This window comes from Paenibacillus sp. 05T425 (genome assembly GCF_056396205.1).
On record NZ_JBFTLA010000007.1, the window covers coordinates 1 to 57,671 of the forward strand.

The window sequence follows — 57,671 nt, forward strand, 5'->3', positions numbered from 1 at the left end:
TTCAAATAGATATTAGTAAGCATGTTTTCGGGTATATTAGTCATCGGTAGGGTCCTTTCTCTGGTGGCTTCAGCAACCCCGAGAATACCCTACTTTTTTGTTGCCTGACTAGGCTACAAATCTTGGTACACAAACAATTTTACGCCATCCTCAGCAGGGTTCCTCCGGCCATTTGACTGCAGGCAATCCAATCAAACGACTTATATACAGTCATTTAACACGTTAGCTTATATAAAATCCATTCAGCACCAAATCGAATGTTACGCACCGATTACGCTTTATCACTTAATCGTCATCTTCCTCTTTGCGCAGCTTCTTCTTAATACGGCTTGGCCTTATGGCGATATAAGCTAGCATAGCTGCTGCTGTAGCAGCTACAGGCGCGTAATAGCCTTGAATGAGCAATGGCAAGGCAAGAGGAAATGCCAGCAATACAGCGATGACGGTTAGAGCCATACGATCTACCTTCGTATATTGCCCAATGCGCTGGCTATCCGTCAGCGGGTACACATGCTTCCACACGGAATGACGATGAACCTGTCTAAGCCCTCCCAGTTGAACGGACAACACAAGCATGAACAAGGCATAAACAAGCGGCGCTCCCCATCCGGACAACGAAGCATCCTCGGCAATCCAATACGTTACGAGTCCTCCGAGCAGCAGCAGTCGGATCAGAATGCCTCCCATCTCGGTTCGAATCAGCGCGGCCAAATACAAATAAACAAATGTATGTCGTTTGGAATACGGAACTAGCCGAAGCGCCCAAGCGATGTATGAACGCCTAGCGATTGGTGACGGCAGCGTCGGAACGTCGATGAACATGCCAAAAAACGTATAATAACGCTTATGAGTTGTCCTCTCTTCCTCGATCATACGCTCCCAAGGAAAGCGGTGACTGCTAGGCAGCCGGTATGCGAAAGTGAAAAGCGCAACGACGAACAGCGTGAAGACGGCTGACTGCCAAGGAACGTATGTCAGCCACACATACAGAACGATTGCCGTGGCAATCCAGCGCGCTATGCGAAGCAAACGCCGCATGCCCGGCCAAGCGAGCTTACGTTCCTTCCAGCCTCCCCACAGATTAGCCGCGCGCAGTAACGCCGCCCCGCCTACAATGACCAGCCAGTGAGCCGGCGCAGCCCCTTGCCTATAGATCGGCACATACAATAGAAGCATGACGGCACTGAATAACACCGTCATGATCGTCGAACGGCGGTATGACGCCTTCAGGTAACTTCCCATCTCCCCTTCACGAGGCATAAGGAATACCGTATCTGCAGGCGCAAGCCATGTACGAAGCGGTGTCCAGCTAATTGCCAGCGTAAGCACAATCACTCCAACAGCCGTAATCGGAAAGTGCGGCGGCAAGTCCCTAATAAGCTTAAAATAACCTAATATGCCGGATATAACAAAGAGCGACAGGAAGGCGGGAAATCCACTCATCGACATATAGCGCCAATATGGCATCGTTTCCTTGCGGAAAGCTTGTGAGCGCTTCTTCCATAACGACTCTAGCGAGCTGGCTCTGCCTTCTGCGCTCATGAGTGGCCTCCGGTAACGAGCTTGTAGAACGCTTCTTCAAGCGTTCCGTTCCGCATATCAATGCCCGCTGTGCGCCTTACATCCTCCATAGTCCCTTGTGCAGCGATATGTCCTTGATGCATAACGATGAACCGGTCGCAATACGTCTCCACCGTGGACAAAATATGCGAGCTCATCAGAATAGCCGCTCCGTTCCGCTTCACTTCCACCAATCGTTCCAACAGTGAGCGAATCGCGAGCGGATCAAGACCCAGGAAAGGCTCGTCTATAATGTATAGCGGCGGCTGAGCCAGTAGAGCGTTCATAATCATGACCTTCTGGCGCATCCCTTTGGATAAATGGCTTGCGAACGCTTTGCGCTTAGGAAGCATTTGGAACTGATCGAGCAGCGCTTCTTGCCTCGCAGCAAAGTCCTTCTCCTTTACATCGTAGGCCATGCCCGTCATATGAAGATGCTCCTCAACCGTCAGCTCGGGAAACAATTCAGGCGCTTCAGGCACATATGCGAAGGCCGATCGATATACTTCCGGCTGCTCCGCCAGCGTCGTGCCCGCAACCTTCACTTCTCCCTGGTGCGGCTTCATAAGCCCAAGAATATGCTTGATCGTCGTGCTCTTGCCTGCTCCGTTAAGCCCGATCAGACCGACCATTTCACCTGCTTTTACTTCAAAATCAAGACCGTGCAGCACCGGCCTCCGCGGACTATATCCGCCAATCAGCTGCTTCACCTGCAATATCGTGTCCACTCTCTTCACCTTCACTATTACATATTGGCATCATGACTATCTTCTATATCAGCATACCGAATTATAGACGCAATATCAAAAAAAGCCGTCCCTTGCTCGCGTAAGCGGGCAAGGGACGGCTTTCATCCATAATTGGTTCTATTTAATTTCGATCGTTTCTACGATAGCGTTCTTGCCCGTAACTTTTACCGATTGTCCTTGTTTAAGCAGAGAAGCATTGCCTACAATCTTAACGTTAGGGGAAACCGCGTAGATCAGAACGTTAGTCTCGGAATCTTCCTCTTGCGTTACCGTAATTGCGGAAAGCTTGGCCGACGAATCGAACGTTAGCGATTGTACTTTGCCAGTCTCCGAGAAGCTAACCACTTCCGGCTCTTCTTCCGTTACTTCGATGAACACTACTTTGCTTTGGTACGTGCGAACGAGTACTTCGTCGCCTGCGCGAAGCGCGCTTACGGCAGCTTTCTTGTCATCGCGGAAAATAAAGACGTTAGGATCAAGCGTAAGTACAACTTCGGTTTTATCAGCCTTCACGACTGTAATTTTGCCGCCGCTTGCAGCAGCCTTCAATGTGCCTGTAATCGCCGTAGCGTCTTGATCCGGCATTTCCTCGTCCGTGCGGTCAAGGAGCACCGCAATCTCGGCGCGGGTAATCGGTTGGTTCGGACGGAATGTCTTGTTGCCATTACGGTCTTCATAGCCTGTAATAATTTTTTTCTCAAGAGCCAACGCTACGTAACCGACAGAAGCGGCTGGAATTTGATTCGCGTCCTTGAAATCAAGCTTCGTATTGTTAAGAGCTTTCGCTTCGTCTTCCAGTTTAAGCGCTTTAATAAGCAGGATCGTCGACCATAATCTTGTCGCTTGCTGCTCCGGTTTCACCTCTGTCTCGTTTTCAAAGAACAGATCGTTTTCTAGAGCGACCGAAACGTATCCTACCGCCCATGGATATTTTTTCTTGATTTTATCCGCGTCTTTGAATTGAAGCTCCGTGCTCATCTCTTCCGCCGATTCGGCTTGATCTCTTAATCCCATCAAGCGAACCGCAGCGCTGATCGCCTCGATGCGAGTAATTTTGTTCGATGGCTTGAATGTACCATCATCGTAACCTGTGAAAATACCTTTGGACGCCAGACGCATAATATATTCGGTTGCCCATTTCAAGTCGTCTTCGTCTTTGAATTTCCAAACTACTTTATATTTATCGTCGTCCTTATCGTCATTCTTATCATTATGCCGGCTGTCTTCGTTCTGACTGTTTCGGTCATCATCACGACCTCCGCCGTTTCCTCTGCCATTGTCGGCAAAAGCTGCTGTCGCACCGCCTGTAAGCATCATTAGTGCCAGTGAGGTAATTGCTGTCTTCTTCCACATACTTTGTTTAGTCAAGAAAGCCACTCTCCCTATGATCGATTACGGATTTTTCCGCTTTTTACCTTCGCCCATAACGTTCGGGGGAGGGTGTCCGATTTAGGAGGGTGGCTTGCAAATAAAAAAATTATTTGTCGTTTTTGCCGGCTTCGCGCTTCTCTTTTAACCATTTCGGAGCGCCTTTGTTTTTCCCATCACGCTTGCGTTCTTCCTTCGCTTTCGCCTTCACAATCGGCTTAGGGGCCGCTTTGGCTGCAGGCTTCACTGCGCTGGACACCTGCCCGCTGCCGATAGCCGGCGGCTTCGGGGATTGCGGCTTGCGCGGCTTCTCGACTGCTTCTGCTGTGCGAACAGGCTTATCTTCAGACACCGCTTTCCGGTTAGCCGAGGCGAACGGCTTCGTCGCTTCGCGAAGCTGCTCATTCGTGAGCAGCTTGCCTCTGAACATGACACGCTCTTCTAATGTGATGCCTAGCTGCTTGCGGAATTTCTCCATTATGAACAGCTCCTGCGGCGTCACTATCGTTACGACGGTACCGGGGCGGCCCATACGTCCCGTCCTGCCTGCACGGTGAACGTAATGATCGGCGTCAATCGCCGGATCGAGCTGAATGACGAGCGGCAGACCCTCGATGTCGAGACCGCGCGCCGCGACATCAGTAGCAAGCAGAATTTGGCAGCGTCCTTCACGGAAACGCGCCAGCGTTGCCGCGCGTCGCTGCTTATCGGCGTCGCCGTAGATTGCTTCAACCGTGAAGCCCTCATAAGCAAGCTTCGCTTCCCAATTCGAAATATTGTCCGTATCGTTCAAGAACAACAGCGCAGAGGACGGATTCAACAAACGAACGAGGCGGCGTGCCGTATCCGTCTTGTCCCTTTTGTCGCTAAGCATGTAGTAGTTCTCAATCGTCTCCGACACCCTATGCTCCGGCGTAATCTGAATGCGGGCTGGATCCTTCATCCAACGGCCTTCGAATCTAGCCATTACGTCGGGATAAGTCGCAGAGAAGAACGTAATCTGACGCTCCTTGCCTGTCGCATGCAGAATCGCCTCGACCTCCGAGGTCGATCCGAGATGGAACACTTGGTCTGCTTCGTCAACAACGACATACCGAACGTCATGCAGCTTCAGCTTGCGCAGCTTCAGCAGCTCATGAATACGTCCCGGCGTACCGATAACAAGCTGCGGATGCAGCTTCAGCTTCTCGACCTGCCGCTTCAGTGCCGCGCCTCCAATCAATTGCTGCACACGAAGGCCTAGCGGCTCCGCGTACGACTCGGCTACTCTTACGATTTGCATGGCGAGCTCCTGCGTCGGCGATAGAATGATCGCTTGAATCGCATTCGAGCCTGCGTTCAGCCCTTGCAGCAGCGGAAGCAAATAAGCAAGCGTCTTGCCCGTTCCCGTCTGCGATCTTGCCGAGACGTCGCGTCCTGCAAGCAGGAGCGGAATAGTCTCCGCTTGAATGCCCGTCGGCTCCGTAATGCCATTCTCCTCCAGCTTAAGACTCAGCGTCTCGTTAATGCCTAGTTCAATCCAATTTTGCTTGCTCATACGCTTCGTTATTCCTCTCTCGTGCTAACCTTATTTTCGATTGAAAAGTCCGCCTACAAGCCTGTCCGCAAGCCGCGGAAACAGACCGTAGAACCATATGCCGACCGATGCTGCCCTAGGAAGGTCCAGCTCCTCCTTGCCGCGCTCCATGACGCGAACGATCATTTTTGCTACATAAGCCGGCTTCATCATGAACCAACCGACATTTTTCACATAGCTGCCCGTCGGATCGGCCACTGCGAAGAACTCCGTATCGATCGGCCCTGGATTGACCGATGATACTTTAATGCCCTGCGGCTTAAGCTCCATCCGAAGCGAATTGGTGAATCCAAGCACTGCATGCTTCGTAGCCGAATAACCGGTCGACTTCGACGAACCGATCTTGCCCGCCATCGAGGCGACATTCACGATATGACCGCTGCCCTGCTTAAGCATGTGCGGAAGCACCGCTTTCGTACATCTCACGATGCCCATATAGTTTGTATCCATCATTTCCGCGAAGCTTTCCACCGATGCGTCGGTAAATAATTCGAACTTCCCGAAGCCCGCATTGTTAAGCAAAATGTCGATCCTGCCATATTTGCGTATGGCTTCATCTACTGCTTGCTGCACAGACGCCTCGTCGGTCACATCCATGCGAAGGATCGAATGCGTCCCATGGATCGTCTTCGATAATTGTTCCAACTTGGCATAATTACGTCCCGTCAGCACCGGTATCGCGCCGCGCTCTGCAAGCAGAGCCGCGGTCAATGCGCCGATGCCGCTCGACGCTCCCGTTATGAATACGATCTTTCCGCGTATCATCCAATATCACCCATTCTTAAACGCTAACGGCCTGACTGCATTAGCGGCATTAACTAACTGATCTATTCTTCTATTCCAAGTTTACTTGATCGGTATCCAAGACGCAAAAAAAGCTCCCGAAGGAGCCATTTCTGTGCTAAGATGCGATTAAAACTTGAATGTCCAGTTCTCCGATCCCTTCCATAATGAGAGGAATCGTCAGCGCTTGTTTTGCGGAAAATCCGGCCGAATTGGCCGATTGAATAACTTTCGGCGGTGTAATGTCCACTCTCACACCTTGGTTAAACAGCATCGTACTGGCATTTCCGCTAATCATGTTGCCAAGCTCAGAAATAGCACTCCGAACGATCTCATCAATCTCGGAGATTACGAATCCGCCCATCATGGCGGAGACGATCTTAAGCGCGACCTGTTCACTAAGTCCGAATACAATGTCACCGTTCATTTGTCCGTTGAGACCAATCTGAATCCAAATGTGATTCTCAACAAACTTAATATCCTTGAGGCCAAGCTGACCAGTAGCAGGACGAATCTGGATAACCTGCTCGATCACGATTTTTGCAGATTCAAGAAACGGGTTTATATATTCTGCCTTCATAGAAAGGTTACGCTCCTTCTCGACAAAATTCGCGGTTTGTCTTATTTAATTACCATTATACTTAAAAAACTAGGACAAGTATACTATAAACAAAGCAGTTGCGTCTTTAGTCCTATAAATTACAAATAAATGTCGGGTTACATAAATTTTCTTAGGAGGCTCCTTATGCCGAACGTATGGGCACATCTTATTTTTGGACAGCTCGTGCTTGAAAAAATGAAGGAATCCAAGCTAATTGCTGCGGATGACGATAAGGCTATTTTTAATATGGGCTGCCAAGGCCCAGACTTTCTATTCTACCATCGGTTCCTGCCCTGGCAGAAAAGCATCGCGATGAATCGTATGGCAACCGCCATGCATAATGAGCATTGCGGACCTGTATTAATCGAGCTGCTAGATTCGGTGAACGGACGCAAAGCCTGTCCTGGCAAAGCAGATCGAGCAGTTTTGTACGCGCTTGGCTTCGTTCTGCATCATGTGCTGGACCGCAATATGCATCCTTTCGTATTCAGCAAATCGGGATTTCGCAAGTGGGATCATCAGCGCTACGAGATTATGATGGATACTGTCATTGCGCGGAAGCTATGGGGAATTGAGACGTGGAACACGCCGGTTTGGCGCTATATCGATACGAATAGCCGTTTCCCCGAGCAGATTGTCGACGCGTTCGAAACGATTGCGGGAAGATTCTATCCGGAACTTGCTATGTCCATTAGCCGAAAAGATTGGCATGATGCGAATCGCGATTTCACGAACGCACAGCGATTATTCCATGACCCGAGCGGCGTTCGCAGAGCGCTTACCTTCGGAGCAATCGAACCGTTCGTATTCCGCAAAGGACCTACGCCCTATGACGTTATGAATGAACAGGATCTGCCATGGATCGATCCGACTGATAAAGAGGTCTACCATCGCGATAACGGTTGGACATTATGGGATCGCGCAATTGACGACGCTATGGACGTTATGAGCGCCGTCCTCATATGGCTCAGAGCCCATGAAGCGCCTCAGCCAACGAAGGAAGAACGGATAGAAGTTCGTCAGCTTCGTGAGATAGCTATTGAGAAAATCGGAAATTCCTCTTATGAAACGGGGCTTCCATGTGATATAGGCGTACGAATTCGCTATGCCGAGACGGTGTGGCCGGATCAGCCTGGTATCACCGAAGCCGCTATCTAGCACCAGAGCCGAGATCACGCAACATCGCTTTGCGCCCTCTCGGCTCCTTATTTATTACTACACAGCTTTGTCCGCACTATTCCTGCGGAAGCGAACCCGGATGAGCCGCAGCTTCTCGTACAACGTATCCACAGGCTTGCCTAATTCCGAAGCATCACTTGACCCGTATACCTGCTGAAGCACCGGCTTTAAATAACGATCGCCTACGCTTGAGAGCGCATGCCAGACAAGCTGCTGCTCCTCCTCCGGCATCTCTGAAAGCTCGCGTGTAATGAGCGGCTCAAGGTCATAGCCCTCCTGCTCCAGCTGCTCGATCCGGTCCATCAACTCACGTCTTGTCATCTCCAGCTTCTCCTCGAGCTGCTCCAGTGTTCCGCCTTGCTGATTAGCTAGCAATATTTGCTTCTTCGCGATATGTCGATCCATCTGCGTCTTGTACTTCGTCTCCTTCTGCTTGAACAGCCAGCCCGTATAAGCTGAAGTATCCAGCTTCTCGGCTACCCATTGCAGCGGGAATGCCGTCTCGCGCGCGAAGCGGCTCGTCACTTCCACTATCTCTTCTCCGTAAGCGGCAAGCTTAGCATTCCCCCAGCCCGGAATTTGCGCAAGCTCCTCAGCGGTATGAGGGACGAAGGCGCTAATCATCCATAACATTCGATTCGTCGATACGAGATAGGCCGACTTTTTCTCTGAAGCAGCCTTTGTTCTCCTCCATTCGCGCAACGACTGGAACAACTCTTGATTGGCATGCAGCTCGCCGTAGCATTGCAGCATCGTAACGAAACTTCCGGCCGTTGTGCGGCGCTCTTCCAGCATGCCGTCAATAATCGGCGTGTAGCCTTCACCCAGCTTCCTCGCGATGCCAAGGCGGAAAGCGATCATCATCTCTTCCCATGACGTTCCTTCGAACCAGGTGTCCGGATTTCCTTCGGCTTGCTCGCCTTCCATCCATAATACAGCCCAGACGCCTTGCCGCTCGCAGATTGAAAGTTGCGAGCTGATGACGCGTTGATCGGCGTCCGTTTTCTCGAGCGTGTTCAAAAATACGATTTGCATACCTGCTACACTCCCTATTCGAATATAATGATAGATAACGAATCGCAGATCGGCGGAGAAACCCCCGAACAAAACAAAAAGCACCTCCCCTGCCTAAGCAGAAGAGGTGCTCCCTCACGATCAATTGATTCGATTGCTTACAGACTACCATATGGAATGGTTTATGACAAGCGTTTTGTTAGTGTATACTTATCCGTAATGCCGCTGCAATTTCTATGAAGGTTTTGCAGCTTACTAATGCGAGTGGAGGCTATACCCATGTTACTGCCTGATTATGATTTTATGTCCGATACGACCGAGGATACCTCGACTAGATTCGTCACATTCATTACGCCGAGCTTGAAACGGTTCGATCTTGCGATAACGGCAACTCACCGCTTCTACGGCAAGAAGCTGATTACCGAGCTGCAATCCGGCAAGACCGCGATCATTGGCCCGGATGATCTTGAAGAAGAAGGTTATTTGGAATTTACGTTCAAGCTGACCGAGGAAGAAGCTTCCGAGCTTGCGCAATTTTTGTATTTTGTAGTCGGAACGGTGAATTTTACCGATTGATCAGGGAACACTGAAATGGTAGCAAATAACCATTTCGGAGGCGACTCTCTATGACTCGTTACAAGGACGAAGATCGTCAAGAGTACACGGACGTATCAACTGTGGAATCGCAGCGCAACGACCTGATTCCGGAGGAATTTCCGGAAGGGCCGTACGGAACGGAGCTGCTGGTGGAATCMCCTGGCAAGAGCAAGCCGTGGCGAATCGACCAAAGCGCCTCCAAGCGCTTCGACTACGAGAATCGGTCGCTGCATGAAGATCTTGACCGAGACTATCCCGGCGACGAAGGATATACTTCATCCGTGCCTGAAGTGCTCGACGAACCCTAAACAACAAAGCCCTTGCTTTCTCCTTACCGCCCATTCGGGCGGCAGCGGAAGCAAGGGCTTTTTTTTACCACATAGGAAAGGTTAAATTCGCTAAAGCGTTAAAGCGAGTCGGTCTTTCCTATTGGCGAATAAACCAACCTTTAAACGCGGTCGCTCATCTTCGAAAGACCTCGATAGAGGTTTATCTCATCAGCAAGCTGGCGCGAATTAATATACTTTCTTCAGGAAGGCAAGCGTCGCTTGCAATGCATCTGATAGATAACTTGTCGCGCCGCTATAAGGATGCAGGACGCCGAATGTATGGTCAGCACCTTCTATGGATACGAAGGTCTGATCCGGCGCCGCTTCGCGCAGCTTCTGGTTAACCGCCAGCAGCCGCTCGCTGTCGCTGCTGCCCTGAACGACTAATACCGGTTGCTCAAGCAATCTGAATTTTTCAATGACATCGAACCGTTCTTGATTCGCCAGCGCATCCTCGGCTACAAGGCGCTGCACGAGCGTAATATTAGGATCGTCTAAGGAAGCAACTGGCGAAGCTCCGCCATTCCACACGACTACTGCTTGTATGCTGTCCGGCTGCTCTCCCGCAAGCAGAAGGCTGCTTCCACCCGCCCGGCTATGCCCGATAACGGCGATTCGACGCGAATCGTATTGCTCTCTTAACGGAAGCAGCCCTTGACGGACGTACTGCACGATCGTGTCCAAATCGCCCAGCTCCTGCGTAATGGTGCTCGCTTGCGCGACGCTTTGGTCATCCAGCCCTGATTCCTTAGCTGCGATTCTTGCAAAATCAAAGCTAACCGCATAGAATCCTCTCTCAGCCAAGCTATCCGTCACCTCAGGCCAGAACGCCCAATCTTGGAAGCCTCGAAAGCCGTGCGCGATAATGACGACAGGCTTCGCCGTTCCCTCTTCTGTTGCTTTCACTCTGCCTTTTAGTACAAGCTTCTCCGATACCGGAATTTCAAATGCATGCGAAATAATCGTTCTCTCCGACATGTTCAACACTCCTTTTCATCATTGGATTGAAAAAAAAAGGAGGCAATCCTTCTCAAGAAGGACACCTCCGTTTTAACGGTCGTTGGCTTAAAGCTATTATTCATATATAACTCATTGAATTACTTGGATATAAAACAATAATAGCAATCGTCTCCATTTAAGTCAACCATCAATTTATATAAAAAGCCCCATCTGCAGAACGCTATTTTCAATCCTTCTTCTGATGGGGCGTCTTTCACTTTGTTTCAACCAATTAGCTTATCAAAGCGATCAAGCTTTTAAATTCCAGCTCATCGAATTTACGAAGCACGATCTCGCGCTCGTAAGCCCAGCTGCAAGCTTCAAGTTCAGCCGAGACTGGCGCGTCGCAGCGAATCGTTGCAAGATCGCGGGACAGATGCAGCATGTCCAGATCCGCTTCGATCTTCGCCCGAATCGTCTTCGTTACCGCCTCGAGATTAGCAAGAAGACCATCGATAGAGCCATGCTCCTGGATAAGCTTATGCGCTGTTTTCTCTCCGATGCCTTTGACGCCCGGATAGTTGTCGCTCGTATCGCCCATTAACCCTTTAATGTCAATGATTTGGGCTGGCGTAAGCTTCCGCTCCTCCATGAGGCTCGCAGGCGTATACACCATGTAGTTCCCAATACCCTTCTTCATAATTGCAATCGATACCGTTTCGTCGACAAGCTGCAGCATATCATGGTCGCCTGTTACGACTACAACCTCTGCCTGATCCTTAAACGCACGGGCTAACGTACCGATGCAATCGTCGGCTTCGAAACCTTCGATACCGATGTTCGGCACGTTGAAGCTGGCAACGACTTCTTTCACCAGATCGAACTGCGGAACCAAATCCTCTGGCGCGCTTGGGCGATTAGACTTATAGCCGTCGTATTGCTCCGTACGGAACGTCGTACTTCCCATATCCCAACAGCAAATCACATGCGTGGGCTCGAACGTTTTTACCGCGTCCATGAAATAACGGACAAAACCATGAACAGCATTAACCGGCACACCTGAACTCGTCCGGCGAATACTGCTGCTGCTTCCGAACGATGTTGCGAAATAAGCTCTGAACAAAATAGCCATTCCATCCACGAGCAACAATTTTTGATTAGCCATTGCTATAATCACTCTCCTTCTAAAATAATGATGCGTTATCTACTATTTATTCCCCGCGAATGAACCTTCCAATCCGCTTAGCGGCTTCTATTAATCTATCATCTTCTTCGACTAGCGCGATACGCACGTATCCTTCCCCTTCAGTGCCGAAAGCTTCTCCCGGAACAACAACGACACCGGTTCGCTTCAGCATTTCCTKGGAAATCGTCCGTGACGTCCATGGAACGTCTAGTGACCATTGCATATCCGGCAGTTGCGCCCATACGAACATCGTCGCCTTCGGCTTTGACACTTGCCAGCCTTCTTCATTCAAGGTATTGATGAACAAATTTCTTCTGTGTTCATACAGCTTGCCTGCCTTAGGTACTTCAGTAGTATCGTCCATCGCTTCCCTTAGCGCAGCGATGCCCGCCTCTTGAATCGGATCGAATACGCCGTAATCGATATTCGCTTTCAACTCGCGCAGCGCGCCAACCGCTTCGTGATTGCCGGCCAAATAACCGATCCGGCAGCCCGCCATATTAAAGCTCTTCGACAAGGAATGGAATTCGACCGCTTGTTCAAGCGCTCCTGGCACTTGCAGGATGCTTGGCGGCTCACAGCCGTCAAAGCCCATCTCCGAGTAGGCCAAATCATGTACGACCAATACGTCATGCTTGCGCGCCTTCTCGATTAACCGCTCGAAGAAACCAAGGTCCGCGACAGCCGAGATCGGATTATTCGGATAGTTAAGCAAAATAAATGTTGCATTGTCCCACTGCTCATCGGCAATCCCATCAAGGTCTGGCATATACTCATTCTCTTCTCGCAGCGGCATGAGCACCGCTTCAACACCGGCAAGCGCAAGTGAAGCCGTATAGATCGGATACCCGGGATTTGGCAGCAGCGCTGTATCACCAGGATCGCATAAGGCCATCGCCAAATGCGCTAAACCATCCTGCGAACCAAGCAACGTTACAATTTCATGTGCCGGATCAAGCTCGACACCGAATCGGTGCTTCATCCACTCCGCCGCATACGACTTGAAGGGCAATCCGCTTCGCGTAGCGGGATAGGCATACATATCGGAGCGCAGCACAGCTTCGCTCAGCACTTGCCTGACAGCAGGCGTCGGCGGCTTGTCGGGGCTGCCAATGCCTAGATCGATGATGTCCTGCCCACTCGCGGCGGCAGCCATCTTCCACGCTGCCACCTCTGCGAAGATCGACGATCCAAGCTGAGACAGCCGCTCCGACCTCCACTTCCGTTTGTCGTTGCTCATCGTCTAGATCACCCGTTCCTCTTCCATACTTGCTCGTACTGCTCTTCCTTATAGCCAACCGTTACGGTTGTTCCATCCGTTACGATCGGTCGCTTTATAAGCATGCCGTGCTGCGCAAGCAGCTCGTATTTCTCGTCATCGGACATGGCAGCCAGCTTGTCCTTCAAACCAAGTTCCTTGTATACTTCACCGGATGTATTAAAAAACTTCTTCAATTCCAGTCCGCTAAGACGGACAAGCTCTTTCAATTGTTGAGCGCTCGGCGTTTCCTCGACGATATGCTGCGACTTCACTTCATTGCCCTTCGCTTGCRGCGACTTAAATGCCGCCTTGCACGTGCTGCATTTCGGATATTGAATAATGGTTAGTTCATTCTGCTTCGTCATCGCTGACTCCTCCTAATCGCTTACGCCATTCTCATGCAGCGCAGCTTCTCTATATCAATCAAACTGCAACTAGCAACCAATCCCCTTCAACGTCTGTTCTAGTCGTACAAGCTCCGGCGGCAGCTCTGCATGCCACTCCATCCGTTGTCCCGTCAGCGGATGGGTTAAGCCCAGCGTTTCCGCATGAAGCGCCTGACGGCCTGCCGCTTCTTCCCAAGCGGCAACGGCGTCATCCTTAGGCCCATACATCTTGTCTCCGATAAGCGGACAGCCGATGTGCTTCATATGGACGCGAATCTGATGCGTTCTGCCCGTCTCCAGCTTCAGCTTCACTGCAGCGGCGGCATCCCGAAAGCTCTCCACCGTCTCATAGTGCGTTACGGATGCATAACCGTCCGGCGTCACGATACGCAGATGCGGTTCAAGCAGATCGCGGTCGATAGGCGCGTCAACCGTACCCGTAAGCGGCTGTGGACAATTGTAGACATAAGCGCGATACAGCTTCGTCACTGTACCTGCTTGCAACTGCTCCGATAACTGCTGATGGACATACGAAGTCTTCGCAATGGCTACAAGACCAGAGGTGTCCTCATCCAACCGATGAACAGGTCTGAACCTGACGCGTTCGCCCTTCTCCAGCCAATGGTAGACCACGCCGTTTGCCAGTGTTCCCGTATAGTGCCCATGCGTCGGATGAACGACCACGCCAGCAGGTTTGTTGACGATCATCAAGTCCTCGTCCTCGAACACAATCTGGAGCTGCATTGGCTCTGGTAATATATCATCCGATTGCTCGCGCAGCATACGGACGCGAATAACGTCGCCTTCAGACACGGTCGCCGTCGTATAGACGCGCTGCTCATTCACGGTAAGCCCATGCTCGGTCAGCTTCACCTGTGAGAGCAGCTTGCGGGATACGCCAAGCTTGCGCTCCAGCACGGTGCGTACCTGCTTGCCGTCATCACCCTGCTCGACCTGTACGATGAGCGGCTTATAATAGAGCTCCCGGAGCTCCTCGGATTGCATTTGCATCATTGCTTACCCGAATCCTTGCTCTTGCTCGTACGGAACACTTCTGCACTCCGTTCATATTCCATATCGGGAAGACCAAGTCTCGCATTCGCAACCCGCGCAGCAGCGAAGAAGAAGTCCGACAACCGGTTCAAATAAGTCTGTACATCCTCGCTGACTGGATGCGAAGCTGCCAGCGCAAGCGTCACCACGCGCCGTTCTGCTCTGCGGCATACCGTCCTGCACACATGCAGGCTAGCTGAAAGCGTGCTTCCCCCAGGCAAAATAAACTTAAGCAGCTCAGGCGCTTCCTCCGTATATTCATCGATCCATTCCTCCAGCCGCAAAGCTGGACCCGCATCCAGCTTTAGCGGCGCGCCTTCCCTCGCATAGGCAAGATCGGCCCCGCAATCGAACAGCTCATGCTGAATAACCATCAATCGCTGGGCCAGTTCTGCCAGCACCTCATGCTTCGCCGCCTCCGCAGCGGCAACGCCTACGAAGCTGTTCAGCTCGTCAATCGTACCGTACGCTTCAACCCGCGCATCGTCCTTTCGGACTCGTCCCCCGATTAAGGATGTCTGGCCTTTATCGCCAGTTCTGGTGTACAGCTTCATATTATCGCACCCTCTCAAGCCTCTCAATCTTCTGTTCCCACTATACCATAAATGAGCACCACCGAGGCGCTCAGGCAGTATGTTCCTGCTGTTCTAATGCAACTGATTTCGGTATTCATTACGGACACCAGCAACACTAACACACCAAATAACACTCATTCCGCCAGATTACGGACCCAGAATACCTTTTTGGCTCATTTTCTTAACAAATGATTAATATTTGTGACAGTTGGCGACCACTGAGTCCGCAAGGAAGCGATGCAATGGTTAAAAAGAACATTAAGGGTCGCTACTGTCCGTTAAAACTCTGCTTATTTGAACAAACGAAAGCAGCAGGCCGGATGTTACTCCTTCCTACTGCTTCTGCTTCTCAAACAATCAGCTTCTAATATTAACGTTGTTGGTTCAATTTATAGACGAACTGCCCGATCCGATCAAGCGCCTCGGTCAAGTTCGTTACCGAGGTTGCATAGGAGCAGCGAAGATGTCCTTCGCCGCCAAGACCGAATACATCGCCTGGCACGGCTGCAACGCCCGCTTCCTCCAGCAGGCGCTGAGCGAATTCTTCGCTCGTTAAGCCTGTCGATACAATCGACGGGAACGCATAGAACGCGCCCTGAGGCTCATGGCAGTCGAGGCCGATATCCCGGAAGCCTTTGACGACAAGTCTGCGGCGCTGGTTATACGCCTCGACCATCCGATCCTTCTCCTCCAGCCCGTGCTGCAACGCTTCTAGCGCAGCGTACTGTGCCATAATCGGTGCGCACATAACCGTGTATTGATGAATCTTCAACATTGCGGACAAAATATCGGAGTGTCCGCAAGCGTAGCCCATCCGCCAACCAGTCATCGCGAACGCTTTGGAGAAGCCGCTAACGAGAATCGTCCGATCCTTCATGCCCGGCATCGCGGCGAAGCTTACGTGCTTCTCTCCGTAAGTCAGCTCGGCATAGATTTCATCGGAAATAACGATCAAATCCTTCTCCTCGACGAGCTTCGCAATCGGCAGCCAATCCTCGTACGTCATGATGCCGCCTGTCGGGTTGCTTGGATAACAGAGAATAAGTACTTTGGAACGCGGCGTCAGTGCCGCACGAAGCGTCTCCGCCTTCAGCTTGAATTGATCCTCCGCGAACGTCTCGACGCCTACGGCTACACCGCCGCTAAGCGTCGTAATCGGAGAGTATGATATATAGCACGGCTCCGGAATTAGAATTTCGTCGCCTGGCGCGATCAAAGCGCGCAAAGCAAGGTCGATCGCCTCGCTGCCGCCTACGGTAACGAGTATTTCATTGGCAGGATTGTATTCGACCGCGAATTGATCGTTCAAATATTGACCGATGGCTTCGCGAAGCTCCGGCATCCCGGCATTGGACGTATATTGCGTCTTGCCGATCTCCAGTGCGTATACGGCTGCCTCGCGGACATGCCAAGGCGTTACAAAATCGGGTTCGCCAACCCCGAGCGTAATGACATCCTTGCGCGAGCTGACTAAATCAAAAAACCGACGGATACCCGACGGTTTAATGTCTCTCACATGAGGAGACAAATAATCAGCCATCGTATGACGCTGCACGGGGGTGGATGTTAACTTTTCTTCTCCTTTTATCATTACCATCACCCTTTGTTATGTTACGGCGAAACCATCAACCGATGGTCACCTTCGTGCTCCTCGAAGATAATGCCGTCCTGTTTATATTTTTTCAAAATGAAAAATGTTTTGGTCGATAGCACCGCATCAATCGGCGATAATTTATTGGATACAAAAGAGGCGACCTCTTTCAAATTTTTGCCCTCTACCTCGACGCACAGATCATAAGCACCGCTCATGAGGTATACGGATTTCACTTCCGGATACAGGTATATCCGCTCCGCTATGCCTTCGAATCCACGACCGCGTTCTGGCGTAATCTGAACCTCGATGAGCGCCGTCACTTTCTCGTCATCCACTTTGCTCCAGTTCACGACTGTCGCATACTTCACGATCACATGCTCTTTCTCAAGAAACGCGATGGCTTCCTTCACGTCCTCTACCGGCGCGGCCAGCATGGTGGCGATCAGTTCCGCATCTCTGCGCGCATCTTCCTTTAGCAACTCAAGCACTTTCAACTGTAGTTCGTTCATTCGTTAACTCCTTCCAGCACGCGAGCGATTATAAAGAACATTTTACAACGAAATTATTGTTCCTGCAAAAGAAAAAACGAAAGACCCCGAAGGGTCTTTGCAAAACACGACAGAACAAAGCCGTCTTATGGTTAATGCGATTGCTGGAATTGGCTTTGCTGTTGGCTCTGATGCATGGATGGCGTGTACATCGATTGTGTCGTTTGACCGCTCATCTTCTGCTGCAGGAACTGCTGCGTCTTCTGCTTCGTCTGTTGATATTCCTTCATTTGCTTATCCAGCTCTTGGCGCAGCGCCGGAGAAGCCGTGTTATACATATTCGCCTGCTGCATCGCTTGGAACACCTGACCCTGCATTGTAAGCGTGCTGTTCAGCAGCTTCGTGAACAGATCCCGAATGTCTGGGCAGGACGCTTCTGTTGCAGCCGTCGCATATTCGCGTACGACCCGCTTCAAATCGGACAATACCGTATATGCCATATCTTCGTCTGACAGAAACGGTTGATTTTGCTGCTGATACATAAATGAGCCCTCCTAAGAAAAATGGTTATCGTCTCGATCAAATAATTATTGAGGCTGGGTCGGCGCCAATTGCTGATGATGCGAAATCGCATGCAACAGCGATTCGTAGTGCTGCTGATGTGTTTGCACCAATTGGGAGCATAAGTTGCGCAGCGCTGGAGTCGTTGCCATCGTAGCGACTTGGGCATTTTGCTTAATAAGCAAATCTTCGTTGGACATCGAATCGGCGATGTATTCAAGTTCTTTGGCCGTCATTGGTTGTAGCATTTTCCCACTCCTTCAAGTTGGCATAAGCTTAGTTCCTAACGTATTATGGGCAACAGCCGCCTTCTTTATGTACCCTCGCCAAGGTCAAATTTACCGGAATGATTCAATTCAAATTTCACATCGATCTTGAGCTGACTTTGCCGCGGAGTCCAGTCTCCTGCAGCCATCGTCTGCTTCCATTCGGCATTATGATAACGGTACATATGGTGCTCAAGCTGATAAAGATCCATCCCTTTTTCCAATCCGGCTACGTAGGTTTGCTCTAGGTCTTCCTTGATCGAGGTCTCGATGGAGCTTTCAATTTCCGCTTTGCTTATTGGCTGATCCTGCTCGACGACGCCGCCATGCAATCGAACCGACAGCTTAAAATCAGGCACGCTGCCGCCTTTCGCAGCCGTCAGTTTAAAATCCGTGCCTCGAATAGCAATAGTTGCCTTGCCCATTGCACCTTTCGCTTCCACCATAAACACATTGAATTTCGGATCAAGCCAGCGAAGACCTGCTGCTTCCTTCTCGGGAAGAAAACCGATATACTTGCTTCTTTTCAAAACGAAAACGCCTTTAATTTCTTGCACCTGCAGCGCTTGCTTCCCCTTCAGCCAATCCGAGCCGTTAATGCCGATTACCGGGAATGCCGTCGTCATGCCAGGCTCCTTCAACATCTGTACGGCGAGCTGCATCGCGAACGGTCTGATGAAGCTGCGCTGATCCTCTTGAACGCTGGGCAAATAAAGAATGGTATTCAAGGGAGATTGTTCGAACAACGCTTCCGTAGTAAACAATTCAACGATGTCCGATTTCGTACCGAAAACGAGCGATGTATATCTAGATGCACGCTGCCTGTTTAATCCGTCCATAATATTTTCAAGCTCGCTCATCGCGTTCTCGTGGACGACGATCGACTTTAAGTGCTCCAGATTGATTTCGGACTGCGCTCCTTTTTTCAAATTGTTAATCGCCAGCAGCACCGAACTGCCCTTCCCCATGCCAAGCCATACTTGATTCTTCACGTCCGAGCTGCCCTCTACCTTAGCAACACCGGCAAACTTAATCATTTGAGCGTACAGATGAAACTCGTTGTCAATAAACTCAACCCCCAGCGCTGACACATAACTCTCGTCCTGGAGATTCACCTCATCCCAACAGCCTTGCAGCAGCATAGCAGATAACAGCAAGCAAACGGTCATAGCGTGCCTCGCGGCTCTGCTTACGAAAGCGTTCTTCATCGCCTGCCCCTCCGCTCGCTGCTCCTTACTTTCCACGGCAGCTGGAAGAGCGCCGTAAACCACTGCTTGAAGTTCGGCGGAGCAATTGGTGTCATGTACGGCATGCCAAAAGACTCAAGGGAGCAAATGTAGATGATAACCGCCAGGGTGCCTACCATGAATCCAAACATGCCTAGTGCCGATGCAAGGATCAACACCAAATAACGAATAATGCTCACTGTGCCCGCCAATGATTGATTGACTAGTGTGAACGTCGATACCGCAGTAACTGCAGCTACGACAAGCATCGTTGGCGACGTCAGACCGGCTCTTATCGCGGCATCGCCGACTATTAATCCACCCACGACGGATACCGTCTGGCCGACCGGCCTCGGCAACCGAACGCCTGCCTCGCGAAACAGCTCGAACATCGTCAGCATAAGGAACATTTCCATCGTTGAGGAAAGAGGAAGCCCCATACGCGAGATCGTAATCGTCGCTAGAAGCTGAAACGGGATTTGATCCGTGTTGAATGAGCAGAGGGCAATCCAGAATGCCGGCAAGCAAATGGACAACACAAGACCGATCAGACGCAGCAGCCGCTCCAGCGTTACGAAATAAAAGGGAAGATGCATGTCCTCTGGCGACTTGATGAGCAGCAGGAAATTGCCCGGTGCGATAAGCGCCGCAGGCGCTCCGTCTACGAGGATCGCTACTCGCCCATTCATCATTGATTGGACCACATAATCAGGCCGCCCGACATAATCGACTAGCGGAAAAAACGAGAATGGACGATCGGAGACCAGCTCCTCCAGATGACCTGCTCCGTTCAACGATGGAATATGGATATTTTCAATCCGCTCAATCGTCTCTTTGACGAGCTTCGGCTTCGCTTTGTCATCTAGATGGAGGATGGCTACCTCAGTTTGCGAATGGGTCCCAATCCGTAAATATTGCACATGCATTTGCGGGGTTCGGAGGCGCTTGCGCACTAATGCCACATTCGTCGATAGCTGCTCGACGAAGCCGTCGCGCGGTCCTTTGAGAGACAGCTCCATCGTGGACTCCTCGGGCGACCTGCCGGGCTGGCTTCCGATGTTGTATTCGTAAAATTCTCGCAAACCTTCGAACAGCAATATCACGCAGCCCGAGAACAGGTAAGCGAACAGATCATCCGCTCCTTCGTCCGTATCCACCTTGCTGAACAAGGCGCTTTTTTTATCGATCGGATGTTCGTGCACTTCCGCCTGCGAGAATATGTATTTCGCCCAGTCATCAAGCTGCGGAAGAAGTCCGAGCTGCATCTGCTGATGATCGATCATGCCGTCGCAATAGAACAACGTAACATGGCGTGAATCGCTTCCGTTAATCATAACGGTATGTTCTATGATATCGTTGCATTTCTTAATGCTTTCTCGAAACTGCTCGTGGGTAATGGACGGCTCGCCTACATGTTCATGGTCTCCGGTTCCTCTTACTTCCTTCTTGTTCGGATTCAACCTAACCGCTCCTCCTTCGCAGCCGACTCACCTTTATCGCGTTCCTTCATCAAGAACGACATGAACCATAGCAGCAGTACGACAACGGCAATAACGACACCAGCAAACAAGAAATAATTTTGCACCAAGACATTGAAATTTATCATATCTTTTAACGCAAAATGCGACGCCGCCAATAAAACAGTGCCGATGACGACAGGTGCAATCCACTTTCGCTTTAAACGTTTGAATGGGCCAAATTCCGTTAGAATATATAGCGTTAACGATAATCGAATCAGTGCGCCAGACAACCATTGGAAGATGGCGAAGAAATCGACATGCTCGAAGTATCTGCCGATGGATACGAGTCTCCATTGAGAGAAAGCGGGAAAACGCATTTTAGCTGCTTCCTCTGGACCAAATTCGGCAATAGCCGCCGTCAACGGCCCAAACGTAAGCAGCGCAAGGAGAAGCGCCAGAATGACGAGATGCCAGCGCTTCAGCTCACCCTTTATATGGTGCTGAATGAACAATAGTGCGAATAACTCGCATGTTGCTGTCAACGAATAGAACGCTCCCTTCAGCACAGGGGACAGCCCGTTCTCCAGTAACGGAAGCATGTAATGGTAGTCCTTATGCGGTATATTGGCGGACATGACAAAATCGCCAAATAGAACAACGAGAGGCAGTAGTATACAGCTTACATAAGCGATCGTGCGCAGATTCGATAATGCTGCATAAATGCCTAAGCCTAAGAACACGGCGCACACAACCATCGGCGGCGTCTTCGGCAAATACGTTGTTGCCGTCCACGAAGACGTAATGACAAGCGTGTCGTAACTGGTTATCAAGAGAAGAACTAAGAACACGCTCACGATGACATGCGAAATAAAAGCAGGTACCCGCTGCTTCAACCATTCGTCAATCGGCTCTTTGTTCATTTTTTTGAGCAAGCCATATAACGGGAACATCATCCATGGCAACGATACGATAAGGGCGATCAGGACGCACATCCACGCATCGCGCATGGCTGCGTTTAGCAGGAACGGAACGATAAGTACATGGTTTGCGAGTCCAACCGATAAACAAAATATGAATATAGCCGGCACTATGCCGAATGTTTTGGCTGTCATTTGTCATTCACTTCCTTACAAGCAAATGATTCCCCAAAACCGTATTTCCATGCATCTCAGAGCACAATCGTCCCATTGAAAACAAAAAAAAGACTGCCGTCAGGCTGCTTCCGCAGCTGTTCACGCAGTCTATTTCATTAGGGTACATGAATCGATTTGACATGGTCAAAATGGAGAAATATCGCGTCGCCGCTTGCTGTAACCAGCTCGATCATATTCTGGTCTATATCGCGAAGCACACCCGTCTTATTCGGATTATCCCCTAAGTCGAGTACGACAAACTCACCGATCAGCTTGCGTAGCTGTTGATCGAATGTACGCGCGAGCGTGATCGGGGATGGCTTGAGCGGGAATTGCGCAGCCGTTAATGAGTACGGCGTTGCATTCGGCTCATAGGGAATCAAATACTTAAGATGCTGCAGCGAGACGATAACGGTATGATAGACCGGCGTATAGAACACGAAAAAATCGTTCATGACCGTCGTTACATATCCGTGAATGGACTTGCTTCCCGTTATATAGATTTCCGAGAACATTCCTTTCGAATTCATCAATATTTTACGATAGGATATCGGATCAGAATAAGAGTCGAACGGCAAATCAGGAACGACGATACTATCATTTCCTTGCTCCGAGACTCGCATTTGCTTCATATGAATGAGAGGAATATACATAAACTGCTTGCCGGTATACAGCACTAAAATATCTTGTCCAAAGTCCACTGCTCTTCCGCGAATGAGCTCTTGGTATCCAGAAACGATCAGCTCAACGTTATGACCTAGCAGCGGTTTACAGTTTTTCAAGGCGAACAACCTCCTCTATTGCCCGAATATACAGGTTACTATATTTATATGAAATTGGATTGCGAGTGGTGCTAGATTGATATCCATTTATTTCATATATTAATAGACTCGAATCTGGCTCAGATGCGCAGTGACCGGACAGCATGCCTATGAATAAGGTAATACGTACAGATGCCTAGCCGCCATGGCGGGGCATCATCCTGTGTGCCTTGGGGGCTGATTGCGTGATCACAGAAACAATGACTGTCCGTTCTATTACGATGAACGAATCCGATCTGCATGAGCTGCTACGGGACGGATGGAGCCGATCATTCAAGCAAGCAAAGCTGCAGATTGGCGATAAGGTCCATACCGCGCAAATTGGACTTAGAGGCGGCCATACGCGCAATTATCCGAAGAAATCATTCGAAATTCGGGTCGATGACGGAATGACCTACCATTGGAACGCGGAGTATGACGATCCATCGATGATTCGAAATGCGTTGTCATTCGCTTTTTTCAATCAAATTCATGTTCCGGCTCCGAAAACAAAGCCAATATGGGTAACGATTAACGGAGTGCAAGAGGGCGTCTATCTGGAGATTGAAGCGGTGAACAGCCATTTTTTCGAGAAAAGGAATATTGGTTTTCGCTCACTCATATATGCCGTACATGATCACGCGGATTTCGGTCTTATTGAGCCGGACAGCAAACAGAGGAAACCTTCGTTATTTGGCGGCTACGAGCTTGTTATTGACGCTGGAGATACGAAGAAACGGCTCGTCTCGTTCATAAGAAATTTGAATCAGTTAACTGGTCATGAATTATTTGAGTATCTTGCTCGCCGTCTCGACATCAAGCAATATTTACGCTGGCTTGCTGGAGCTGTATTAACGGGCAATTATGACGGCTTTGATCAGAACTACGCGCTTTATGAAACGCGTACCAGCAAGCGATACCGGATTATTCCATGGGATTATGAAGGTACTTGGGGAAGAAACTGTTATGGCAAGGTGTGCGGCAACAATCTTGTTCGGCTGCAGGGCTATAATAACTTGACCGATACCTTGTTCACCTTCGAAGAATGCCGCAGAAGCTACGGAGCCATCATGAAGAGACTGCTCGATGAACAATTTACGCATGAGAAATTGGATCCGCTTATTGAGAGGATGCATCAGCGCCTGACACACGCTATTCGCAGCGATTATACGCGCAAAGCAAGCTACGACAGCTTCCTGTCGGAGCCTGAATTCATACGCGATTATATCGATGATCGGCGAGAAATGCTTCGCGAAGCGCTGAAGCAGTGGAACTAACGGATTAACATCGCTACATCAGAAAATACCCATGCTCAAATATCTTTCGCCCGTATCCGGGGCAATGCATAATACGCGCTTCCCGGCTCCAAGCTTCTTAGCGACTTGCATAGCCGCCCATACGGAAGCGCCTGCAGACGGACCGACAAGCAGACCTTCGCTTGATGCGAGCTTACGCATCGTTGATAAGGCATCATCATCGGATACTTGGATAATTTCATCATAAACAGATGTATTGAGAATACTCGGCACGAAACCTGGACTTGTGCCTACCAGCTTATGCGGTCCAGGCACGCCACCCGATAATACGGGAGAGCCCTGCGGCTCCACAACCGCGATATGCAGATGAGGCAGAAGCGCCTTCAACGTCTCGCCTGTACCCGTTATCGTACCGCCTGTACCAGCGGTTGCTACGAAGGCATCGAGACGTCCATCGGTCTGCTCCATAATTTCAAGCGCCGTTGTGCGTCTGTGCGCATCGGGATTTGCTTCGTTCTCGAATTGATTCGGTATGTAGCTGCCAGGCAATCCGGCATGCAGCTCTTCCGCCTTGCGTATCGCGCCCGGCATACGCTCCGCTGCAGGAGTTAACACAACCTGAGCGCCGTAGGCCTGGAGCATCTTTATTCTCTCCACGCTCATATTGTCCGGCATAATCAGAATAAGCTTATATCCCCTCGCTGCCGCGGTCATAGCGAGCCCAATCCCGGTATTGCCGCTCGTGGGCTCGATAATCGTATCGCCCGGCTGAATCAGATTTCGTTGCTCCGCATCCTCAATCAGTGAGTATGCAGCCCGATCCTTCACGCTGCCGCTCGGATTGAATCGCTCCAGCTTCACGCACACCTCTGCGCTGCCTTCCTCCACTATTCTCTGCAGCGCGACAACAGGCGTATTGCCGATCAATTGTGTAATATTAGAAACGATTCTTGGCATTCGTTCATTCCTCCTTACTTATATTGTTTTTTTGCAGAAATGGCCGCATAAGCCACCAGCCTGCGATCGGTACGATACCAACCCCGAACATCAGCCACGTAATGGCTCTTGGCGAATCGTTAAGCGGCAGCACAATTAAGTACATCGACAATCCGATTAAGCGGCCAATCACGAGTCCTGCTTCCCTTAGAACAATAAATTCCTCGCGCTCGCGCGCGCTCTCTTCCGTTTGCCCGATCAAGTCGAATACACGTGTTGTCATCGGAATGATGTACAACGGTATAAACAAGGACGTGCCGATCCCGAACATTAGCAGCGTCATATATGATACTTTCCAGAACAAAGGCAAGATAACTGCGGCAATCATAACGGCACCGATCAGCATCGCTAGCTTGTGATTTTTTTTGCTCAGCTTTTTACCGATAAGCCAGAAGCTCACTAAGGCAACCAAAGACGTAATCAGCGAATATGAACCGAGCTTGCTCTCATTCTTCGTAGCAATGAAGACGGTAAGTCCAACAAGAAACATAAATACACCCTCGCGAACGCCTTGTGCTGCAATTGCAGGGAACATGCGCCGCCATGGGTTTCCTTTGGTCATCAATTGCTGAATGCCATGCTTCCAATTGTATGTGCCTTGACCATGCTTCTTCTTTAGCCAGAAGCTAAGTACGACGCTTACTGCGAAGATGACGAGTGAAATCGTAAAAATAAGGCGATATCCTTGCTCATCCTTCAATCTCGTAATCAAGAAGCCAGATACCCATGGCGCTACTATACCCGCCGCTGAGCCTAGCAGTCCTGCCCAGCCGTTGAATCGGTCACGAGTATCCGGATCGGTGACTTCGAAGTAGACGACGTTGAATGCCAGCCAGAACATGCCAAGCGACATGCCGCTTAACATGCCAAGCGGTACGACATAGGACTTGGCAGCCGAGCCTAACAATAGGACAACGCTGTAAAAGACACCCGACATTAAGATGCCAAGCCTAAGACTATGCATCTTGTTATGCTCTTTAACCCATTTCCCTGCGACCCAGAACGTTAATCCGCTAATGACGTATTGTCCTAAGGTGAACCAACCGATCACCATATAAGAACCGCCGCTTGCTTTCCATAAGTAGACGGGCACGAACGTCCCCGACAGCGCGTTAGCGATGCCAAACAGCGCCTGCACGATGAGCAGAAGCGCGGCTTGACGATCCAATGATTTGGCCAAAACGATTCCTCCCGCATATCGGCGTCAGAATTACGTTTTGTAACATTCCCTTAAAGCGCTGGACGCATGCCCGTCCATATTTGCCATTGCTTATTCCGGCTTAGCAAGCCGTTTAAGAAGCTGCTGTCGATTCGATTGGCTGAGCATTGATGACGTGTGGAAGCATGACGGGCATACATACCATACAAGCTCAAGCGGAGCCGGCAATACGGGCTGCCCGAGTACAGGAGAAACCGTCGGCTTGAATGGATCGCCGCCGATCGACTGCGTGCCCGCCTCAAGCATAAACTCTCTGCAGCTTGGACATTCCGGCACTTCATCCTGCTCATCCGTAATTCGTTGCAGCGTGCTCTCTAGAGCAAGCGAAGATCGATCTGTATTTCTGTAGCCTTCGCCTTCGGCAAGCCAACGCTTATGGCCGTGATCGTGGCCATCGGAATCGTCTTCCTCATCCTCCTGCCATTGATCGCTGCTGTCTTGCTCCTCTTCCTCTGCCTCTTCCTCCGTATCTCCACCAAGCTCTATCGTACGATAGCTGCTCAACTCATTGCCGCAATGCGGACAATGCTTCTCAGGGCCAAATTCCGGATCCCATGTAATTTCCGTCAAACACCATGGGCAAATAACTTCCTCGCTCATTGTTCGCGCTCCTTAATTGTTAATTAAATAAATGACGCCGAATACGAAAAATAAAATAGCTACAACGAGCAAAATACTCCACAAATATTTCATGAACTATGCCTCCAGCCGCTATATAACCGTAGCCCCGATCACATAAGAAAGGGAGATCGAGATGACCATGGCAATCATACCGACTGCTCGGTTATCCTTTTGAATTTCATCGTCGATGCGGAACACTGGCGTTAGAAACTCGAACAAGAAGTACGCCGCCAGCAAAATAATAAATCCAAACGCGCCCCAAATAAGGCTCTGATACACCGAATCGTTCGCCTCGATGGAGAAGCGGAAAATATTGCAAATACCGAATATTTTGCCGCTGGTCGCCATTGCCACTGACACATTGCCCTTCTTGATCTCGCTCCAGCACCTGTACTTCGTCACCAGCTCGAATACAGACAAAAATACAATGAGCGAAAGAACGGTAACCGATACATAAACGAGAGATGCGGCAAATTCATTGGTTAGCAGCTTGTCGACTTCATGTTCCATCCCTAATCCCTCCACCTGATGGCTAATTGGCTGGCTGTCGGGAGGCGAACGAAACGGTTTATTTCAATTCAGCCACCGTAACGCCTGCGCCGCCCTCGCCATAATTGCCTAACCGGTAAGTCTTCACATGACTATGCTTGCGCAAATATTGCTGAATGCCCGTACGCAACACGCCAGTACCTTTTCCGTGAATAATATAGACTTGACCTAGACCCGATAAGAAAGATTCGTCCAGGAAGCGGTCAACTTCCATTATGGCTTCCTCTAGACTCTCTCCGCGCAGGTCCAGCTCCATTCTTACGTTTTCGTCGCGAGAACGTTTCAAACTTGCAGCTTGTTTCGGCTGCTGCTGCTTGACGGCAGCGGTCGTAGACTTCAGCAGCTCCATATCGTCAAGCGCAACCTTCATCTTCAATATGCCAAGTTGAACCGTCGCCTCTGAGCCATGTATCTCCGCTACGATACCTTTCTGGTTCAAGCTGTACACCATAACCTCGTCGCCGGCTTCAATTTTAACTGGCTTGCTGCCAGCGCTTCCGGCTGCTCCGCCGCGTTTGGGCCTAAGCTKCTCAGGCGAGGCATCGTCGAGCTTGCGCCTTGCCTCGATCAGCTTATGCTCCTTAACCGATGCGCCCTCTTCAAGCGCCAGCTTGCGCAGATCGGAAATAATTTGCTCTGCCTCGCGCTTCGCTTTCGCGACCGCTTCGCGCGCCTCTTCATGCGCCTTCTGCAGCAGCTTCTCCTTCTGCTCCTCGAACTTCAACCGCTCAGCCTCATGCTTCGCTTGCAGCGCCTCTACTTGCCTGCGCAGCGATTCGGCCGTCTGACGCTCCGTTTCGGCGCTGAGACGATTCTCCTCAAGCGAGGCAATCATGCTCTCCACGCGCTGATCGTCTTCACTAACCTCGCCCCGCGCACGATCGATGATATCCGTCTGCAAACCAAGCCGCTCTGCAATGGCGAACGCGTTGCTTCGGCCCGGAACGCCAACGAGCAAGCGATAGGTGGGGCTAAGCGTAGCGACATCAAATTCCATGCTCGCGTTGATGATGCCTTTGCGGTTGAAGGCGTATGCTTTCAACTCGCTATAGTGAGTGGTTGCCACGATACGGCTTTCCTTGGCATGGATGTGTTCCAGTATCGCAATAGCAAGCGCCGAGCCTTCTGCAGGATCGGTACCCGCACCAAGCTCATCAAGCAGCACTAAGCTCTTCGAAGTCATCGACTTCAAAATACGTATGATGTTGGTCAGATGGCTTGAGAACGTACTAAGGCTTTGCTCGATGCTCTGCTCGTCGCCGATATCAGCATAAATCGCATCAAATACGCATAGCTGGCTGCCTTCCTCCGCAGGTACGAACAAACCTGACATCGCCATAAGGCTAAGCAGGCCGATCGTCTTCAGCGAGACTGTTTTGCCGCCCGTATTCGGACCCGTTACGATAATTGCCGAATATTGATTGCCGAGCTCGACATCGATAGGGACGACCTTGTCACTTGCGAGCAGCGGATGGCGTCCGCGCTTCAGCTTCAAGAAACCCCGATCATTCATGCGCGGCTGCGTCGCTTTCATCTCATGAGCCAGTCTTGCCTTAGCAAAGGCGAAGTCAAGTTGTGCGAGCAGCTCCTGATTAATAAGCAGGTCTTCCACATGATCGGCGGTGAGCGCCGTCAGCTTTTGCAATATTTTCTCAATCTCCCGCAACTCGCCCGCTTTGAGCTCGCGCAGCTTGTTGTTCATTGCAACAATCGCTTCCGGCTCGATAAACAGCGTTGCTCCAGACCCCGATTGGTCATGTACAATTCCGCCGAAGTTAGACCTATATTCCTGCTTAACCGGAATAACGTAACGATCGTTGCGAAGCGTTACTATTGCGTCCTGCAGCATTTTTTGTACGGAAGAGGAGCGAATCATTTGCTCCATCTTCTCGCGTATGCGCGATTCCCCTGAACGGAGCTCGCGGCGAATCGACGCAAGCTCAGAGCTTGCGCTGTCCATCACTTCCGCTTGGTCGTCAATACAGTCGAAGATCGCATCCTCAAGCGGCTTATTCTCCGTTAGTTGCTCCGCTTGGAACTGCAGCATCGGAATCGGGTGATCTTCGTGAATAACGCCGATATGCTTCTTCACGCGGCGCCCGCCGCGCGACGTCGAAGCAATGTTCAGCAGCTCCTCGGGATTAAGCGTGCCGCCGATTCTTGCTCGGTGCAGCGGCGCTGTAATATCGGTTATGCCGCCGAAAGGGGCGCTCCCCTTCAAGCGGTCAGCCGTATATGCTTCATCCGTCGCTTGCAGCATCGGTTTGACGGCCTCCAAATCGGATACCGGCTGTAACTGCTCCGCCGCGGCTYTGCCCAGCGAAGTAGCCGCATGATGCGTCAATTTATGTATGATTTTAGGAAATTCTAATGTCGTTAAAATTTTGGTGTCCAACCGTTAACACTCCTCTCGCCCTACTATTATAGCCGAACCGCGCGTTCGTTGCACGATATGATGCCCTTCCCGTACATAAAAAACAAGCAAAGGGTCACAATAGAAACGAACATACTTAACCAACCCGGCTTTTGCTCCACAGAAGCTAATACGGATCGCTTCACAAACGAATTAAGCTGATGCTTACGAAGCAAGTTTTTTGCTTCACAAAAAACCTAAGCTGATGCTTACGAAGCAGTTTTTTTGCTTCACAAAAAACCTAAGCTGATGCTTACGAAGCAAGTTTTTTGCTTCACAAAAAACTTTTAGGAGGATTCAAATATGAGTTTCATCGGTCATGTCGTGCGTTTCATCGTGTCGGCTCTAGTGTTGATGGTTGTTGGCTTCATCGTTCCGCAATTCAGCGTTGGCGGCTTTTGGAGCGCATTGTTGCTCGCGCTTGTCATTGCGGCGCTCGGCTGGATTGTTGAAGGCATCTTCGGCAAGCGGGTTACGCCGTTCGGACGCGGTATCGTCGGCTTCCTCGCCAGCGCAGCCGTCATCTGGCTAGCCCAATTCATCGTAGGCGGAGTGACGGTTACTTGGCTTGGAGCGATCCTCGCCGCGCTTGTGATCGGCATTATCGACCTGTTCATACCGGTCAGCACGCCATATGAAGCAGGTCGCAGAAATCACGATTAACCACAGCTGATTAATATTACAGATAACGTGAAGCCCTTGAGAGCGGATTCCGGCGATCAAGGGCTGTTTTTATGCGTTCATTTTGCTGTGCTGCTTCTACAAAAAAATCACATGAAATTCATAAGTTTGTCAAACACATGTCACAGCAAATGCTGCGATTATACGCTAAAATAAGGTGTACAAACATTTTCCAATTTGGAAGGGGATCTATGAAATGAAAAAATGGCTGCTATTTGCTGCCGCATTGTGCCTAGTCGCTGTACTCGCTGCATGTGGAGCAAAATCGGATAATCAAGAGAATGCCGGCAACGGCGATGCAGTTGCTGCCGATTCCGGCGCTGCCAGCGCAGAGGTTATTATCACAGCTGCGAACTGGGAGTTCGATCAGAAGGAATACAAAATAAAAGCTGGCGAAGCAACGAACATTACGCTCAAATCGACGGACGGCGTACATGGCGTCAAAATCGACAAAGTCGATAACATCGCAACAGGCCAAACCAAAACGGTTACGGTTGCAGAGCCTGGTACTTACGAAATGATCTGCAGCGTCCCTTGCGGCAACGGCCACAGACAGATGAAAGCAACGCTCGTTGTAGAATAACGCTATTCGCAGGCAGACTGGCACTCTTTTAGTTTACAGCATAGCCTAATCAAGACCTGCCGACAGGCAGGTCTTGATTGCTTTTACGGGCATAAACTAAAGTTATCGGCAAGCTCGCAGCCAAACGAATTAAACTTCGCTGTGGGGCTGTGCGAACGGGGCAGAGCGCTATATCATTTTTACTTTAGTTATGAGTAAAAATTTCTAATGGCTTATCCTCTTCCCCTGCTGCGCCGCCTCTGATAAGATGGTCACAACATAAATGATGATTGGAGGAATGGTGATGGGAGTATTGACTAATCGAGTCGCCATTGTAAGCGGTGCAGGAACAGGACTTGGCCGCGCAGCATCTATATCGTTCGCGGCGGAAGGCGCCGACGTCGTCCTTCTTGGACGCCGAGCGTCGAAGCTTGAGGAAACGGCGCAGCTCGTTAAGGAGCGTACCGGTAAGGACGCTTTGCTGCTGCAGACAGATGTCTCCGTCGATCACCAAGTCCAGCATTCTATCGAATTGGCCTACGAGCAGTTCGGCCGCGTCGATATTTTACTAAATAATGCAGCCGTATTGGAGCCAGGAACGGTGCTTGAGCTCACATCGGAAGAGTGGCAGAATCAAATCTCTGTGAATCTCACAGGTCCCTTCCTATTATCGAAAGCGACGCTGCCTTTCATGCGCAAAGCCAGATACGGCAGAATTATTAATATTACATCCGGCCTATCGTGGAATGGAGCAGGCGGCTATGCTGCATATAGCGCGGCGAAGGCAGGACTCGAGTCGCTTACGCGCACGCTCGCAGATGAAGAGCATGAGCACGGCATACTCGTTAATTTGTATAACCCGGGTACCCTGCGCACCGAGATGCACGCCACCGGCAAAGATCCGGCGATCGTCACTCCCGATCTGATCCGATTGGCTAGCCTGCCGCCAGGCGGACCGACCGGCACCATTCTATCGTATGGATGAAGACTAAGTTTTGACGACTACTAAAACCGCCGCATGTGTTCCTTATTGGGATACGAATGCGGCGGTTTTTGCATACCGTACAGCGCGAACGATGCTAGTTCAGTTCGACAAAATACCGTTACAATCGCTTGTCTGACGAAATCCCGCGAATACGTTCGACATTTTACTTGTGAAACGACTAGCCGCTAACCGACAAACGTTTGAGTGGATTTAGTCCAATGAAACAGACCATTTCAGCAGAAAAGTAACATTTGAGTGGAAAACATCCAACCAAATCCCCTCATTCTGCTCCATTTCATTAATCCAGCTCTCACCTCATTTAATTGGATAAAATCCAATTCCATACTCCGTCATATAGGAATATACAATAATCCCCGAATTCGAATGCGACGGCTTCTACCGTTACTATCAAATCGGGGATTATTTTTATTCATAGGCTAGCTGCGTTCGATCAATTCGATCCATTCATTGTATTCCGTCTGCAGCTTCGAATACTCCTGCTTCAACTTCTGATGCTCTTCAACCAGACGGTCATGCTCCTGCATCAGCTGCTCGGCAGCATGAGATGCTTCATCAAGCTCCATCACGAGTTGACCCGATTCGCCGTTCAGTTCATCCTTCCGAGTGGATGCTGAGGCTACCTCCGACATCGCGCGGGCGAGCTCGTCGCGGAGCGATTCCTCCTCGGCTTCCTGCGCCTGCTTCTCCTGTACAAGCCGGTCAGCCTCAGCGGCGTTGCGCTGAGCTTGCTGGCGCTGCTCCTCTAATTGCTCGCTCAGCTCGCTCAGGCGGGCATCCGCCGCCTCCAACTGCTGCGATACAATACGCTCGCGCGCCGCAGTCAATTCCAGCTGCTCCACGAGCTCAAGCTCGCGGTTGCCGATTTCCTCAAGCTCCTTGCGGATTGCCGCCTCGCTTGCAGATGCATTCTGTGCCTGCTCCTGCAGCGATTCCAGCTCGCTCTCGAGCCGTTCAAGCCTTGCTTCCAGCTCTCGCGTCTGCTTCTCGTAATCATGCCGCTGCTGATACAGCTGCTCCTCCGACATCGCTTGAAGCTGTTCTAGCTTTTCACTGCTTTCCACTTGAAGCTGCAAGTAGCGCTCGCCAGCTTCCGAGCTCGCTTGCTCCATACGCTGCTCGAATTCTACCTTCAACTGGCTGTCACGAGCGTCACGAGCCGAAAGCTCCTCGCGCAGCGCTTGCAGCTCAGCCGTATGCTGTGCTGCCAGTCGTTCGGCGCTCTCCTCGAATTCAATCTGGGAAGCCAACTGCTGCTCCTCCAATTGCTCCTTGCTTCTTGCTTGCAGCTCCTCAAGCGCCTTATCCTTGCTTCTCCGTTCGTTTTCAAGCTCTGATTGCCATGCAAGGCGCTGTTCGTCCAATTCAGCCTTTGTCTGCTCGCGCAGTTCATTTAACTGCGCGAGTGCGGCCTCAGCAGCTTGTTCCAGCTCAATCTGCAGGTTCATCTGCGTCTCTTCATGCTCGCGAACCGCAGCATCCAATTTCTCTTTGTACTCCGCTTCAACAGCTGCCAAGCGAGTGTTTAGCAGTTCAACGGCTTCCCGCTGTTGCTGCTCGAGAGCTCCAGCATTCCGCTGAACAAGCTCCTCATTCTCAAGCTGCTGCTCCAGCAGCTCTTCCTCAAGCTGAACGCGCTGCTCTTCAAGCTGGCTCGCCTTGCCCGCAGCCTGCTCATACTGCTCGCTAAGCGCTGCCAACTGCTCCTCTGCAGCCTTGCTCTGCTTCTCAGCTTCGGCAAGCGCTAAGCGCTGCTCTTCAAGCTGGCTCTCCGTCTGCCGCAGCTGCGCAATTACATTGTCGCTTTTGGCTTGAAGCTCCGTAAGCTCAGCTCGCGTTTCCTCCAACTGACCATCACGCTCACTGCTTTCCAGCTCCAGCTTCGCATACGATGCACGGAATGCCTCTTCCTGCTCCAGCGCTTGACCGATCTGCTCGTCGGCTAGCACAATTCGCCGCTCCATCGCTTCCTTGTCCGCATTCCAGCCTTGCTGCAGCTCAGCTGCTTGCGCTTGAAGCCTTGCCCGCTCCTCCAGCCAACCGTTCCGGCGGCGTTCAAGATCGGACCGGAAAGCCTGCTCCGCCTGAGCAGCCTCATCCTTCAACGCTTGCTCCCTCTCAGCCGCTTGCTGCTCGCGTTCAGATGCGGTAGCAGCCGCCTCAGCCAGCCAGCTTTGCTCCCGCTCGTCCCACTTGCGTTGCCATTGCTCTGCAAGTGCGGCTAACTCCGCCGACTTCTCATTAACGATAGCGCTAAGCTGCTCTTCCTTGGCAAGCTCCAGCTCAAGCAACGCTTCCTCTTTCGCGCTAACCAGCTTGCTAAGTTCCTCGTCCTTCACGCGCTTGAACTCCGCTAATTCCTCGTCCTTAACCCGCTGAAGCTCGGCAAGCTCCAATTCCTTGGCGTGCTTAAGCTCCGCAAGCTCTTCTTCCTTCGAACGAGCAAGCTCCGACAACTGCTCTTCCTTCTCGAAGCCGAGCGCGGCAAGCTTCGCTTCGACCTCAGACTGCAGCGCCGCAAGACTCGCTTCCTTCTCGCTTAACAGCTCCGACCAATGTCCGTCCTTAGCAGCGGCAAGAGCAGCAAGCTGCTCCTCCTTCTCTTGCAGTAGAGAAGCAAGCCGTTCAGCTTGTTCCTCCCTCAATCTTGCAAGCTCCGTTTGCTGCGCCTCGCCGGCTTCCTTCATCGATTGCTCATGCGCTTTCGCTTGCTCAGAGGCAAGCTCCATCATGCTTGCCATCTCGGCTTCAGCCGCAGCCTTCGCCTCCGCAAGCTGCTCCTGAGCTTGCTGCTTCAGCTCCGTAAGCTCTGCTTGTATCGTTGCCGCCTGTACCACAGACTGCTCCAATTGCTGCGTGGCAACAGCCAGCTTCGCTTCCTCCTCCAGCAATCTTGCGTTGTCGCGGCGCAGACGGAACACTTCCTCCGTAATTTGCACCGCAGACAGAACCGCCAGCTTCGGCATATCGAGGCGCGGGTAGCCCTTCGCCAGCTTCTTCATGCTCTCATCGATCGCGCTTGCGACTCGCTTCATGTATTCAACGTTTGTATGGCCTTTAAGTTTGTATTGGACTCCATATATATCAACTGTCACTACTGCTTGTTCAACATCCATTTAGGCGAATCCTCCCATTATCCAAGTCGCTTCACATGAGGTTATTTATATCCGCGGAACACCGCTCCTAAGAGCATCTTTCATTACGGATACCGGGTGCGCATTTTGCTCCATAAAAAGCTGGAAAATCCTTCTTCCTACAAGCAAATATGTGCATAATAAAGCCGCATCGAAGCTCACTAGGAACTATTTCGATGCGGCTTTAAAGGTTTCCTGCCTACTTGCGCAATTCCGCTGCAAAAGATTGTTCTAATTTCACAACAACCTGTTCATGCAGCGCCGATACCTCTTCATCGGTCAAAGTACGCTCGCCATGACGGTATACAAGCGACAGTGCAATGCTCTTCTTGCCCGCTCCGAGCTTCTCCCCAGTAAACACGTCGAACACCTTCACCGACTCCAGCAGTTCGCCCGCCGTCGACCATGCCGTCTCCGTTAAATCTCCCGCTGCAACGTCCTGCGATACGACAACTGCGATATCGCGTGAGATTGCCGGATAACGAGGAAGCGACTTGTACACGATATCTGAGCTGGCCAGCTCGTAGAGCGTATCCAAGCCGATCTCCAGCACGTACGTATCAGCCAGATCAGCCTCCAGCTGAAGCGCCGGATGCAATTGGCCGACATAACCGATAATTTCCGAGCCTTTCGCAGTCGCGATGCGCACAGCTGCTGTGCGGCCAGGGTGGAAGTGCTCCGGCTGAGCCGCTTCATAGGTTACGCTGCCCGATACGCCAAGCACCGAGAACACCGTTTCAAGAATACCCTTCGCATCATAAAAATCAACCGCGACCGCCTTCTGATTCCATTGCGATTCCGTACGGTTTCCAGTCAATAACGCAGCGAAGCGATGCTTCTCTTGCGGCAGGTGCGTCAGCTGTTCTTCGTCGGTATGGAATACGCTGCCGATCTCGAACAGCGATGCCGATTCGTTCTTACGATTGCGGTTATACGCCGCTGTCTCCAGCAATTGCGCGATCAGCGTCGTCCGCAGCACGCTGCGATCCTCGCTCATCGGCATCGACAAGCGAACGGCCTTCGCTCCGCCTGCTAAGCTTGGGAACAGCTTCGTCCGTTCAGGGCCTGTGAACGAGTAGCTTACGACCTCGTGCAAGCCTGCGTCCGTCAGCCGCTTGCGCAGCTCGCGGCGAATCGCTTGCGGCTTCGTCAGCGCGCCAGGCGTAATGTCGCCGTGAATCGGCGTCGTTGGAATGTTATCGTAGCCGTATAGACGCGCTACCTCTTCGATCAGATCGACAGCGCGGGTAATATCTCCGCGGCGGGTTGGCACTTGTACCGTAAATACGCCGGCATCCGAATATTCGTACGCGAAGTGAAGGCGGCCGAATATCGTTTTCACTTCCAAGTCGGACAGCTCGGTACCGAGGTAGCCGTTAATTTTGTCCAAGGACACTGCAACGGAAGACGGCGCAGCTGCTTTCGCTTGAACCTGAACGATTCCCTCCAGCACGAGGCCGCTTCCAAGCTCCGCCATTAGAGCCGCAGCGCGGTCGAGCGCCGGGATTACGCGGGCTGGATCAACCTCCTTCTCGAAGCGGATGCTCGACTCCGAGCGAAGGCCAAGCTGGCGCGATGTTTTGCGAATCGTTCCGCCGTCGAACTTCGCCGACTCCAGCAAAATATTAACCGTTTGCTCCGTAACCTCCGTGCTCGCGCCGCCCATAACGCCTGCAAGCGCAATCGGCTGCTTGCCGTCGGTAATAACGAGCATATGAGGCTCCAAGCGACGCTCCTGGTCATCAAGCGTGACGAGCGTCTCTCCTTCACGGGCTAGACGCACATCAATGCGTCCGCCTGGAACGAGATCCGCGTCGAAAGCATGCAGCGGCTGACCGTATTCGAGCATAACGAAGTTCGTTACGTCAACGATGTTGTTGATTGGTCGCACGCCAGCAGCGATCAGACGATTTTGCAGCCATAATGGGGAAGGACCGATCTTAACGCCCTTAATATATCTGGCCGAATAATGCGAGCATAGATCGGCTTCGCTAATGCTAACCGCAACATGATTCTCGGTTTTGTCAGACGTATGGTTGACCGTCGTATCAGGCAAGCGAACCTCGCGTCCTGTTAGCGCGCCAATCTCATACGCAACACCTAACATGCTTAGGCAATCCGAGCGATTCGGTGTCAGGTCGAGCTCCAGCACTTCGTCGTTAATGCCGAGCACATCAGCGATTGGAGCGCCGATATGCGTCGATTCCGGCAGCACGAGAATGCCTTCCTGTTGATCCTTAGGCAGCAGCTTGTCGTTCAGGCCGAGCTCCTTCGCCGAGCAGATCATGCCTTGCGACTCAACGCCGCGCAGCTTCGCCCGCTTGATTTTGAAATCGCCAGGGAGCACCGCTCCGATAACGGCCACAGGCACGCGTTGACCGGCATCGACGTTTTTGGCGCCGCATACGATCTGAAGCTCCTCGCCTGTACCGACATCGACCTTGCACACATTCAGCTTATCCGCGTCAGGATGCTTCTCCTTCGACTTCACGTAGCCGACAACCACACCGGTAACGCCTTTATTGCGGGATTCCACGCCGTCAATCTCGATACCGCCGCGAGTCATTTTCTCCGCCAGCTCTTCGGCCGTGAAGCCTGCAAGCTCGATATATTCATTCAACCATTTATAGGATACTTTCATAATTGGCTAGCTCCTCTCTCTTCGTCACATTCTCGCAAATTGGCTTAGGAAACGCAGATCGTTCGTATAGAAATGACGGATGTCGTCAATGCCGTACTTCAGCAGCGCGATACGTTCTACGCCCATACCGAATGCGAAGCCGCTAACCTCTTCCGGATCATAGCCGCCCATTTCAAGCACTCGCGGATGTACCATGCCGCAGCCGAGAATTTCGAGCCAGCCCGTTTGCTTGCACATCCGGCAGCCGTTGCCGCCGCATTGCACGCAAGTAACGTCAACCTCGGCGCTTGGTTCAGTGAACGGGAAGAAGCTTGGGCGAAGACGGATTTGCGCTTGCTCGCCGAACATTTGCTGTACGAATTGAAGCAAAGTGCCCTTCAAGTCGCTCATGCGAATGTTGCGGCCGATGACCAGCCCTTCGATCTGATTGAATTGGAACGAGTGAGTCGCATCGTCGTCATCGCGGCGATATACTTTACCCGGGCAAATAACCTTGATTGGCGCGCCATTGCTCGCCTTCATCGTACGAACTTGAACCGGCGACGTGTGTGTACGCATTAAGATATCGTCCGTAATGTAGAACGAATCCTGCATGTCACGCGCTGGGTGATTTTTCGGCAGGTTAAGCGCTTCGAAGTTGAAATAATCGGTCTCAACCTCCGGTCCTTCAGCAATCGAATAGCCGAGGCCGATGAACACGTCCTCGATCTCTTGCGCGACCTTGTTAAGCGGATGCACCGAGCCTGTCGGCAGCGCTTTGCCTGGCAAAGTGACGTCGATCGTCTCCGCGCGAAGACGGTTATTCGTCTCCTCCTGCTGGAACGCTTCCTGCTTCTGCTCGATTACAGATTCAATGGCAGCGCGGACATCATTGCCGACTTGACCGATAATCGGACGCTCCTCGGCGCTTAGTCCGCCCATGCCGCGCAAAATTTCCGTCAACGCGCCTTTCTTGCCCAAGTACTTGACGCGCAAGTCGTTCAACTGCTGCGGATTTTGCACTTGCTCAAGCTCCGCAAGCGCCTCTACGCGCAGTCCTTCCAATCTTTCCTTCATCGTTATCGCCTCCGTTTGTGTACTTCCATCCAGCCCTATAGGCACAAAAAAAGGCCCTCTCTCCCCGAAGGGACGAAAGAACCGTGGTACCACCCTAATTCGGATCGCTGCCAAAACTAAATGTCAGGCAAACAATCCCTTAATCCCATAACGGCGGGAACCGGACACTCCCTACACGCGCGCTCTGCGTCATAACTCTTGACGTAAAGGCGTTTCAGGCGTCTGCTCAAGAGTGAACTTCGGCAGCCTAGTTTCACATAAACGCTCTCAATCTACGGCGTCTACTCCCTGTGCGAAAGCACTGCTTACTTATCTCTATCATCGCTTTCAAGCCATATTAAACATTAATCTTTATTATATGCAATAAGGCGAGCGGTTGCAACCTCATTCGCATTAACGAATCGTCTGAAGCTAGCCGCTGCCATTAGGCTAGCTGTCAATACGCATCATCATCTCTTCAAGCAGCCGAATTCGAGCGAAGGAAGCTCGCAACAATCCAATGCCGATCTCCGGATACAGCCTAATGAGCCGCTCCACTTGATCGCCGGCAAGCTTAAGCACGCGCACCTCGCCAAGCAGCGATTGCGCCGTTACCGACGAAGCCGTGCCATCGAGCGCTGAGGTTTCGCCGCATACATCACCCGTTCCGAGCACGCCGATCGTCCCCTCCCAGCCTGCCGCCGAGACGCTCGTCAGCTCGACATTGCCTTCCACGATCACATACATCGCAGGGTTCGGTACGCCGCGCTGCAAGAGCGGCGCATCATCCGGGTACAACTGCTCGACGGAAATATTAGCGATTAGTCCAAGCTCCTCCAGCGACAAGTCTGCAAAATAAGGGACCTGCCTCAAAAACACGACTTTATTCAAACGGGTCATCATCTGCTGGTCGCCCATATCCCCTTGTCCCCCCTCGGCTGCTGTAATTGAAATCGCTGCGTGATCGGGCTCGCCGCCCGTTAATGCACCGGAAGCGATTTCCCGCCACCAGTCGTCCCGTGAAGTCAGAGCCGGTTCAAGCATCGCAATGGCGGCCTCGTCATCATTCACTTCGCCATCTTCATCGCTCTCCTCGTGCGTACTCACCATAAGCTGGGAAAGTCTTCTATCCCCTATGCCTTCTGCAAGAACTTCCCAAGCATTGCTTCGGATTTCTTCGTCGGGATTGTCTACCGCCCGCTTAATCGTATCAACGACCTGCTCATCGGCAAGCGCCGCGAGCACACTCCACGCACCGTCGAAAATGAATGCACATACCTCTTTATAACGAAGCTCCGCGAGCGCCGCCAATTCCTCCCTACCCAGCTGCTTCAGGGCAATCGAGAATTTCGCGGCCACATTCAATTGGCTGATCCGATCGAGCACATCCTCAATCAATGTCGTTCGAACCTGCTCCTCGGGCAGCAGGACAGCCAAAGCCGATACGGTTGCTTTCCATCGCTTCGCTGACGCTTCCGGCAAGCTCGCCATCAGCGGCTCTATCGCTTCACTCCCCATATGAATAAAACTCTGCGTCGTTGTCCTCAGCATCTCTTGGTCCATCAACGGCAGCTTCTCAAGAAGTTTAGGGATAATCGCGATATAACCAAGCTTCCCTAAACACTCGATGGCCGCGACACGTGATGCGGGATGCCCTTCCCAGACAAGCCTTTCCACCTTCGGAATGAACGTATGCAGCCCCAGCTCTGAAATGACCGGGCATAGGTATACGGACGTTTCGTCTCCTTGATCCAATATCCGGTCAATGACCTCAGAGCAAGCCTCGATGCTCGGCTCATTATTGAAGCTGTACATGGCCTTTACCGCCTCGGCGACAACGCTCGGATGACGATCCAACAGCTTTTGTCTTAAAAAATAAAAAGCATGATGCTCCAGATGCTTCATTCTCGCAATCTGACGGACTCCCTCCGCACGCATCTCATCATCCGGATCTTCGAGGAAAGCGGCGACCTTCGCCATCGCGACGAGATCCGCTTTCTCTAAATTCATCGCTCTGACCGCAGCAACGCGAATCCGCGGACTCGGATCGTCCATCATCGTAAGCAGTTCCTCCGCATCTCGCGGGTCCTGCATCCTGCCAATAAGCTGAAGCGCAATTTCTCTAGCTGTATCGTCCTTATGTTGCAGCAAGCGTCGCACTTCCGTCATAGCGGTAGAGTTCCCGACAAATTCTTCGAAGGATTCAGCAAAATCCTGTTCGCCGATCGACTGCACGCTATTCACAAGCTCGTTCATATAGTGTCGTCTGCCGAGCCACGCCAGGACGAACAGCAGCAACGCTACGCCAAATCCGACAATGGACAAAGCCGTCCATGACAAGCGTAAACCCGAATGCAGGAACAATAGACCCGCTCCGATCAGAATGCCAGCCGATGCCGCAATGCCTTGCGCCGCATACCTGTAGCTGTCCCTTTGCGTGAGAGGCAGCGTTTTGAAAAACAACTGGTAGGCGGGCTCGGCCCAATAATAATAGAGCAGATAGATTAGGATATAACCTCCGGATATGAAAGGCAGCGCTGCCGCACCGCCGATAAAGATGGAGGCCGCCGCGAATGAAATAATGTTGACGGCGGCTATCGCCGTCAGCATTTTGCTTGCGCCGAACCTCGCCATCAGTTTCCCCGATACGATCTGCAATAGGAAAGCGAGTATGTACAGCACCATCGTAATCATGCCAAAGTAACGGCTGAACGATTGCTCATCCGGATAGGAGTGCTTTGTGACAATGAGAAGCTCGTATTCAATCAAGAAATACAGAGCTGGCATCAGCGACATGATTAATATAACAATTAATAGGAAAGGCGAACGCAACGCATGCTTGAACACCGTTCCGGTTGAAACCATCTCTTCCTCTTCCCGATCGGACTCAATCTTAAGCGACAATGGAACGAGATATTGGGTGATGACTTTATTGTAATTGCCCCAGGAGACCAGAAGAAACACGGCGCCAACGGCATAAATTACGGCAGGTCCGAACACAAGGCTGATTAATTGTGCAAGCAAACCGGCAGTAATACCGCCAAGCGTGGTCGCTCCGATGAATACCGGCATCAGCCGCTTCGCCTGCTGGGTTGAACATAGATCGACAGCCAGCCCCCATAACAGAATCGTTTGCTGTCTGACGACAAAGTTGGACAAGATGAACATCACGGGATAAAACCATTTGAATTCAACGCCAAAGCTCTCAAAGCTCATTAAAATGATAGAGTTGACTACGACGATGCCGATCATAGTCCCGAACATGACCCGCATGAGCTGCGGCTTCGAAAGCTTCCCCGCAAGCCACGACAGCAGCCATGCCTCGAGCGGCAATAGAATCGCTTCTATGACATAAACATAGGAAAGATAGTCGCTGCCGAACCTCTGATTGAACAGCGCCATAAACCCGTTATAATTCAGCGTTTCCGCTATTCCGCAAATGAAGAATACAGGAGCCATCATAAGCAGCTTACGGTAATCTTCCGGCCTGGAATTAATAGCGCGCAACAATTGTACTGCTTTCATAGCGATTAAACCTTATTCCGGACGTTAATCTCCCGGATTTCCTCTTCTTCATAATACGCCAAGTATTCGTCTATTCTCGTAAATGGCACTCCTATTTTCGCGGTATGTTCATCATGTGCTAGTCTATCGGATCGTAATTGTTCTACCGCCATTATAGTTGTTCCTCTCCTCTATGGTCTGATTATACCGCTAGTGTGCCATTCCAACCTTCGACAGCGCCTCTTTGGTAATATTCATCGCACAAATAGAAGTAGAGCTTCGCCGCTTTGTCGAAGCGGTTCACCTTAATGACTTCAATAAAGGTTTCCCTTGCATCAAAGAACCGCCCTTCTTGGCAGAGCGTAACGCCTCTCTCAAACATCGCTTTCGTTCGTTCCTTAAGCGCGCGTACCGAGTCCGAATCGCCTTCGTATACGTCCACAAGCTCAAGAGGCTCATCCTTGCCATCAATTCTGACTCGGCCAAGCAACCGGTGACGGAACCTTTCAGGCGATCTCAGTTGATCAAAAAAAGTACGGGTAACGAGTATCGATGCGCCCATCGTATCGGACATGCGTTCCAGCGTCGCCGTAACGTTGACGTCATCGGAGATCACGTTTCCTTCCATCCTCTGCTCCTCGCCTACAATGCCCAGCATGAGCGGGCCTTTGTGAATCGCCATGCCCATATCAACCGGCGAATGGCCGGATGCCAGCAAGCTGTCGTTAAACGAAGACAATTCTCTGCGGATCGCTACGGCTGCTCGAAGCGCGTCATCCGAACGGGCAGGGAATAGCGCCATAAAGCCTGCGCCTAAATATTTACTAATAAGACCTTCTTCCTTGCGGACGAAAGGACTGAATCTTTTTAAGAACGAGTTCATAAAATCAAAGTTTTGCTTAGGCGTCAGCTGCTTGGACAATTGATTGAAGGAGCGAATATTCGCAACCATAACCGCCATATTCTGCTGAACCTGATCCCCTAGATGGATGTCTGTAATGCCTTTCTTTCCTAGGTACTTGAAAAACTGCTGCGGAACGAAACGATGCGATGCTTCGCTGAACGATGTGATGTCCTTAATATAGGTGCGGATATGGAGCGCCATTCGATTGAACTGCTCGCCCAAATCGCCCACCTCATCCTGCGCGCGGATATGAACCTTAACGTCCCAGTTACCGTTCGCCATTTCCATAACGCTCCTGCGGAGCTTGCGCAGCGAAGAGAGCAAATAATAGGTAACGGCCAATACAAGCACGATAACGCCGATGCTGATATAGCCGATATTGCGCATGACGCTCATGTAGATCGTTTGATTAGCTTGGTACAACACATTCATGTCTCGTCCTGTCTCATAGATGCCTACAAGCTTGCCCGTGGAATCATAGATCGGACCAATTGCATACAACCACTTGCCCGTGGTGTCTTCCCATCTGCCGGATACGATCTCACCTGTCTTGACGACCTGCTGGTCTGCCTCCTCGAGCTGGAAAGGCTTGTACATATTGACGCCGTCATCGTCGTCCATCATGATGAACATTTCGCCATTCTCATATTTGTAGAGCGTACTGTACAGTCCTTTGCGATTCGCCGCATCCTCGCTTTCGAACAAGAAGTTCATCTTCTTGCTGATCGCCTGATAATCCTCGTTCATATAATCCCTCGGCGAAGTTAGACGGTTAAGCTGATCGCCGTTAATAATGTTCTGTCCGTTGCGCGCCAAGAGCGAAAGCTGCCGCTGCATCTCGTCTTCCATCCGTGAAGAGAAGCTGTCATAGATGAAGTTCGATAGCAGTACCATGGCGATTACGAGAATCGGAACGATAGCGAAAACTTGCTTGAAGAACAAGGAGATTCGGCGGTTAAGCAGGTGTATGTAGATCATCCGTACTAGAAGGGCGACCACGATTAAGAACAGAGCCCCGGCGGTCCAAGTCAGCCAGCCCTGCCAAATCGACGAGCGGTTATAAGTGAGGTGAGTGATCGCCTCAGCAGCCGCTTTGTCAGCGCTAATAGTAATAATACGATCATCCAGTGCCATGCTCAGACCGCCGGCAGCATCGATCGTAACATCCATAATTTCAAGATTTTCGGCATCAGGAGCTAGACTGGCGAGGTCAGCCTCGGCAATGTCCGTGCGGAGATCGCTGGAGTCCGCAGCTTTCATGCTCGTAACGGCGTTCAAGAGCCTATCGATAAAATAAAGTCTGCCGTTCTCGTGCAGCTGCAGCCGCTCGGGGAAATTTTTGCGGGTACGATCCATCGTATCAAGCGGGTACACAAGCTTCGTGCTGCCATCCTTCAGCACATTAAAGATCGCGCCGCGTTTGGATGAATAGAAGATTTGTCCAGGCTCGTATCCGACGATCTCGGACATATAACGATTCTTTTCCATTTCAAAACTAAATAGTTCTTCGGGAGCGCTATCCTTTGCGGATATTCGGTTAAGCGTAATTCGGCTCTGCTCATCAAGATAGAAATACACCGAATCCCCACTGACCTGCACGCCTTTAATTTGACCTACACGCTTATTCGTCCCGTCGCCTTTAAACGTATACAGCGTAGTCCCGACGGAGTCTCCCGGCAAGTATTGGATAATTTGCTCCTCTTGCACGTACAGGCCATACCCGTCCAACACCGTTTCAAGGACGTACATCGTGCCGTCAGGCGCTGTTGCTACATCCGTATAATCATGACGGGCGCTGCTGTCCAGACTTTGTTGTAATTGCTCCTTCATCTCGCCATTGCCGTTAATGCGCGTCAATTCCTGCCTGGAATCGCCAATAACGTCCAAGCTTCCATCAGGCCCCGCTGACGCGCGCGACAAATAAGAGAGTGACGCTTCCTTCGTATATGGCAAAGCTTTGAACTGATCTATATTCGGATAGATCCAGAATCCAAGCCCTACAGCTATCAAGAGCAACAACACAATCCCCAAACCGGACTTTCGCATGCGCACCATCGCTTTCACTTGCATATTTTTTCTATTTCTATAGTACTACATGATACGTTATTTTACATCCCTTTCCTTGCGCGGAGAACATCGAATATTCCCGAATTTCGCAGGTTTATGTTGATGGGCTTAGCCGGCATATAGTACTATTAATAATAGTATAAAATGGGAGAAGCGATTCGGAAAATAATAGATTCGCTCTCGCGGAAAGGAACGTTATGGGACAACTCGTATGCGGTGGAGCAACGCTAAAATGCTCCTTCGGAGCCGCTCCTGGCATGCTGACCGTCTTGCCGCAGAACATGGTGATGACGTCAATGCCCATTGCCAACATTATGGACAACAAGCCTATGGTTAATATTCTCCCTTTCGGCATGTGCTCGTCATTAGCCAATCCAACCGTGGCTTCGGCAACTGCCGCAGCATTTGGCGCATTGACTCCTATGCCCTGTATTCCGGTAACTGCCGCTCCATGGGTACCCGGGTCACCAACCGTGCTGATTGCCAATATGCCGGCGCTTAACAACTCATCGAAGTGCATGTGCAATTGGGGCGGTGTTATCGAAGTTGTTAATCCCGGTCAAGTAACGATACAGGTGCCTTAGCTATGATTGAGTCCATTCTTAAGCCGATATTCAAACCGATCAAGAAATACGTAATGAAGCCGATTAAGCAAGCTCGCAAGCTGCCTAAGCTGCTGTTGAAGTGGCTTCGCAAGTTTCTCGTCACGGCCATATTCGGCCCTCTCCGTTCGCTTAACAACTATGTCAAGCTGGGAAGCTATTATATTGCGAAGAAGCTGATTGCGCTTGTTATCGTTTTAACGCTCATTATTGTTTATTTCGGTTTCATCAGTCCGCCGCCGTTGTTCAATAAGTGGTTCGGCAAGACGCCGGAGCTGTCGGCAACGGCCGCTGCGGACAAAGGGTTCACCGGTACGGCTTCTATCACTGATCCAGAGGGCAATCTTCTGTTCGAGGGCCAATTAGCGGACGGCTTGTACACGGGCACTGGCAAGCTCTACTACCCGAACGGAAACTTGAAGTACAGCGGCGACTTCGACAAGGGCATGATGATGGGCCAAGGCGAGCTGTACAACGAAGATGGCCTTTTGCTCTATAAGGGACTGTTCGCTGCCGATCAGTACGCTGGCGCGGGTACGGCATTCTATCCAAGCGGAAAGCCAGCTTATGTTGGATTGTTCGCTGCAAGCCTGTACGAAGGCGCGGGAACGACCTATAAGGAAGACGGCACGGTCGTATATGCGGGCAACTTCATGAAAGGCCTCTATCAAGGGGATGGCAAGCTATATAGCGGACCTGAGAAGCTGCTGTACGAAGGGCTGTTCAATAATGGCGTTTACGAGGGTGCAGGCAAGCTCTATGACAGTAACGGAGTTCTCGCCTATGAAGGAAACTTCACGGCCGGTGAATTGACGGGACCGGGCAAGCAATATTTTGCATCAGGATTCGTCAAATACGAAGGCGATTTCGTGAAGGGCGCTTATCACGGTACAGGAAGCTCCTTCAACGAAGCCGGCTCGCTCGTCTACGCAGGAGGTTTCGCTTCCGGCTTGCCGAACGGGATCGGCCAAGCGTACAACGCAAGCGGAGGCATTGTGTACGACGGCAAGTTCGTCAATGGCAAATATGAGGGCGTCGGTTCGTTGTTCGACGCCGACGGCGCACCGATCTATAAAGGGTTCTTCCGTTCCGGAGGCGTGTATGCGGAAGGGTTCATGAACCTATCGCTTGTGAAGCTGCAAGAGACGTTAGGGGTGGCCGACCCGCCGCCTCCTGCCGAGACAATCCCGCCAGTCGAGGAAACACCACCCGTTACGGACACGCCAGTAGAAGGCTCCGTAGATGGCGAGCAAGTTGGAGACAATGGCGGTACGGGAACGCCGAGTACTGAAACTCCGACAGCAACGGATGCGCCATCAGACAGTTCAGGTTCTCCTGCTGAGGAGACTGCTCCGGAGAATGAAGTACAAGCGCTTAGCGCCGGATCGAACAATGCGGTGACAGATGCAGCATCTACCGAATCAGATGTCGCTACCGGATTGATTGATGGGCTTGAGGAAGAAATCCTTCCTATGTCGCTTACCTTCAGCTCCGCTCAGCTTTCATTCGTGCTTGAAGTCGATGCCGACAATCCGGAAGCCTACTACGTTCGCAAGCTGACAACATGGAACAGTATTGTAATGGAGCAAACTTATCAGCGGCTGCTGGATGCCAAAGCCGTCTCTTCGAAGGAGAAGCTGCCGAATGGCCGAACAAGCATCATGTTCAAATCCGGCAACGCCTTCCTGACCTTCCTCCTGAACAAGGACAAGCCGGTCAGACTTGAGATCAGCTACTATAACCCTGAGTAAGCGGAGTAACTGCTATCCAAACTTAAAAAGCCCTCGCCGTAACTATATGGCGAGGGCTTCTTTCTATTTGCTCCTGCTCCATAAGTGCGTATACGCTCTTACAGACGCCATCAGTTACTCCAACTATAGCTATTAGTGCATATACGCTCTTACAAGACACTCCGGACGCGCTCCAAACTATGCATCTGCTCAATAAGTGCGTATACTCTACCAAAAAAAGCCGCGAGATAACGCTTCTCGTGAAGCGTAGTCTCGCGGCCCAATTACATGCTATTCCTCCGAAGCAGCCGCTTCGGCCATTGCATCCGTTAATGAATCATTGTCTAGCTCGCCCTGCTGAGGAGCTGCGCCGAGGCTCTTGAACGCCCACCAGCGTACGGCAATAACCGATGCGGTAGACTCCATATCACCCTGCAGCTTCATGCCGATGCGGAACGTTCCTTTCTCGGGATAAACGATCGTTCCAAGCGATACGTTCGGAATGTCCGGCTCGAATTCCGTTCCCTTGAACACGTCGCTTTGACCGTAGTAGATCCGTTTTTGCGTAGCGTTCACATCGCCCGCCACAGAACGTTCCACTTCTTCCAGGCCGACGACGACCGATACTTGTCCTTCGCCAAGTCCATGGTTGATCTCGTCGGAGACGTAGTTCTTCTTGCCCCGAGAGAAGAAGAAACCTCCCGACTTGCCGATCGACTCCAGCAATACTTCCATCGTGCCGGTTGCAATCTCGTCATACAAGTGCTGCGGACGCGGAATGCCGAGCTTAAAGTCGAACTCATTGCGATCCGGATGATATTGCACATCCAAGGAAGGTTTGGCGCCATACTCCAAATCTTCCGTTTCCGCGCTTGCATAGAACTTATGCAGCGACGAAGCGCGCGAAGTCTGGGAGAGTCTTTGCAGCAAAGAGGTGCTCTCGATGTATTCGCCGTAAGGAACGCGGTCGACCTTCTCGATCATATAGGTCGGTCCCATCTGAAGCAGGCTGATCTTCGCCAAACAAATGCTTTGATCCGCCGAACCCTCGACAGCTTCTTCCAGGCTGCGCTCATGCCAGTCCTTCAGAATGCGCTCCGCTACCGGCTCCTCCAGCACTTCAATCACATGTTTCGCGTTGGAATCGAGCGGAATGACCGCGTCGCCGATTGTCAGCTTTGCAGCCGAATTTGGCACCGTCAGCGAAGCGGAACCTCCCGCTTMAAGCGGCGCCTTCACATGGAAGCTGACCGTATATTCCGTTTCCTGCGCATCGCCCGGCTCTGCGAACGATACGTTTTGCCCGTCATGGCCTACCGTAATGAAGCCAACCGCATCATAGTCGTATTGGAAAGCAATGCGCGGCGTTTGGAGCGTCTTCTCAACGACGAGCTTAACCTCGACAACCTCGCCTGGGTTAACATATTTCGGCATGCGCTGCGTAATACGAACGCCTACATCCTCATAAATCGTCGTCACGTTCTCCAGCAAACGAACGAATTCGAAGGAAGATGGCGCCGGCGCCTCTTCTACGATAAACAAGCGGTACGACTCCAGCACGCGATTATATTCGCTCACTTCATCGGAACGAATCGCCGAGTTGCCGACGGAATGAACCGGCTCTTTGCCCTTCTCATCGTAAGCCACGCAAAGATATACGTTTTTCTTGTATTCATTGTTCGTAAAGCCTTCAATCATCGACAGCTTTAACGTTACCGGGGAAGGAATAACGAGCTCGCGGCCGATATAGTCGATCGCTACGCCCATCTCGACCGAAATCGTCTTGTCATCAACGGCGACAACCTGCATGCCCGACAATACGCCGCTTCCGTACAGCAGGCGGTTCAACAATCTTCTTTTGTCGTTAAAATACTTTTGCTCCGATTCAAAGTCGCGCACCGTCAGCAGCTTGCCGTAAAAATACCGATTTCTCTCAAATGGATACAATCTCGATTTTTTCATCAATTCCCACTCCTTCACGAACTTCATCTATTATTCAAGCTCTGAATCCATCTCAAGGCGAGTATGTATGTCTATTCGCTTCTCCATGCCGACATCGACGATCAACGTATCGTTAGGCATCGTGCGGTTAGGGTTCAGCGTCATGAGCGACGGCTCCGTCAGCACGGTGTTGATGCCAAGGTAAGTATGAAGGTCTAAGTACATCCACGGTTGAAGCATCACAAGCTTCGCTTCCGTATAGGCCGGCTTCTGCTCCTCAATTAACTGCTCGATGACAACGCGCTGTTTCTCGTTAGGAGCTTGCTCTGGCCGAAGCAGAACGGTGAAGGTGTAGGGATCGCCGTCGTACAGCTTATCCGTAAGCTCCCTAAGCTCTGCGTTGTCGCGCATGCCCTTCGTCTGGAAATATTCAATAATAAGCGGCGACTGTCCCGTGTAAATTTCGATCGTCTTCATTAGCCCCTGCCTTGTACCTCGGTATCGGTACAGCTCCGGCGCAGCTTTGATGAATGCTTCCACCTGTCCATCGGTCCAATAGTCGTCGGTTTCCAGGCCAAGCCAGGACGACAACCACCTGAGATGCTCGCCTGTCGCCAGCTCCGGATCGAGATAGTCAGACAAACCGTTAATTTCGCTCTCTACCTCGGAGAACAGTGTACCGAATAAAGATAAGTAACGCTCTAGAAAGTCGCGGCTAGCAGGGTCTTCCTGATATACCGCCGGCAAATACGATAAATACGTCTCACGCGGAAAATAAAGCCGCATCGTCTGGAGCAAAGGCGAATGCCTCTCCGTCCCGATCCATTCGATCTTAATCCATAAATACCGTCCTTTGGCGCCAAAAAACAGCGAATCCTTCGGATTAATGACTGGCGGCGACCAGTAAGGCGCAAGCGCGTTCAGCTTGTCTCGATACGATAACGACGTAACAGCCAGCCAATCGTCGACCTTGCGATACGCTCCGTTAATGAGACAGCTTTCCTCGTTTAACGTGAAGTAGGACACTCTTAACTGCGTACCGTCGGGAATGAACGCATCAAGCGTCATTTTATGCCATATCGTATCGGCTTCCGCACTATCGTAAGCGCGCGATAACCACACACCCTCTGGTACTCCCGTCTCTTCCATCGCCAGCGTCTGGGGCTGCAGATTCAGCATCGTCACAACGCCCTCGTCACCGTTCAATATGAACATGCGGTCTCTGCCGTCGATAAGCAATTGATCGGCTTTGCCTCGGAAGCTCGTAATTTTCCCTATTGACTGACCGGCTGCATCGAGCCTGACGATAAATCGGTCATCCTCGCTTTCCTGATCCATCTGTCTCGAGTCGCCGATATAGAGCATACCAGAGCTATCGATACATAATCCTGCATAAGGAAGCGAGGGCAGATCTCTCTTCTCTGCCAGATTGCCGCTGTTAGTAAAGGCATACAGCTTAGCGAACAGCGTGTCGAAAATGTACAGCTTCCCGCTCGGGGACAGCGACATAAAGAAAGTCCGGTTCAAATGCTTCAGCTTAGCCCGCACCCGCTGCGTGAAGCTTGGATCGCTCCACACACCGGTCAAAGCGCCGCTATGCGTGAACAGCATTACCCCCAGCTTGCCCCCCTCGGGCACCGTTGGCTCATCGCCGCTCACATCGATCTCAAGCGGTGTCAGCACATAGATGTAGCGCTTATCCGAAGCTATCGCGATTGGATAAAGCGGCATACCGTCCGCTTGCTGGCCGGCACGGGACCACAACGTCTGGCCCGTATCCGTATGATAAGCCGCAAGCGTTAAATCGCCAGATCGATCGGCTGCGAACAGCAGGTCGCCGGAGGCTGCGAGCCTCGCATCGGCGCTGAATAAGCCATGTCCTTGCGTGAACAGCCGCTTATGGTCCGTGTTTCTGCGATCATAGATCCATAGATCGGCCCGTTCATCAAGCAAATACAACCGATCATGCTCGCCGATCGCAATCTCGCGAATCGTTCCCGTTCCATCCAGCTCGCTTAGCTGCAGAACACCGGCAATCCCGTACTTATTATCTCTTCGCACTCCGAAGCCTGCCGTGCGCGACTCCAAATTGTATGTGGTGCCGCGCCGCCAATCTTCCTCGCGATTAATCGAGAAATAACGATCCAGTCCGTTCAGACTCATCCCCTCCTTTGCTGCCGTCCGCGGTACGACATCATAGATGCGTGCTGCTTATCAGCTCAATTTCATGACTGCCCGAGAACACAAGGCCATGAGGCGGCAGGATCAGATCGCCGCCCGCGCTCTTCTTCACATGGGCGCCTTCCGCATCCAGCCACAAATCTTGTATGAACAAAACGCCATTGCTTCCGCTAAGCGCATTATAAATATCACCCTTATACACCGCTCTGCCGAATGTCCAGCCCGGTGAGCCATCGTCTCCGTCAAGCGGCCGCAGCAGCCGCCTTAGCTGCTCTACAAGCCGCTCGCCTTCATCGATGAATTGCGGTTCAACAACAACGACCGCATGAACGGTCACTTTGATATAAACGGGAGGGATAACATGTACCTCGGTCGTGATCAGCCTCCGCGAATCGATATGCTTCCTTACCGTTTGCAAGAAACCGGCGCTTGGCGTCGGCGTCTCGCTTAAGCTGTAAGGAACAACGACAACCGATACTTGCCCGGCAGCCCGCTCTCTCGGATAATCGGCAAGTCCAGGTCTGTACAGCGGAATCGCCTGTACTCTGGCAACTGCCGCACCCGGCGTCTCGCGGGCGATCGTCTCGTAATCCTCATCGGTTACAGCGCGGAACGTACGCTTCAGCTCCGTCTGAGCGCGCTGCAGCGTCTCAGCAAGCGTCTCCGCCTCCGAGCCGCCCGCAGCATAGAATGGATTGTCAACCTTAATTCCGTTTTCGGCTTGCACGTTGCATACCCATTCCGTTATAAGACCGGACTTCACATTGCCTCGTTCGCCACCGCCAAGCTCGCAGCCGATCAAGCAAATATTTTCTTCCAAGCAAGACGCTGGAATAGCGCCGCGCTCACCGTTACCGAAGTAGATTCGTCTTCCGACCGGATCATACACATAATGGCGATCGCCGGGTCCTGAATGGTCGAAGTCGTCAACCCGCGTCCAGTCAAACCATTTCAATTCTCCAGTTGCTTCGCTCTCTCCAACTTGCAGCTTAATGGCGTCCTTTTTTTTGCATGGGACGTCATATAGGTCGAATGATTGGYCGGGAAGTCCATTGCTTCGACCGACTAATCGCAGCAGATCGAACTTCGGCATACTTGCGATAATTCGAATCATTTGGCCTGCCTCCGGCATGACGCCGTCTACGCTGCCGCCGAAATGAACTTCCAAATAATCTTTACCTGGGCTTCGCTTCACCGAATACAGCTTCGAGCGTTGTTCCGTCAGATGGTCACTCTTCATGTCCGACGTCTCTTCTTCCTGCCAATACGTCCATGAAAAATCGATATTTTGCACTTGCACGCGGATTTTCCCGAACACGGATAAGTAGGTATCGCTCACGATCGACGTTTGCTCCCCGCCGTGGAAAGGCAAGTCGATCACCTCGCACAGCGTATCCCGTTGAACCGCGATCGTAGTATGAAGCATCAGCTGGCGTATGCGCGGAGGCATCTCGTAACCCGACTCCTCAAGCGTGCAGCATATCCAATAACGCGCACGATCGCTTGCCGGATGAACCGTTACCGCACGCATTGACGCTCCGACGCGGAACGTCATTTTACCGCTTAGCGTCAAATGCAGCGTCTCGTCGCGCACGATGTCCAGCGGAAGCCAAGCCGCCGTCTCCGTTGCCTCGTCATAGCCGTATACTTTCCATGACAGCCTGGAGGAAGGAGTAATCACAGAAGCTGCAAGCAGCGGATCAAGGAGCTCTGAAGCATGCCTCTCTTGTCCTTCATTCCCAGGTTGCATGAGCTCTATATTGAGTGTGATTTGTTCGCCGGAAATGAGTTCTCGGTCGAACGATATGTATAATTTGGATGATTGCTTCGCATCGGCGCCGAAAGCGTAGTAGACGACATCCGAATGTATATTGGATGCTGTCACATCATTCGCTTCCCGTTCCGTTCTTGTAATGATCCGGTCAAGCGACAGCGGAACGAGCTTAACCGTCGTATCCGTCTCGAACATTTGGTCTTCCGCCATGAGCTTCGTTCCACGCGGCAACGTCGTTTGCTCAGTTACGTTCGTGAACTGAATAAGCGCCTCTGCCGATTGCGTATCTGCCGGCGCAACGCCCAGCAAGTCAAGAAACTTACGACGGTTTTTGTCCGGAACGCGGCTTATGAAATAACGCTGCATCTCGGTCAGCCATGCGAATAATTCAAGGAAGGTCATGCCTGGATCATGCGCGTTCTCATCGGTCCATTCAGGAACGCGTTTCGGTATCAGTCGTCTGGAATGCTGGACGATCTCGGCGAAGCTCCGATCGTCCAGCGGCAATCTAGGCAGCATAGGATGCCTCCTTTCCTTGCAGCTTTAAGTCATATCATTATTAATGTGGGGCAGGGATTGCCGTAATCTGATGATGCCCGTTAACGACAATGCCATGGATGACCTCGCCCATTCGCGCGGGATCCCACTCTGTACGCACGCCGTTCTCAATCTTGATGACATGTAAATACAATCGTTCTATGTAGAGCAGCGACCTTACCGAATGAAGCAATGAATGAAGCACCGAAATATGAAGCGCTTCGCCGATCTTCCAGCCTTGGCCGTCCGCATTGCCCGTAATGGAATCAAGGAACGCATCCAGCTTAGCAGCAGAAGCCAGCTCCAGCGGTAGCAGCTCATCCACTGATTCCGCCGCAACGGTGGCATGCACCGATATTTCCAGATAAGCCGGCTCGATGACACGAATTGCACCGCCCAGCGATACAAGATTGGAAGCTTTGCGAATAAGCTCACGCTCCACCGTCTTCTTGAGCTCCGGAAACTGTGCCGTACCGCCAAGCCCGCCCGCAGGGAAAGCAACAACCGTAATAGCACCGGGAGTTCGCTTAAGCAAAGCGTCCCGATTGCTTAAGCACTTCACCTTCGCAATCTGCGGATACGCCTCGCGGGCAATCCATTCGACGTCCTTCGTCGTAACTGCGCGACCCCGATGCTTAAGCTGCTGCGGTCCGCGGGCAACCACCTGCTCGATACGCTCCGCATCGCCGCCGCCAATCGATGGCGCGGGATTCGTTACGCTTCGGATGAAGGCGATCGGAAGCTGCATACCTGTAATTTGGTCTGCCGCTACATGACCGCCAGCTCCGGCAGTCGTCTTGAAGCGAATTCTGACCGTCTCCGACTCCTGCGAGGAAGGCAAGCGTCCGTGTACCCCATCGCCGAATTGCAGCGTGCCTCCCGCATGATTCGTCACATAATGTCTATCGTCCGGCCCCGATTCGGCCAGCGAGGCAACAGCCTGCCAGCGTACCCAGAAGCGCTGGATCTCGCCTTCGCCGTCGCGTTGAGCAGCGTACGCCGAGCTTTCGGTTTCCAGCAAACTCTCCTGCTCGAGCGCCGTATATCTCTCAACCTCATCCACCCATACTTCTTCGTCGATGAAAGCGGTCTGTGTCAGCTGTACGAATCCGTCAAGCGGAATGGCAAGCTCTCTCTCCTGACTGACCTGCTGCCTGGCTGTCACCGCATTCATATCAATGCGGCTAGCAACCGGCAGTTGCGGATACGTTCCGTCCATGCAGCCGTCGCGATTAATCGCCCGCAGCCAGAACCGCTCGCGTCCGAACAAGCTTGCTTGCACCATCGTCTGCGGTCCTACCCATTGCAGCTCTCCGCTCGATGTAAAACCATCCGTGCCGTCCGTTGTCTTCACAGGCAGCCAGACGAGCCTGCCGTTCTGCGCGCATAACGCTTCCCACTCCACCCAAGGTGGCTGATTCCGGCCTGCGAATGGACGATCAAGCTCGAAGCGTGTCCGCAGCGGCCCTTTCGTCGGGGCTGTATCGAATGAAGCATACACGGTCGGCTGCTTCGTTGCCGGCGGCTCGAACAGCTTATAGGCTGCTCCTCCCGCTCTCGCTTCTTGCGTGCGGTCTCTCACTTCGATATTGCTTCTCGTATACAGACTGTCAGGCATGAATATCGCCTGCGAAGGCTGTGTATATGTAAATGCAGGTGAAGACAGCCACGGCGACATATATTCTACGACCGGCGCAATAATCGGATCGGTCTGCAGTACGCGCGCGCGCAGCCAATAATCGTATGAGCCGTTGACGAACGTCTGCGCTATATCTTCAGGGCATTCGAATTCAACGGTAAACCTTCTCTCCTCTTGCTCCGGCAGCTCCTCGAATAAGGTTCCGAACTGCTCGCTCCCGGGAAGCCGGGCCCAATTCACGCCGTCCCAATATTCCCACTGCACTTTGCGAATATGAATTCTCGGCGGGTCTTTCTCCTCGAAATCATAGGTTCTCATGACCATTTTCCACTTGACCTCGGGGTCTTGGGCCATGCGAAGACGATTAGCCGACAGCTTGGCCGTAAAGCTTAGCTTTACATGGCTCTTGCGCTTCGTGAACGCCTCCTCGCATGACAAGTAAAACACAGAATAAGGTACGAAATGCTCGCCGAACGGATAGAAGCCGTCTGCCGGCACCTCGGTATCATTGAAATACAATGCGCTCGGCTTAATGCCTTCCGTATCGCGATGCGCATCATGCGCCGCGCGTATACGCAGCTTGTCCATCTCCAAATGCTTCTCGAGCAGCGGCGAAGCCGCGTCCGGCAGTTGCTTCACCGTACAACGTATCCAGCGCCCCTTAATGCCTTGATACTCCGTAACTTCAAGCTTGCCCGCCTGCTTCTTATACAAAATAATCGTTTGACCGGCAGCAGTGGCCTCATCGAACTTCACCCACTGGCCATTGCTCGGATACGTCCACTCAACAAGATCGGAAGCGAGGGAAGCGGCCAGCTCCGGCTCCGAATAACGTTTCTCCGAATGATGCACGTTCAGGTAGAAGCGATTAGGACGATCGACAAGAAACAGATCGTCATGACGGATATACATCGAATGCTCCTGTTCGTTCACCTTATAATCGGTATCGAACAAACGCACCTCCGGTACGATTCCCGCTTCTATGCTTTGGCTATACTTCTCGGCTGAAGTCACAATCCGATCCTTCGCCGGAAGGACGTTAATCCATTCCTGCAGCTTGGCAGGCGTTGCCAGCAGCGTCTTCTCCGTCTCGAACACCAGCGGCTCGCCGCCCTCTGGATTCGGCGCGGTAAGCGCCAGTCCTGCCGGAAGATAGACGGGATTCACAGCGCCTTCGCTGAGCCCGAATACAACGGTCGCAAGTGACGGACGCGGAGGCTGCAGCTTCACTTGAATCAGATCAAGGAAAGCTAGAAAATGGTTCAGAGGCGCTTGATTAAGCCGCTCCACCGTATCCTGCAGCATCTCCGACGTTAAATAAGCCAAGCCTGTACCCGCATCCGGATCTTCCGGCGAGAACCGCCATTCCGGCGTATAGTGAGGAGCCATCTCTTTCAATCTAGCCATGAAAGAGGCAACATTGTTCGCATTAATGCTTGGCGGACGAAGGCCGCCGCCCGTTCTTCCTCCATGCTTCATCGCATCGCTTCGCTCCCGTTATTTCGTGCCTTCCTCGAGATAAAAAGGATAGACCTGATTAAACAAATTGTTCGTTGACCGCACCGCATACGATACCGTCAGCAGCACACGCCCGGTATGCTGAGGATCAAGCTGCGCTTTCACCTCGATATCCTTCACCCTGGGCTCCCATATCCGAATTGCATCCGTAACTTCGCTTGATATGAGCCGCAATGACGTTTCGTCTGTCGTGCCGAAAACGAACTCTCGCAGTCCGCAGCCGAAATCCGGCCGCATTAGCCGCTCCCCCTTCGAGGTGCGAATAATAATTCGAATCGCTTCCGCTATATCCTCCTCGGCATCGGCCATCAAAATGCGGCCTGTCGTGGCATCCACCTGCACAGGAAACTTCCATCCTTTTCCCAAAAAAGAAGCCGACATTCCAGCACTCCCCCTCTTCCGTTTGAACTAAGCGGCTAGTTGATCTTGACCATAGAGCCCTTGAGCGTCAGGATGCCATTCGTCTTCACTTCCATCATC

The 57,671-nt window shown here is 51.6% G+C and carries 46 protein-coding genes (1 of these 46 running past the window's edge); 9 read left to right on the forward strand and 37 right to left on the reverse strand.

What is annotated here, in order from left to right; all coding sequences use genetic code 11:
- Nucleotides 1-285: 285 nt before the first annotated feature.
- The 6 genes from AC1DF0_RS17280 to AC1DF0_RS17305 all read right to left on the reverse strand — a co-directional run bounded on the left by AC1DF0_RS17280 (nt 286) and on the right by AC1DF0_RS17305 (nt 6,616).
- Nucleotides 286-1,542 carry an ABC transporter permease gene (locus tag AC1DF0_RS17280; protein ID WP_477574773.1) on the reverse strand — a complete coding sequence of 419 codons (1,257 nt, stop codon included), beginning with the start codon at nt 1,540-1,542 and terminating at the stop codon, nt 286-288.
- A complete protein-coding gene (locus AC1DF0_RS17285; RefSeq protein ID WP_442050524.1) occupies nt 1,539-2,288 on the reverse strand; it encodes an ABC transporter ATP-binding protein in 750 nt (249 codons plus the stop codon). The genes AC1DF0_RS17280 and AC1DF0_RS17285 overlap by 4 nt, the downstream gene beginning before the upstream one ends.
- A 138-nt stretch (nt 2,289-2,426) precedes the next feature.
- Nucleotides 2,427-3,677, reverse strand: a complete 1,251-nt coding sequence (locus AC1DF0_RS17290; protein WP_477574774.1) for an S-layer homology domain-containing protein — start codon at nt 3,675-3,677, stop codon at nt 2,427-2,429.
- Nucleotides 3,678-3,786: 109 nt separating this feature from the next.
- On the reverse strand, nt 3,787-5,214 hold the full coding sequence (locus AC1DF0_RS17295) for a DEAD/DEAH box helicase (protein WP_442050468.1): 1,428 nt from the start codon (nt 5,212-5,214) through the stop codon (nt 3,787-3,789).
- Between the two features lie 30 nt (nt 5,215-5,244).
- Entirely contained in the window at nt 5,245-6,018 is a 774-nt protein-coding gene (locus AC1DF0_RS17300) for an SDR family NAD(P)-dependent oxidoreductase (protein ID WP_477574775.1), read from the reverse strand.
- Between the two features lie 136 nt (nt 6,019-6,154).
- Nucleotides 6,155-6,616: a chemotaxis protein CheX gene (locus AC1DF0_RS17305; protein WP_442050466.1), complete on the reverse strand. Its 462-nt coding sequence runs from the start codon at nt 6,614-6,616 to the stop codon at nt 6,155-6,157.
- A 165-nt stretch (nt 6,617-6,781) separates the two neighbouring features.
- Here AC1DF0_RS17305 and AC1DF0_RS17310 point away from each other — a divergent pair, with 165 nt between their 5' ends.
- Complete coding sequence (locus tag AC1DF0_RS17310) at nt 6,782-7,795, forward strand: zinc dependent phospholipase C family protein (RefSeq protein WP_477574776.1); 1,014 nt, start codon at nt 6,782-6,784, stop codon at nt 7,793-7,795.
- A 57-nt stretch (nt 7,796-7,852) separates the two neighbouring features.
- Here the strand turns inward: AC1DF0_RS17310 and AC1DF0_RS17315 are convergent, their stop codons facing one another.
- Nucleotides 7,853-8,851 (reverse strand): HRDC domain-containing protein, encoded by a 999-nt coding sequence (locus tag AC1DF0_RS17315; RefSeq protein ID WP_477574777.1) that lies wholly within the window; start codon nt 8,849-8,851, stop codon nt 7,853-7,855.
- A gap of 258 nt (nt 8,852-9,109) precedes the next feature.
- Here AC1DF0_RS17315 and AC1DF0_RS17320 point away from each other — a divergent pair, with 258 nt between their 5' ends.
- Nucleotides 9,110-9,406 carry a DUF3055 domain-containing protein gene (locus AC1DF0_RS17320; protein WP_337099637.1) on the forward strand — a complete coding sequence of 99 codons (297 nt, stop codon included), beginning with the start codon at nt 9,110-9,112 and terminating at the stop codon, nt 9,404-9,406.
- Between the two features lie 50 nt (nt 9,407-9,456).
- Nucleotides 9,457-9,735: a hypothetical protein gene (locus tag AC1DF0_RS17325; RefSeq protein WP_477574778.1), complete on the forward strand. Its 279-nt coding sequence runs from the start codon at nt 9,457-9,459 to the stop codon at nt 9,733-9,735.
- A gap of 207 nt (nt 9,736-9,942) precedes the next feature.
- On the opposite strand, the gene AC1DF0_RS17330 is transcribed toward AC1DF0_RS17325, so the two are convergent.
- The 14 genes from AC1DF0_RS17330 to AC1DF0_RS17395 all read right to left on the reverse strand — a co-directional run bounded on the left by AC1DF0_RS17330 (nt 9,943) and on the right by AC1DF0_RS17395 (nt 22,666).
- A complete protein-coding gene (locus tag AC1DF0_RS17330; protein ID WP_442053052.1) occupies nt 9,943-10,734 on the reverse strand; it encodes an alpha/beta hydrolase family protein in 792 nt (263 codons plus the stop codon).
- 253 nt (nt 10,735-10,987) lie between these two features.
- Complete coding sequence (locus AC1DF0_RS17335; RefSeq protein WP_477574779.1) at nt 10,988-11,860, reverse strand: 5'-3' exonuclease; 873 nt, start codon at nt 11,858-11,860, stop codon at nt 10,988-10,990.
- Between the two features lie 46 nt (nt 11,861-11,906).
- Nucleotides 11,907-13,121 (reverse strand): aminotransferase class I/II-fold pyridoxal phosphate-dependent enzyme, encoded by a 1,215-nt coding sequence (locus tag AC1DF0_RS17340; RefSeq protein ID WP_477574780.1) that lies wholly within the window; start codon nt 13,119-13,121, stop codon nt 11,907-11,909.
- 8 nt (nt 13,122-13,129) lie between these two features.
- Nucleotides 13,130-13,507 (reverse strand): arsenate reductase family protein, encoded by a 378-nt coding sequence (locus tag AC1DF0_RS17345; protein WP_477574781.1) that lies wholly within the window; start codon nt 13,505-13,507, stop codon nt 13,130-13,132.
- Nucleotides 13,508-13,576: 69 nt separating this feature from the next.
- Entirely contained in the window at nt 13,577-14,542 is a 966-nt protein-coding gene (locus tag AC1DF0_RS17350; protein WP_442053048.1) for an RluA family pseudouridine synthase, read from the reverse strand.
- Nucleotides 14,539-15,135: a cob(I)yrinic acid a,c-diamide adenosyltransferase gene (locus AC1DF0_RS17355; protein WP_442053047.1), complete on the reverse strand. Its 597-nt coding sequence runs from the start codon at nt 15,133-15,135 to the stop codon at nt 14,539-14,541. The genes AC1DF0_RS17350 and AC1DF0_RS17355 overlap by 4 nt, the downstream gene beginning before the upstream one ends.
- A 391-nt stretch (nt 15,136-15,526) precedes the next feature.
- A complete protein-coding gene (locus tag AC1DF0_RS17360; protein ID WP_477574782.1) occupies nt 15,527-16,747 on the reverse strand; it encodes an aminotransferase class I/II-fold pyridoxal phosphate-dependent enzyme in 1,221 nt (406 codons plus the stop codon).
- A 20-nt stretch (nt 16,748-16,767) separates the two neighbouring features.
- Entirely contained in the window at nt 16,768-17,259 is a 492-nt protein-coding gene (locus tag AC1DF0_RS17365; RefSeq protein ID WP_337099645.1) for an Lrp/AsnC family transcriptional regulator, read from the reverse strand.
- 131 nt (nt 17,260-17,390) lie between these two features.
- Nucleotides 17,391-17,780, reverse strand: a complete 390-nt coding sequence (locus AC1DF0_RS17370) for a spore coat protein (RefSeq protein ID WP_442053045.1) — start codon at nt 17,778-17,780, stop codon at nt 17,391-17,393.
- 45 nt (nt 17,781-17,825) lie between these two features.
- Nucleotides 17,826-18,047, reverse strand: a complete 222-nt coding sequence (locus tag AC1DF0_RS17375; RefSeq protein ID WP_442053044.1) for a hypothetical protein — start codon at nt 18,045-18,047, stop codon at nt 17,826-17,828.
- 65 nt (nt 18,048-18,112) lie between these two features.
- Nucleotides 18,113-19,273 (reverse strand): Ger(x)C family spore germination protein, encoded by a 1,161-nt coding sequence (locus AC1DF0_RS17380; RefSeq protein ID WP_442053043.1) that lies wholly within the window; start codon nt 19,271-19,273, stop codon nt 18,113-18,115.
- Nucleotides 19,270-20,751: a spore germination protein gene (locus tag AC1DF0_RS17385; protein ID WP_477574783.1), complete on the reverse strand. Its 1,482-nt coding sequence runs from the start codon at nt 20,749-20,751 to the stop codon at nt 19,270-19,272. The genes AC1DF0_RS17380 and AC1DF0_RS17385 overlap by 4 nt, the downstream gene beginning before the upstream one ends.
- On the reverse strand, nt 20,748-21,863 hold the full coding sequence (locus tag AC1DF0_RS17390) for a GerAB/ArcD/ProY family transporter (RefSeq protein ID WP_477574784.1): 1,116 nt from the start codon (nt 21,861-21,863) through the stop codon (nt 20,748-20,750). The genes AC1DF0_RS17385 and AC1DF0_RS17390 overlap by 4 nt, the downstream gene beginning before the upstream one ends.
- Nucleotides 21,864-22,000: 137 nt before the next feature.
- Nucleotides 22,001-22,666, reverse strand: a complete 666-nt coding sequence (locus AC1DF0_RS17395; protein ID WP_477574785.1) for a DUF2642 domain-containing protein — start codon at nt 22,664-22,666, stop codon at nt 22,001-22,003.
- A gap of 224 nt (nt 22,667-22,890) precedes the next feature.
- Between AC1DF0_RS17395 and AC1DF0_RS17400 the strand changes: the two genes are divergently transcribed.
- Nucleotides 22,891-23,961, forward strand: coding sequence for a CotH kinase family protein (locus AC1DF0_RS17400; protein WP_442052126.1), 1,071 nt, complete (start codon nt 22,891-22,893; stop codon nt 23,959-23,961).
- Between the two features lie 18 nt (nt 23,962-23,979).
- On the opposite strand, the gene cysK is transcribed toward AC1DF0_RS17400, so the two are convergent.
- The 5 genes from cysK to AC1DF0_RS17425 all read right to left on the reverse strand — a co-directional run bounded on the left by cysK (nt 23,980) and on the right by AC1DF0_RS17425 (nt 29,720).
- Entirely contained in the window at nt 23,980-24,897 is a 918-nt protein-coding gene (cysK, locus tag AC1DF0_RS17405) for a cysteine synthase A (protein ID WP_477574786.1), read from the reverse strand.
- A 4-nt stretch (nt 24,898-24,901) separates the two neighbouring features.
- Nucleotides 24,902-26,116 (reverse strand): MFS transporter, encoded by a 1,215-nt coding sequence (locus AC1DF0_RS17410; protein ID WP_477574787.1) that lies wholly within the window; start codon nt 26,114-26,116, stop codon nt 24,902-24,904.
- A gap of 90 nt (nt 26,117-26,206) precedes the next feature.
- Nucleotides 26,207-26,755: a hypothetical protein gene (locus AC1DF0_RS17415; RefSeq protein WP_477574788.1), complete on the reverse strand. Its 549-nt coding sequence runs from the start codon at nt 26,753-26,755 to the stop codon at nt 26,207-26,209.
- 111 nt (nt 26,756-26,866) lie between these two features.
- Complete coding sequence (locus AC1DF0_RS17420; protein WP_442052130.1) at nt 26,867-27,286, reverse strand: DUF350 domain-containing protein; 420 nt, start codon at nt 27,284-27,286, stop codon at nt 26,867-26,869.
- A gap of 58 nt (nt 27,287-27,344) precedes the next feature.
- Nucleotides 27,345-29,720, reverse strand: coding sequence for an endonuclease MutS2 (locus tag AC1DF0_RS17425; RefSeq protein ID WP_477574789.1), 2,376 nt, complete (start codon nt 29,718-29,720; stop codon nt 27,345-27,347).
- Nucleotides 29,721-30,041: 321 nt separating this feature from the next.
- Between AC1DF0_RS17425 and AC1DF0_RS17430 the strand changes: the two genes are divergently transcribed.
- The 3 genes from AC1DF0_RS17430 (at nt 30,042) to AC1DF0_RS17440 (ending at nt 31,966) form a co-directional block, all read left to right on the forward strand.
- Nucleotides 30,042-30,401: a phage holin family protein gene (locus tag AC1DF0_RS17430; protein ID WP_442052132.1), complete on the forward strand. Its 360-nt coding sequence runs from the start codon at nt 30,042-30,044 to the stop codon at nt 30,399-30,401.
- Nucleotides 30,402-30,615: 214 nt separating this feature from the next.
- Complete coding sequence (locus tag AC1DF0_RS17435) at nt 30,616-31,002, forward strand: cupredoxin domain-containing protein (protein WP_442052133.1); 387 nt, start codon at nt 30,616-30,618, stop codon at nt 31,000-31,002.
- Between the two features lie 283 nt (nt 31,003-31,285).
- Nucleotides 31,286-31,966: an SDR family NAD(P)-dependent oxidoreductase gene (locus AC1DF0_RS17440; RefSeq protein WP_442052134.1), complete on the forward strand. Its 681-nt coding sequence runs from the start codon at nt 31,286-31,288 to the stop codon at nt 31,964-31,966.
- A 437-nt stretch (nt 31,967-32,403) separates the two neighbouring features.
- On the opposite strand, the gene zapA is transcribed toward AC1DF0_RS17440, so the two are convergent.
- The 5 genes from zapA to AC1DF0_RS17465 all read right to left on the reverse strand — a co-directional run bounded on the left by zapA (nt 32,404) and on the right by AC1DF0_RS17465 (nt 45,218).
- A complete protein-coding gene (gene zapA, locus AC1DF0_RS17445; RefSeq protein ID WP_477574790.1) occupies nt 32,404-35,100 on the reverse strand; it encodes a cell division protein ZapA in 2,697 nt (898 codons plus the stop codon).
- 217 nt (nt 35,101-35,317) lie between these two features.
- Nucleotides 35,318-37,759, reverse strand: a complete 2,442-nt coding sequence (gene pheT / locus AC1DF0_RS17450) for a phenylalanine--tRNA ligase subunit beta (protein ID WP_442052136.1) — start codon at nt 37,757-37,759, stop codon at nt 35,318-35,320.
- Nucleotides 37,760-37,783: 24 nt separating this feature from the next.
- On the reverse strand, nt 37,784-38,815 hold the full coding sequence (gene pheS, locus AC1DF0_RS17455) for a phenylalanine--tRNA ligase subunit alpha (RefSeq protein WP_442052137.1): 1,032 nt from the start codon (nt 38,813-38,815) through the stop codon (nt 37,784-37,786).
- Nucleotides 38,816-39,244: 429 nt separating this feature from the next.
- Nucleotides 39,245-42,319, reverse strand: coding sequence for an Npt1/Npt2 family nucleotide transporter (locus AC1DF0_RS17460; RefSeq protein ID WP_442052138.1), 3,075 nt, complete (start codon nt 42,317-42,319; stop codon nt 39,245-39,247).
- A gap of 181 nt (nt 42,320-42,500) precedes the next feature.
- On the reverse strand, nt 42,501-45,218 hold the full coding sequence (locus tag AC1DF0_RS17465; RefSeq protein ID WP_477574791.1) for an adenylate/guanylate cyclase domain-containing protein: 2,718 nt from the start codon (nt 45,216-45,218) through the stop codon (nt 42,501-42,503).
- Nucleotides 45,219-45,466: 248 nt separating this feature from the next.
- Between AC1DF0_RS17465 and AC1DF0_RS17470 the strand changes: the two genes are divergently transcribed.
- Nucleotides 45,467-45,853 (forward strand): DUF4280 domain-containing protein, encoded by a 387-nt coding sequence (locus AC1DF0_RS17470; RefSeq protein ID WP_442052140.1) that lies wholly within the window; start codon nt 45,467-45,469, stop codon nt 45,851-45,853.
- A gap of 2 nt (nt 45,854-45,855) precedes the next feature.
- On the forward strand, nt 45,856-47,622 hold the full coding sequence (locus tag AC1DF0_RS17475; RefSeq protein ID WP_477574792.1) for an MORN repeat-containing protein: 1,767 nt from the start codon (nt 45,856-45,858) through the stop codon (nt 47,620-47,622).
- A gap of 270 nt (nt 47,623-47,892) precedes the next feature.
- Here AC1DF0_RS17475 and AC1DF0_RS17480 read toward each other — a convergent pair whose 3' ends face one another.
- The 6 genes in view from AC1DF0_RS17480 to AC1DF0_RS17505 are tightly spaced (at most 40 nt apart) and all read right to left on the reverse strand, a layout consistent with a single transcriptional unit that may run on beyond the window.
- Nucleotides 47,893-49,563 (reverse strand): hypothetical protein, encoded by a 1,671-nt coding sequence (locus tag AC1DF0_RS17480; protein WP_477574793.1) that lies wholly within the window; start codon nt 49,561-49,563, stop codon nt 47,893-47,895.
- Between the two features lie 30 nt (nt 49,564-49,593).
- A complete protein-coding gene (locus tag AC1DF0_RS17485) occupies nt 49,594-51,705 on the reverse strand; it encodes a phage tail protein (protein WP_477574794.1) in 2,112 nt (703 codons plus the stop codon).
- A 31-nt stretch (nt 51,706-51,736) separates the two neighbouring features.
- Complete coding sequence (locus tag AC1DF0_RS17490; protein ID WP_477574795.1) at nt 51,737-54,016, reverse strand: putative baseplate assembly protein; 2,280 nt, start codon at nt 54,014-54,016, stop codon at nt 51,737-51,739.
- Nucleotides 54,017-54,056: 40 nt separating this feature from the next.
- The gene (locus tag AC1DF0_RS17495; protein ID WP_477574796.1) at nt 54,057-57,152 is read right to left on the reverse strand and encodes a baseplate J/gp47 family protein; all 3,096 of its coding nucleotides are present in this window, start codon (nt 57,150-57,152) and stop codon (nt 54,057-54,059) included.
- 18 nt (nt 57,153-57,170) lie between these two features.
- Entirely contained in the window at nt 57,171-57,572 is a 402-nt protein-coding gene (locus tag AC1DF0_RS17500; RefSeq protein WP_307200548.1) for a GPW/gp25 family protein, read from the reverse strand.
- Nucleotides 57,573-57,607: 35 nt separating this feature from the next.
- Nucleotides 57,608-57,671, reverse strand: the final stretch of a protein-coding gene (locus AC1DF0_RS17505; protein ID WP_442052146.1) for a phage baseplate assembly protein V. The gene runs 665 nt beyond the window's last position; only the last 64 of its 729 coding nucleotides appear in the window; its start codon lies off the right edge, out of view; the stop codon is at nt 57,608-57,610.

Excerpts from the sequence above, each read along its gene's own strand:
- AC1DF0_RS17280 (WP_477574773.1), bottom strand. The coding sequence starts at position 1,542 with ATGAGCGCAGAAGGCAGAGCCAGCTCGCTAGAGTCGTTATGGAAGAAG.
- AC1DF0_RS17295 (WP_442050468.1), bottom strand. The coding sequence starts at position 5,214 with ATGAGCAAGCAAAATTGGATTGAACTAGGCATTAACGAGACGCTGAGT.
- AC1DF0_RS17300 (WP_477574775.1), bottom strand. The coding sequence starts at position 6,018 with ATGATACGCGGAAAGATCGTATTCATAACGGGAGCGTCGAGCGGCATC.
- AC1DF0_RS17305 (WP_442050466.1), bottom strand. The coding sequence starts at position 6,616 with ATGAAGGCAGAATATATAAACCCGTTTCTTGAATCTGCAAAAATCGTG.
- AC1DF0_RS17310 (WP_477574776.1), top strand. The coding sequence starts at position 6,782 with ATGCCGAACGTATGGGCACATCTTATTTTTGGACAGCTCGTGCTTGAA.
- AC1DF0_RS17315 (WP_477574777.1), bottom strand. The coding sequence starts at position 8,851 with ATGCAAATCGTATTTTTGAACACGCTCGAGAAAACGGACGCCGATCAA.
- AC1DF0_RS17320 (WP_337099637.1), top strand. The coding sequence starts at position 9,110 with ATGTTACTGCCTGATTATGATTTTATGTCCGATACGACCGAGGATACC.
- AC1DF0_RS17330 (WP_442053052.1), bottom strand. The coding sequence starts at position 10,734 with ATGTCGGAGAGAACGATTATTTCGCATGCATTTGAAATTCCGGTATCG.
- AC1DF0_RS17335 (WP_477574779.1), bottom strand. The coding sequence starts at position 11,860 with ATGGCTAATCAAAAATTGTTGCTCGTGGATGGAATGGCTATTTTGTTC.
- AC1DF0_RS17350 (WP_442053048.1), bottom strand. The coding sequence starts at position 14,542 with ATGATGCAAATGCAATCCGAGGAGCTCCGGGAGCTCTATTATAAGCCG.
- AC1DF0_RS17355 (WP_442053047.1), bottom strand. The coding sequence starts at position 15,135 with ATGAAGCTGTACACCAGAACTGGCGATAAAGGCCAGACATCCTTAATC.
- AC1DF0_RS17360 (WP_477574782.1), bottom strand. The coding sequence starts at position 16,747 with ATGATAAAAGGAGAAGAAAAGTTAACATCCACCCCCGTGCAGCGTCAT.
- AC1DF0_RS17365 (WP_337099645.1), bottom strand. The coding sequence starts at position 17,259 with ATGAACGAACTACAGTTGAAAGTGCTTGAGTTGCTAAAGGAAGATGCG.
- AC1DF0_RS17370 (WP_442053045.1), bottom strand. The coding sequence starts at position 17,780 with ATGTATCAGCAGCAAAATCAACCGTTTCTGTCAGACGAAGATATGGCA.
- AC1DF0_RS17375 (WP_442053044.1), bottom strand. The coding sequence starts at position 18,047 with ATGCTACAACCAATGACGGCCAAAGAACTTGAATACATCGCCGATTCG.
- AC1DF0_RS17380 (WP_442053043.1), bottom strand. The coding sequence starts at position 19,273 with ATGAAGAACGCTTTCGTAAGCAGAGCCGCGAGGCACGCTATGACCGTT.
- AC1DF0_RS17390 (WP_477574784.1), bottom strand. The coding sequence starts at position 21,863 with ATGACAGCCAAAACATTCGGCATAGTGCCGGCTATATTCATATTTTGT.
- cysK (WP_477574786.1), bottom strand. The coding sequence starts at position 24,897 with ATGCCAAGAATCGTTTCTAATATTACACAATTGATCGGCAATACGCCT.
- AC1DF0_RS17415 (WP_477574788.1), bottom strand. The coding sequence starts at position 26,755 with ATGAGCGAGGAAGTTATTTGCCCATGGTGTTTGACGGAAATTACATGG.
- AC1DF0_RS17420 (WP_442052130.1), bottom strand. The coding sequence starts at position 27,286 with ATGGAACATGAAGTCGACAAGCTGCTAACCAATGAATTTGCCGCATCT.
- AC1DF0_RS17430 (WP_442052132.1), top strand. The coding sequence starts at position 30,042 with ATGAGTTTCATCGGTCATGTCGTGCGTTTCATCGTGTCGGCTCTAGTG.
- AC1DF0_RS17435 (WP_442052133.1), top strand. The coding sequence starts at position 30,616 with ATGAAAAAATGGCTGCTATTTGCTGCCGCATTGTGCCTAGTCGCTGTA.
- AC1DF0_RS17440 (WP_442052134.1), top strand. The coding sequence starts at position 31,286 with ATGGGAGTATTGACTAATCGAGTCGCCATTGTAAGCGGTGCAGGAACA.
- zapA (WP_477574790.1), bottom strand. The coding sequence starts at position 35,100 with ATGGATGTTGAACAAGCAGTAGTGACAGTTGATATATATGGAGTCCAA.
- pheT (WP_442052136.1), bottom strand. The coding sequence starts at position 37,759 with ATGAAAGTATCCTATAAATGGTTGAATGAATATATCGAGCTTGCAGGC.
- pheS (WP_442052137.1), bottom strand. The coding sequence starts at position 38,815 with ATGAAGGAAAGATTGGAAGGACTGCGCGTAGAGGCGCTTGCGGAGCTT.
- AC1DF0_RS17460 (WP_442052138.1), bottom strand. The coding sequence starts at position 42,319 with ATGAAAGCAGTACAATTGTTGCGCGCTATTAATTCCAGGCCGGAAGAT.
- AC1DF0_RS17470 (WP_442052140.1), top strand. The coding sequence starts at position 45,467 with ATGGGACAACTCGTATGCGGTGGAGCAACGCTAAAATGCTCCTTCGGA.
- AC1DF0_RS17475 (WP_477574792.1), top strand. The coding sequence starts at position 45,856 with ATGATTGAGTCCATTCTTAAGCCGATATTCAAACCGATCAAGAAATAC.
- AC1DF0_RS17485 (WP_477574794.1), bottom strand. The coding sequence starts at position 51,705 with ATGAGTCTGAACGGACTGGATCGTTATTTCTCGATTAATCGCGAGGAA.
- AC1DF0_RS17495 (WP_477574796.1), bottom strand. The coding sequence starts at position 57,152 with ATGAAGCATGGAGGAAGAACGGGCGGCGGCCTTCGTCCGCCAAGCATT.
- AC1DF0_RS17500 (WP_307200548.1), bottom strand. The coding sequence starts at position 57,572 with ATGTCGGCTTCTTTTTTGGGAAAAGGATGGAAGTTTCCTGTGCAGGTG.